The sequence below is a fragment of the Clostridium sp. YIM B02551 genome (assembly GCF_022324735.1).
Classification (GTDB): domain Bacteria; phylum Bacillota; class Clostridia; order Clostridiales; family Clostridiaceae; genus Clostridium_T; species Clostridium_T paridis.
Window position 1 is genome coordinate 230686 of record NZ_JAKGTF010000003.1, and the last position, 57671, is coordinate 288356.

Sequence of the window (57671 nt, forward strand, 5' to 3'; positions counted from 1 at the left end):
TTTGTACTGTGGAAATGCTGCTTGTTTTCTTGGATCATCTACCGCATTAAATCTTATAACTTCATCAATTAACAAAGCATTTGCCACTCCATGAGGCACATGGTGCATTGAGCCTAACTTATGGGCCATAGAATGACATATTCCTAAGAATGAATTTGCAAAAGCCATTCCAGCCATAGTAGCTGCATGTGCCATTTTTTCTCTTGCTTTAACACTAGTAGTTCCGTTATTATATGCTTCAGGTAAGTATTTAAATATCAATCTAATAGATTCTAATGCTAATCCATTAGTATATTCTGATGCTAAAACTGAGGCATAGGCTTCAATTGCATGAGTTAAAGCATCTATGCCTGATGCAGCTGTTAACCCCTTTGGCATCTTCATCATAAGCTCCGCATCTACTATTGCCATATCTGGGGTTAGTTCATAGTCCGCAAGAGGATATTTTACTCCTGTTTTTTCATCAGTAATTACTGCAAATGGAGTTACTTCAGAGCCAGTTCCTGCTGATGTTGGCACCGCAACAAAATATGCTTTTTCTCCCATTGTAGGGAACTTATAAACTCTCTTTCTAATATCCATAAATCTCATGGCAAGATCTTCAAATCTTACTTCTGGATGCTCATACATTACCCACATTATTTTAGCTGCATCCATAGGAGAACCTCCGCCCAATGCAATTATAACATCTGGCTTAAAACTTTCCATCTCATCAGCACCTTTAGTTGCTGTAGCCAATGTTGGATCAGGTTCAACATCAAAGAATATCTTAAAGTCTATATCACCTTCCTCAAGTACTTTGGTCAATTCATCTGTGTATCCCAAATTATATAAAACTTTATCTGTTACTATAAAAGCTCTCTTTTTACCCACGTCTGCCAATTCTCTAAGGGCCACTCCCAAAGAACCATACTTAAAGTAAATTTTTTCTGGTACTCTAAACCAAAGCATATTTTCTCTCCTTTCAGCTACACTCTTTATATTCAAAAGGTGTTTAGGTCCAACATTTTCTGAAACAGAATTTCCACCCCATGACCCGCAGCCTAGTGTTAGAGAAGGAGGTAATTTGAAATTATAAATATCACCTATAGCCCCTTGTGATGCAGGCATATTTATTATAGTTCTAGCAGTTTTCATTGTTGCTCCAAACTTTTCAATTCTATCTTTAGATCTAATTTGATCTGTATATAAAACTGAGGTATGACCAAAGCCACCTAGCTCAATTAATCTAACTGCTTTCACTAAGGCTTCCTCAAAATTTTCTACTTTATACATAGCTAAAATAGGTGATAATTTTTCATGGGAAAAAGGTTCTTCTAATTCCACAGATTCCACCTCACCTATCAAGACCTTAGCTTCTTCAGGTACAGTAATTCCTGCAAGTTTACCAATATTATAAGCACTTTGGCCAACGATACCTGAGTTAAGTCCACCTTTATCATTTAAAATTATTGCTCTTACTTTATCTTTTTCCTCTGGATTTAAAATATATGCTCCACGATCTTGTAGTTCTTTTCTAACTTCTGAATATATAGAATCCATAACCACTAACGCTTGTTCAGATGCACAAATCACTCCATTATCAAATGTTTTTGATAATAGAATAGAGCTTACTGTGGTTTTTATATGTGCAGTCTCATCAATTATTACTGGGGTATTACCAGAGCCAACTCCTAGTGCTGGTTTGCCTGATGAATATGCTGCTTTAACCATTGCAGGTCCCCCTGTAGCTAAAATTATATCTGCTTCCTTCATTACTAATTGTGAAAGCTCAACAGATGGTTCATCTATCCACCCAATGATATTTTCTGGTGCTCCCGCCTTTACCGCAGCTTCTAGAACTATTCTCGCTGCCTCAATAGTTGATTTTTTAGCTCTTGGATGTGGTGAAAAAATAATTCCATTTCTAGTTTTTAGTGATATTAATGATTTAAAAATAGCTGTAGAAGTTGGATTAGTAGTAGGTATAATAGCTGCTACTACACCAATTGGTTCAACAACCTTAGTAATACCAAAAGCATCATCCCTTTCAAGTATCCCACAAGTTTTCATATCCTTGTATTGATTGTATATATACTCTGAAGCAAAATGATTTTTGATTACTTTATCCTCTACTATGCCCATACCAGTTTCTTCGGTGGCCGCCTTTGCTAATAGAATTCTTGCATTGTTTGCTGCCATTGCAGCTTCTCTGAATATCTTATCTACCTGCTCTTGAGAGTATGTAGAGAACTTTTTTTGGGCTATTCTTATTTCCTTAATTTTTTCCATTAACTCTTCTGAATTTGTTACTTTCATAATGCCCTCCTTAAATTTAAATAGCTTTATGAATAGTATTCACTACTTATTTTCAAAATATCATAAATTCCTTAAGGGTATGAGAAAATTAAAACTTACTTTCTCACTTAATTTTTTTTATTAATGTAAAAGTATTTAATATTTTGTGTAACATTATATGAAAGATTAATAGTATATAAATTGAGAGTGTTTTAAAAAAATATATATTATGAAAGTAAAAATATGTATAAGGGGGATGTAAATGAAATTTTGTACTAAATGCGGAAGTCCTATTTCAGATGATGTGGAATTTTGTGAAAAATGTGAACAAAAAACAAATAATGAAACGCCTAATTTAGATGCAAAATCTAAGGTTATGAAAAATAACTTATCTAAAGAAATAAATGATTTATCCAAAAACAACACTTCTAAGAAAAAATCTTCAAACCTTACTATAAAAATAATAATAGGTTTATTATTATTTCTTGTAATATTAGTTGTGTTGTTCTTTAATAAAATAAAGGGAGAATATTATGTATTTAAATATAACAATACAGAAATAACACACGATAAGGTAGATTATGCAGTAAATGCAGTGAAATCACTAAGGACAAGCAATGCTAAGGATTTACTTGAAAATGTGCTAATTGAAATGTCTAAAACTGATATCAATACAGCAGAAACTAAACTTCAAGAAGTATCTAGTTTATTATCTGAAGATGAATATAAACGCATAGCTATAGAGATAAAAGAAATTAAGGTAAATAAACTTTATGCTGAAGGCAGATACGAAGATATAATTAAGGAATTTAAAGAGATAAATAAATTAGGCGGAGATTTTAAATCTAATGTGAATTATGATAATGTTATGCTAAATATTTCTTCAAAGCTAACAAATACACCATTACAAAATTCAAAAGGATTACTTATGAAGTATGAAGACGTTTACTATGACGACTTCGACGGAGATTCTTTCGATGAAATAATACATTTGCAAAATATGAATTACAATTACGGAGCAATATTAAAACTTGACTTGTTTAGAATTACTAATGGACAATACAAAGTAGTTGATACTAAAACTTTTAGTGAACATTGGAATTCTGAAATACAAGGAGTATATGAATTTGCTAAAGGAGTAAAAGGAGCATTTATTCATTACAGTAATAGCTCAGGAGACTCTTGTACAAGTGTTTTTGGATTTGATAACGAAGAAATACTATTTAAAGGTACAGTAATTGCTAATAACTATACAATGCCAGATGATATTGATAAAGATGGTATTTATGAAGTGGTTGGAAATAACTTAACAGCAGCATCTTCAACTATTTTAAAAAAGTGGTTCAGAATTTACGAAGATGGAAGAACTCCAACAGAAGTAAAATCAATAGTAGAACAAGTTGCTAATGAGCCAAATAATTCTGATGATTATATCATTGAAGACAGTTATAAGAGATACCTAACTGATGGTGATTTAATGTGGTTAAGCAAAGAAGAATTAGGAATTGCTAGAAATGAAATATTTGCACGTCACGGTTATGTATTTAAGATGGATGAATACAAGAATTATTTTAACTCTAAAAGTTGGTATGTTCCTAATCCAAATTATGATGGAAGTGATTCGGCTTTAAATGAATATGAAATAGCTAATTATAAGCTAATTCAAGAATGGGAGAAAAAATATTAATCAAAAATAAAACAGCCCATTTATGGGCTGCCTTATTTAAATTAATCTATTCTATCTTTTCTATAAGCCTTCTCGCTAGCATCGAATTCAAAGTTGACTTTATTCCTAAGATTTTTTGAATATTCTTTTCTAAAGTCCTTTGAAAATACATATTTAATTACGCTCATTAAAATCAACTCCTTATTATATGTTGGATAATTATTCTTATTTAATAATTATTATATGATTATTGTTTCATTTTATCAACACTTTTATACATTATTTTTTAAAAAAATAAATCCCTAGCTCTGCATCAACTCATAGCTAAGGATTTATTTTAAGAATTTTATTTAAATAATACCTGTTCATTTTCAATTTTATCTATAATTGCTAAAGATTCTACTTTCACACCTAAGTCTTCAATTACTTTTCTTCCTGGTTGAAATCCTTTTTCAATAATTATTCCAACTGCCACTGGCTCAGCTTCACCTTGTTTTACAATGTCTATTAATCCACAGGCTGCGCAACCATTTGCTAGGAAATCATCTATAATTAAGATTCTTTCTCCTTTATTAATAAACCTTTTACTAACAACCACATCATAATCTTTATTTTTAGTAAATGAGTGTACATTAGAATGATAAAGCTCATTATCTAAATTTGATGCTAATGACTTCTTTGCAAAAACTACAGGAACATAATCAAAATATTGAGCAATTATAGTTGCAATTCCTATTCCTGAAGCTTCAATTGTAAGTATCTTGTCTATTCTTTCTCCTTTAAATCTTTCTTTAAATTCTTTCCCCATTTCATTGAATAATCTTACATCCATTTGATGATTTATAAAACCATCAACCTTAAGAATGCTATCACCAATAATTTTTCCTTCTTCTCTAATCTTCTTTTTTAGTAACTCCATAACTTTCCTCCAAAAATAAAAACCTATGGTTCTTAGTATTATTTTTCTATAAATTTATAGAAAAAGCTATTACTTCAGCCCATAGGTTCTACATACAATATTAAAGTTCGTAGCTAGATAATTTAAGGTTATCTCTAGAGACACTTGGACCATATTTCCATGTATATACGAACTGAAGTTTATATTCTCTTTTGATTGTATGTTATATTATTTTTGATAAAATTGCAATATTTTTTATACTTCTACATCTTTACTATAATCAATATTTTTTAGTCCAAATCCAAATAGTTTAAGGAATTCTTCTCTAAATCCCTCTGCATCAGATATTTCTGTTATATTTTCACTATTTATTTTTTCCCAACGTTCAATTACTTCCTTTTGAACATCTTCTCTAAGCTCTAGATCATCAATTCTTATTCTTCCTTCAGAATCTAATTGCAAATCTCCGCCATATATTCTATCGCTGAAAAGCCTATAAATTTGTTCTATGCATCCTTCATGTATTCCTTTTTCTTTCATTACTTTATAAAGTACAGAAATATATAATGGTACTATTGGTATAGCCGATGAAGCTTGAGTAACTAATCCTTTATTTACTGAAACGTAAGCTTTTCCATCAACTTCACTTAATAATTCATTTATTTCTTTTGCTTTAATATCTAAATCCTTTTTAGCCATTCCAATTGTTCCATCATTGTACATTGGATATGTTAACTTAGGTCCTATGTATGAATAAGCTAAAGTTTTTACGCCTGCATCTAAAACATCTGCTTCTTTTAATGCTTCAATCCAAAGCTTCCAGTCTTCTCCACCCATAACTTTCACTGTGTCATGTATTTCTTTTTCTGTAGCTGCCGTAACTTCTACATTAGATATTTTAAAAGTAAGAAAATCAAAAGTATTACCAGAAAAATTCTCACCAATTGTCTTAATTACAGAACTATATACCTCTCCTGTTTTAGGATCTGTTCTTCTAGGTGATGCTAGTGAATATATTATTAAATCAACTTTTCCCATATTACTTTTTATTTCATTTATAACTTGCTCTTTAATCTCATCTGAAAAGGCATCTCCGTTAATGCTATTGTGATATCCACCTAAATCCTTAGCAAATTTCTCAAATGCTTGTGTATTATACCAACCAGGAGTTGCTGTTCTTTTACCATTAGATTCTTTCTCAAAACTTACTGCCAAAGTATTTGCCCCAGCACCAAATGCTGATACAATTCTTGATGATAAACCATATCCTGTTGAAGCTCCTATAACTAGAACATTTTTAGCTCCTTCTATGGTACCTTTTTCTTTAACATATTCAATCTGTTCTTTAACATTTTCCTCACAACCTAAAGGATGGGCTGCAGTACATATAAATCCTCTAAATTTTGGTTCAATTTTCATTATAAAAATCCTCCAATTATTTTCGTATAAAAAAGTTTGATAATCAAAATATTTTACATATAAATTATATTAACACAAAATCCTTTTTTAGTCATTATTTTTTTGGTATAATATTTTTAGTTAAACGTTTAGGGGGATTACAATGGAAAGTGACAGTAGTATTATTTATTATTATTCAAGAACAAAAAATACTAAGACCGTGGCTAAAGATTTAGGAGAACTATTAAATTGTCCTGTTGAGGAAATAATCGATTGGAAAAAAAGAAAAGGAATTACTAAGTTCATTATTAGTGGATATGAAGCAATAAAAGAAAAAGAAACCAAGATTGCTCCTATTACTAAAGAGCCAAAAGATTATAAACATATTATAATAGGATTTCCTGTCTGGGCTTCCAAAATACCACCTGCTATTAGAACTTTTATTAATCTTTATAAAAAAGACATTAAGTCTATTAGCTTATTTTGCACTCAAGGTGGAAATGGAGGAGAAGCTGCTTTTTCTATTATTGAACAACTTCTAAATATAAACTCAAGTTTTAAAGTTACAATTACTAAATCTGAAGTTAATAAATTAAGTTACATAAATAAACTTGAAAATTTCTTAGACCATTAAAGTAAAAAAAAACTCGGTTATCCGAGTTTTTTTACTTTATATTAACCTAGTTACTATTATGGAAATAATTCCACCAACTATTGCACAACATGGTATTGTTAATACCCAAGTTGATACTATATTTTTAGCAACTCCCCATCTTACTGCTGAAAATCTTTTTGATGCTGATACTCCCATTATAGCTGTAGAAACTATATGAGTAGTACTAACTGGTGCATCTAACATAGTAGCTGTAAATATAACCGCAGAACTTGATAAATCAGCTGCAAAACCTGAAGCTGGCGTTAGCTTTGCCATACCACTTCCCATAGTTTTTATAATCTTCCAACCACCTATTGATGTTCCTAATGCCATGGCAGCTGCACATGCAATTTTTACCCATAAAGGTACATGGAATGTTTCTATATATCCTCCGCTAACTAAAGCTAGAGAAATTATACCCATAGACTTTTGTGCATCATTACTTCCATGATTAAAAGCTAGAAAAGCTGCTGAGAATACTTGTGCCTTTAGGAATCCTTTTGTTGCTTTCATTGGCTTCGCTTTTCTAAATACCCAATTAATTAACGTCATTATTATAAATCCGACTATAAATCCGATTACTGGAGATAAGAATAGCCATAAAACAACTTTCTTAAGAAATGTAGGCCAATTTATTATATGTACTGTTCCTGAGAATGCTATTGCTGCTCCGATAAGGCCTCCAATTAATGCATGGGATGAACTACTTGGAATTCCAAAATACCAAGTTATCAAATTCCATAGTATAGCTGCAATTACGGCTGCTAATACTACTTTTTCTGGTGCTCCTCCTGAGAAAACTATTCCTCCACCAATTGTAGTTGCTACCTTTGTACTTATTAAGGCTCCAGTAAAATTTAAGCATGCTGACATTAGTATCGCCTTTTGAGGAGATAATGCTCTAGTAGTAACCGAACTTGCGATAGCATTAGCTGTATCATGAAACCCGTTTATAAAATCAAATGCTAATGCAAGGATAACTATAATACTGGTAATTACTAATGCTGAATTAAACATGTTTCATTACAACTCCTTCAACTAAGTTAGCTAAAGTTTCGCAAGAATCTAAAGTTTTCTCTAATTTTTCATAAAGGTCTTTCCATACTATTATTTCTATTTCTCTTACATCTGTAGTAAATAATTCTCTCATAGCTTCTCTATAAGCGAAATCTCCTTCTGTTTCTAGAAGATTAATTTCCACAATTGATTGTTTAGTATTATTATTCTTTTTAAAATCTTTAAGCGCTATAAATAAGTCTTGTAATTTGGCTGCACTTTTATCAATTAATTCAATCATTTTCAAACTTTTTTCTCTACTAGTTTTGATATTATACATTAGATATCTTCCGGCTAAATCTTCAATATTATCTATTACATCATCTAGCCTATTTGTAATCACTAAAATATCCTCTCTATCTAAAGGTGTAATGAAATTATTATTTAATTCCTCGAATATCTTATGAGCAAGATCATCACCTTTGTGTTCAATATCTTTTAGTTTCAAACTTCTTTCTTCTAAAGTATTTGTATCTTTTGCGAAACTTACTAGTTCCTTTGATGCCTCCTGAATTAATTCTGAAAAGTCGATAAATAAATCAAAGAACTTATCGTTTTTAGGTGAAAAGTTAAACATAATACCAATCCTTCCTTTTAATTATCACATACTCATAAATAATAACACTCCAATGTTAAGTTTATATTAAGAAAGTTAATATTTCTATATTAAAGTTATGAAAATGTAAAAAAGATAAAATTTTTTAAATTTAATTATAGTTTAACATATGTAAATATTTACTTTTTAACTTTTTGTTATTATATTGTAGTCTGACTAACAATAATTTAATTTGCATTAACGAATTTTTGGTCATTATAACCTAAATTTTACCTTAATGTGCTTATTTTTTATAATAAAGTTAACAAAAAAAAAGAGATGGAATAAATCCATCTCTTTTAATTTACTTATGATTATTGGTTAGCTAATTTCTTGTAACCTTCTAATCTTTCCATTGCATCTTTGTAAGTCTTTTCAAATAATGCATCTGCAGCTTCTGGGAATGCCTTAGCAAGTGAAGAGTATCTAACTTCTCCCATTAAGAATTCTTTAAAGTCTGCTGTTGGTTCTTTAGAATCTAATGTGAATGGGTTCTTTCCTTGTTCTTTTACTAATGGATTGTATCTGTACATTGACCAGTATCCACAAGCAGTTGCTCTCTTAGCTTCTTCTTGGCTGTTACCCATTCCTATTTTTAATCCATGGTTGATACATGGTGCATAACCTATGATTAATGATGGTCCCTTATAAGCTTCTGCTTCAGCAATAGCTTTAAGAACTTGGTTCTTATCAGCTCCCATGTTAACTTGAGCTACATATACATAACCATATGTCATAGCCATCATTCCAAGGTCTTTCTTCTTAGTCTTCTTACCACTTGCAGCAAATTTAGCTATTGCAGCAGTTGGTGTAGATTTTGAAGATTGTCCACCTGTGTTTGAGTAAACTTCTGTATCAAATACAAATATATTTACATCTTCTCCTGAAGCAAGTACGTGGTCAACTCCACCGTATCCGATATCGTATGCCCATCCGTCTCCTCCGAAGATCCATTGAGATCTCTTAACGAAGTAGTCTTTTTCAGCTAATATTTCTTTAGCAGCTTCAGTACCAGATTTTTCTAGAGCAGCAATTAATATTTCAGCTCTATCTCTTGTTCCAGCACCTTCGTTCATATTATCTAACCAATCTTGTAATTCAGCTTTTGCTGGATCTCCTGCAGCTATTGCAGCTTGAGCTCTTTCAGCTATTCTATCTCTTATAGCCTTAACTCCTAAGAACATACCTAATCCATATTCAGCATTATCTTCGAATAATGAATTTGCCCATGCTGGACCTTGTCCTTTATGGTTAACAGTATAAGGAGTTGAAGGAGCAGATCCTCCCCAAATTGAAGAACATCCTGTAGCATTAGATATCATCATTCTATCACCAAATAATTGAGTTATAAGCTTAGCATATGGAGTCTCTCCACAACCTGCACAAGCACCTGAGAACTCAAGTAATGGTTGTTCAAATTGGCTACCTTTTAATGTTAATTTATTCATTGGGTTAGCTTTTGGAGCTACCTTTTCAGTTACATAATCCCAGTTTGGAAGCTCAACATGTTGAGATTCTTGTGGTTTCATGATTAATGCTTTTCCTGGAGCTGGACATACTTGAGCACAGTTTCCACAACCTGAACAATCTAATGGACTTACTGCCATAGTGTAGCTTAGTGGTTCTTCTGTCTTTAATGCCTTAGCTGGAACTAATTTTAATCCTTCTGGTGCTGCTGCTTTTTCAGCATCTGTTAATAAGAATGGTCTTATTACAGCATGAGGACATACAAATGAACATTGATTACATTGGATACATTTATCAGCTTGCCATTCAGGAACATTTACTGCTATTCCTCTCTTTTCGAAAGCTGCAGTACCTTGTTCGAATGTACCATCTTCCATTCCTACAAATGTTGAAACTGGAAGTGAATCTCCTTCTAATCTGTTCATTGGTATAACTATATTCTTAACGAAGTCTGATTTCTTTTTAGAATCAACAACTTCTTCATCTACAGCTGTTTTCCAAGCTTCTGGTATCTTAATTTCTACCATTGATTCGATACCTCTATCGATAGCTGCGTTGTTCATGTTAACAACTTTTTCACCCTTCTTACCATAAGAAGTTACAACAGCATCTTTTAGGTATTTAACTGCATCTTCAACTGGGATAATGTTAGCTAGCTTGAAGAAAGCTGATTGCATTATCATGTTGATTCTTCCACCAAGACCTATTTCTTGAGCTATTCCTACAGCATTTAAAGTATAGAACTTAATGTTGTTGTTAGCAATAAATCTCTTATATGATGCAGGTAATTTTTCTTCTAACTCTTCTGGAGTCCAGATAGTGTTTAGTAAGAAAGTTGAACCTGGTTTTAATCCATCAAGTACATTGTACTTATGAACATAAGATTGGTTAGAACATGAAACAAAGTCAGCTTTGTTTATTAAATATGGTGATTTAATAGCTTTCTTACCAAATCTTAAGTGAGATACTGTAATTCCACCTGATTTCTTTGAATCATAGAAGAAGTATCCTTGAGCATACATGTCTGTATGGTCTCCAATAATTTTGATTGCACTCTTGTTTGCTCCAACAGTACCATCTGATCCTAATCCCCAGAACTTACAAGCTGTGGTTCCAGCTGGAGTAGCATCTATATCTTGAGTAACTTCTAATGAAGTGTTTGTAACATCATCAACGATTCCAATTGTAAATCCATTTTTAGGTGCATCTTGTGCTAAATTAGCATAAACTGCAGCAATATGTCCTGGATTTGGATCTTTTGAACCTAAACCGAATCTTCCTCCTACAACTAATGGAGCATCAGCTTGTCCAAAGAATGCATTTCTTACATCTAAGTATAATGGTTCACCAGCAGATCCTGGTTCTTTTGTTCTATCTAATACAGCTATCTTCTTAACAGTAGATGGGATAGCTTTTAATAATCTTTCAATAGAGAATGGTCTAAATAATCTTACTTTTACAACACCGACTTTTTGTCCGTTTGCATTTAAGTAATCTACAGTTTCTTCACATACGTCTGTAGCAGAACCCATAGCAACTATTATTCTATCTGCATCTGGTGCACCATAGTAATCGAAGCAGTGATATTCTCTACCAGTTAATTTAGTGATTTCAGCCATGTAGCTTTCAACTGTTTCTGGTAATTCAGTATAAAATTTATTAACAGATTCTCTTTCTTGGAAGTAGATATCTGCATTTTGAGCTGTTCCTCTAGTTACTGGGTGATTTGGATTTAATGCTCTTTCTCTAAATGCTTTTATAGCATCCCAGTCAACTAACTTAGCTAATTCATCATATTCTAAAACTTCAATTTTTTGAATTTCATGAGAAGTTCTGAAACCATCGAAGAAGTTTAAGAATGGAATTCTTGTTTTAATAGCAGTTAAATGAGCTACTGCTGCTAAATCCATAACTTCTTGTACTGAGCCTTCAGCTAACATTGCAAAACCAGTTTGTCTTGCAGCCATAACATCTTGGTGATCACCGAATATGTTTAATGAAGATGTAGCTAATGCTCTAGCTGATACATGTAAAACTCCTGGTAACATTTCTCCAGCAATCTTATACATATTAGGTATCATTAATAATAAACCTTGTGATGCAGTATAAGTAGTTGTTAATGCTCCAGCTTGTAATGAACCATGAACTGCTCCAGCTGCTCCAGCCTCTGATTGCATTTCCATAACTCTTACAGGTTGTCCAAATATGTTCTTTCTTCCTTGAGCTACCCATTCATCAACATGTTCTGCCATTGGTGATGATGGTGTAATTGGATATATTGCAGTAACTTCAGTAAATGCATAAGATATATGAGCTGCTGCAGTATTACCATCCATAGTTTTCATTTTTCTCATTTTGTTGACCCCTCTTTCTAAATGGTAAAATGATTTATTTTATTATGATTCTAAAATTATTTTTTAGATTCATAGAAAAAACTTTTTTCTATTCGGCAAGTTTTCTACCGAATTCCTTTGCTAAATCTAATTCATCTTGATCTGGTGATTCTTTCACAGCAAGTTCTCCGATAACATCAAAGTCATAGTCTTTCATTCTGTTAGACCATTCTTGCATAAATGCGCCGTTATCCCATCCATATGAACCAAATAAAACAAGTTTCTTATTACCGTTAGGTAATAACTTAAATTCATTTACAAAAGGTTCCATTTCCTTTTGCTCTATTCTGTTGTTATCCATAGAAGGACTACCTAAAGCTACGCTATCTGCTTCTGTTATATCAGAAATTTTTGCATCTGCAACATGTTTTATCAACACCTCTGCTCCTGCTTCTTTAGCACCTTCAGTAATAGCATTGGCTAAAACTTCAACATTTCCGCCATTACTCCAATAAATGATACTCACTTTTTTCATATAAAGCACCTCGTTTTGTTAAATAATTAACAATTCGTTTGTTTAAGCTTATTTCCCACATGGAAACTCACAATACTAATTATATATCATGGAAAATATTTTGCAAGTTTCATATTAAAAGAAATATTAAGCGTTTATACTAGTCTAGCTTCATTTTACCAACCTTCTGCCTAAATTTCTACAAATTGCTCAATAATTTAACTTTATTTCATATTTTTAAAGGAATACTCGTTTTTCTTTAAATTTTCTCAATTTTTAGACAAATTAGCTAATTTGCCTTTCAATTACTTTTTCATATTATCCATAATTACATTTATTATTGCCTCTACACCATTGCTCATGCTGCTCTTTCTCATAGCATTCTTTAGAACAGTTCCCTCTTTTTTCAACCTCTGTATGGATTCAAAAAGAGTATCTTTATTTAAGTTTTCCTCTTCAAGCACTAAGCAAAATCCCTCTTTTTTAAAAGAATTAGCATTTAAGATTTGATCTCCCCTACTAGCTTTCTTTGATAGAGGTATTAATAACATAGGTTTTTGAAGTGATAAAAATTCAAATATGGAGTTAGAGCCAGCTCTTGAAACTACATAATCTGAGCTTTTCATTAGGTGTGATAGTTCATTAGATACATACTCAAATTGAGCATAACCTTCAATTTTATCTAATGACTTATCAAAGTTTCCTTTACCACATATATGAATAATATTGAACTCTTTTAATAATTCATCTAATTTTTCTCTTAGTGCATCATTAATAACTTTAGATCCTAAACTTCCACCCATTACCAAAATTATAGGTTTATTGGTCTTAAATCCAGCAATATTCTTTCCTTTAACAATATCTCCATTTATAATATCGTCTCTTATGGGAGAACCTGTAAGTACCCCCTTATTATTTTTCACATAATTTAAGCTTTCTGGAAATGTAACACATAGTTTATTACAAAATGGAGCACTTAATTTATTAGCAAGTCCTGGTGTAATATCGGACTCATGTGCAACAACAGGAATCTTTTTTATAGTTGCTGCCATTACAACTGGAACAGCAACAAATCCACCCTTAGAAAATACTACATTAGGTTTTTCTTTAGATAATATTTTTAATGCTTCAAACAATCCTTTAGCTACTTTGAAAGGATCTGAAAAGTTTTTAAAATCAAAATATCTTCTCAATTTACCAGAACTAATTGAATAATATTGTATTTTTTCCTTCTCAATTATCTCCTTTTCAATTCCATCTTTACTACCAATATACTTTATCTCAAAACCTTTTTGTTTAAGTTTTGGTACCAATGCAAGATTCGGAGTTACATGGCCAGCTGTTCCTCCACCCGTCATAATTATCTTATACAAAAAATCATCTCCCTTTGACTAACTAAACCTACATTATATTATATTTTTGCTTATGACTTTATAACAAAAGATATTCATATATATTTTTCTTGTATAGGTTAAACTCTACATTAATTTTATAGACTCAATTTTAATTTGAATTGATCTATTATCCTTGTATTCATTAATACTTGGATAATATACCACTGCACATTTAATATTACAAAAACTACTCTCTTCAATTTCTATAGCTTTTTCTTTTCCATATTTTCCAAATAGCATTTCTCTAAACTCTTCTCCAATATTAAATGCTATTCCGGAAATATTTTTGTTATTACCAAAACTAAAACTTACTCTAATTGAATTTTTATCTGCACCAATAAACCAAATTCGCTTAATAAAAATACCCTTTTCTCCAAAAAGAGGTTTAGGATTTCCTTTTCCAAATGGAGCTAGTTCCTCTAGCTCTTCTATAATTTCAAAACTTATTTTTTCAAATGATAATTTTGTATCTATTTTAATTTCAGGAACTAAGTCCTCCTCTGTTAATTTGCAATTCTCTAATAATTTTTCTCTAAGAAGTGGTAGATTTTCTTCTTTAATAGAAAGCCCAGCTGCCATTGGGTGACCCCCAAATTTTGAAATTATCTCTTTACACTTAGATAGTTCCTTATACATATCGTATTTTTCTATGCTTCTTCCTGACCCCTTAGGCATATCTTTTCCAGAAGTCATTATTATAGCTGGAACATTATATTTCTCTCTAACTCTTCCTGCTACTATTCCTGCAAGGCTTTCATGAATAGACGGTTCATATATGAGCATAACTTTATCATTCTCATACCCTCCATTTTTAATTTTATCGATTACCTTCTCTAAGCTTTCACTTGTCATCTCTTGTCTTTCTCTATTTAACTCTAGCAATCTTTTAGCTAATTCACTTGCCTCCACTTCATCTTTACACATTAATAACTCTAATGCCACATCTGCAGTTTCTAATCTTCCAGTAGCATTTATGCAGGGGCCTAGTATAAATCCCAAATGATATTCATTTATATTTTTATCCTTTAAATTATTAGCTTCAATTAACGCTTTTAATCCTAAATTATCTGTTTTATTTAATTTTTTAAGACCTTCCTTAACTATAATTCTATTTTCTCCTAGCAAATCCACTACGTCACAAACTGTGGCTATAGTTACAACTTCTATTAAATAATCCATTTTCTTTGACTCAATTCCTAATTCCATAGCTAGAGAACAAATAAATTTATATGCGATACCTGCTCCACATAGAACTTTGAAAGGATATCTACACTCCTTCTGTTTAGGATTTATAATTGCATCAGCTGGCGGAAGCTTTTCCTCATTTATCCCTTGTGAATTTTCTATGAAAGGTACATCGTGATGATCTGTCACTACTACTGTCATTCCTAGACTTTTCGCACAATCAATTTCTTCATATGCAGATATACCATTATCGCATGTAATAATAAATTCATATCCTTCCTCATGAAGTTTCTTTATTCTATCTAAATTCATTCCATATCCTTCATTTTCTCTGTGAGGAATATGATATGAAACTATTGCACCACATGCTTTTAACCCACTTAGCAATACATAAGTGGAACTTACCCCATCACAATCATAATCACCATATACGAGTATAGGAACTTTTTTTATAATTGCTTCTTTAATTAATTGCACGCCCTTATCCATATCTTTCATAAGAATTCCATCATGAAGATCCTTTAATTCCCCATATAAAAATTCATTTGCTTGATCCTTAGTACTTATTCCTCTATTTTCAAGAATGGTACCTATATATTCTGGTATTTCTAATTGCTCATAAAGAAAATTCTTCTTTTCTGAAGAGCTTCTCATTGTCCACTTATCGTTCATTATTTCTCCTTATTTCAATATTTGAATAGACGGTTCACTAATTACCTTCTTTGCAGTTTGATAAATTAATTGAACATCAATACTATTCAAAATATCTTTATAATTTAAGCATTCAATTCCTTTATTATACATTATTTCATTTGTAGTAACATACTTAGCAAGCTCTACTCCTCTTTCAAGCCAAAAATCTCTTTTTAATACAAGCCTTTTAATTAAAACGTCCAATTCCTCATTAGTTAAATTTCCCACCTTTTCAATGGATTCTTTTAATATAAAATCTATACTCTCTATAGTGTTACTAATCTTCTCTTTTGAAGTTGATGTATTTATCGCAAGAAGCCTTATTCCTTTTTCATTTTTAAATTCAGTCGAAATATCATACGCATAACCTTTTGCATTTCTTATCTCTTCGAATAACAACGAGCTTACCCCTTCTCCCAGCAGCATAGAATATAATCTTAAGGCCTCTGTTTCTAGTTCATTAAGCTCTTCTATATCAAAAATATATTGAATTTTAGCACCACTAAATCCACTTACTTCTTTTTCATAACGTCCGATTCTATTTTTCTCAGTTGGAATCTTAACTCTATTATATCTTTTCTCGTTTATATTAAAGTTTTTAAGCTCCTCTAATATTTCATGTTTTTCTAAAGATGAAACAATGGTAATTACACAATTCTCAGCTACATAATGTGTGTTATAAAAATCTTTTAGCTCTTTTATTGATATTGATTTAATTGATTTTTCATTGCCTATTATTGTTTCATTTATTCTTCTTTCCTTATATGAATTAGTAAACAATTCATCTTCACAATATTGAGAGAAATCTTCTTTCCATTCATTAGCTTCTTGTAGTATAACACTTATCTCTTCACTAAAACCAACTTCACTAAATGAAGGATTATTTATTATATCTGAAAACAATCTGAATCCTTTCACAAAATCATAGCTAGAGCATGTGCCATAATAAATTACATATGGATAATTAGTCATTGCATTATTAAATGCAAAAACCTCATCTAACTCAGCATTAATCTCTTTTTCACTTCTAGTCTTAGTCCCTTTAAAAACCATATGCTCTAGTGCATGAGCTACTCCCTTATTGAAACCTTCTTCACTATTAGCCCCCGCTTCAAACCCTATACAAAATGATGTCATTTCTCCATCTACTTTTCTATATAAAACTCTAACTCCATTATTTAGAATAATTTTTTCCATGATCTATTCTCCTAAGAAAGTAATTTACCTTATATTTTACCATCTTTAAATAATCTTTTAAATAAAAAGAGATTTAAAACAAGGTTATTTCCTCATTTTAAATCCCATAAAATATAAATTTCAATTCTAAAATAATTTATTATATAGCATTCCTTCTCTAAGGGAAGCTGCCTTTTCATTTTCTTCAAAATATTTTAGTATTTCATAAGAAAATTCTAAAGCTGTAGCTGGTCCTCTACTAGTTATTATATTTTCATCAATTACTACTAAATCGTCTTTAGGTATTGCATTATTATGATCTAATTGCCCTTCATAACCTGGATAACAAGTGCTTGATCTACCACTTAAAATTCCAGCCTTTGCAAGAACTATTGGCGCTGCACATATTGCTGCAACCAATTTACCAGTTGCAAAATAGTCTTTAACCAACTCTATAACTCTTACATCTGCTCTTAAGTTATCAGAACCTGGTTGACCTCCTGGCAAAATAATTCCATCATATTGATTTAACTCCCCATCCACAATACTTCTGTCACATTTGACTACAATACCATGAGAACCTGTTACTTCAGTATCTCCAAGTGCAACCATATCACAAACTACATCAGCTCTTCTTAATACATCAACCACCGTTAATGCTTCAATTTCTTCAAATCCTTCAGCTAACAGTATCATTGCTTTTTTCATTAAGATCACCCCTCTACTTGAAATTGACCTCCTTAACAAAGTCCTCAAATACAACAATCATAAGATTACTTCCCCTACCTGCTCTATTTTGAAGCTTAATGTCTTCTAAGACAATTTCTCGTTTCTCTTTTTTCTTAGATATAATTATTACCTTTTTAAGATAATTATAGCCACATTTCTCTCCATTTACAATTAAAGTTTGTAAACATTTGCCCATAATAACTTCATCTTCTTCTTTTAATGAGATTCCTGTAACTCCAGAAGCTACTTTGCCCATTACGCTTACACTAGAACCTTCAAATAATATTCCCATTGCTTTTTTAGTTACAATCAAAATATTGGGGTTATCTCCCATCTTTGAAACTGATACAACCCTATCACTTGAAGTTTTCAATTTATATCCTATAGTATTGTTATAATCTCCCTCAAAATCCTTAAGTGACGTTTTCTTTATTAAACCATTCTTAGTAAAGAAGTATATATATTCTTCTCCATAGTAATCATCAACTGAAATTATTTCAACAACCTCTTCACCTTGCTCAAATCCACTTACTATCTTATTAAGTTCGATTGAATCAATTTCCTCAACTATAGCACTCTTAAATTTAATTACTTTTCCTAAACTAGTAAAGATTAATACATCATCTAAGGAATTGGTTACACAGGACATCAATGAAGCTGGAATTTTTCCTTCTTTTATAACTTTTACTTGACCTTTTTTATCTAGACCAATTGTAAAATCTATAGGTTGATATTCTTCTACATATGTTGCATTTTTCACAAAATCTTCACTAGACAAAATACATAATGCTTGAGGATAAATATTTCTATCTGCATCTTCAAGTTTTGGCTCGCTCACAGTAAAAATTAATCCATTTTCACTTTCTATTTTTATATATCTCTCTATTCTTTCACTTTCAAAAAGATCTACTCTAAGTAGTCCATCTCCTTCTTTTAGCTTAAGAGCTTGAAGTTTCGTATATCCAGTAATGAATTTATCTACAGTACTCTTTTTAATACTGCCCTTAGTAGTTATAAATTGAAGCGAATAATTAGGTGTGAAATTATTAATTACTAATGCACCAACTATCTTTTCATTATCTAAGTTAAGACTTCTTAGGATCTCATCTGCTTTTATTCCTTTATCTTTCCACTTCATTTCTGGAATATCGTTAATTTTTATTTGATACATATATCCACTCTTAGTGAAAAGTTCAATTGATTCTCTAGTATTACCTGATAAAAGATAAGCTAAGGAATCTCCTTCTCTGTACTCTATATCTTCAGGATTAGAATTGCTTCTATTATAACTCTTTAGAGGAATTCTTTTAATAAAGCCTTCTTTTGATAAAGTAACAATGACATCCTCTACTACGATTAATTCTTCAATATTTATTTTTGCTTCACTTTCATCATGAATTATTTCAGTTCTTCTATCATTTCCATATTTATTAGATATTTCTGAAAGTTCTTCTTTAATTACTCTTAGAAGTTCTTTTTCCTCATTAAGTATCTTCTTTAATCTATTTATTTCCTTCTCTAATTCTTTATATTCTTTTTTAAATACATTAATTTCAAGACCTGTAAGCCTATATAACATAAGTTCTAATATAGCTTCAGCTTGAAGTTCAGTAAATCCAAATTTATTTATTATATTTATGGCAGCATCTTTCTTAGATTTAGAAGATCTTATAGTCGCAATAACTTCATCTAGAACATCAATTGCCTTAATAAATCCCTCTACTATATGGAATCTTCTTTCTGCAATTTCAAGTTCTCTTTTAGTTCTTTTTGTTACTATATCTTTTTGATGTTCAACATAATGTTTTATTATAGACTTTAGTCCTAATGTTTCTGGTTTTCCATTAGCTAGTGCTACCATATTAAAGCTAACATTACATTGTAGTTCTGTCTTTTTGAATAAATATTTCAATACCTTATCAGCCATATCTTCATCAGCAGATTTTTTAAGTTCTATAACAGCTCTTATTCCTGTTCTATCTGATTCATCTCTAATATCTGTAATGGCCTCTAATGCCTTAGCATGTCTTTTATCTCCTGTCATTTCTGATATTGCTTGAAGTAGTTTAGCTTTGTTTCTTCTATATGGGAATTCGGTTATTACAATACCCATTCTTCCATTTTCTAATTTTTCAATAGAGGTTTTTGCTCTTAACGCTACCTTACCTTCTCCAGTTTCATATGCAGATATTAATGTATCTTTTCCAATAATAACTCCACCGGTTGGTAAATCTGGCCCTTTTATAAATTTCATTAATTCTTTTGTAGTTATCTCATTATTATCTATATAAGCTAATGTTCCACCGATAACTTCTCTTAAATTATGTGGAGGAATATTAGTAGCAAGTCCAACCGCTATTCCAAATGTTCCATTAACTAAAAGATTAGGATATCTTGCTGGAAGAACCTTAGGCTCCATTTCACTATCAGAATAGTTAGGAACCATCTCTACAACTTCTTTTTCTATATCTCGAAGCATTTCCATTGCTATTGGAGAGAGTTTGGCTTCTGTATAACGCATAGCAGCTGCTCCATCTCCATCTATTGATCCCCAGTTTCCATGTCCATCAATAAGAGGTTCTCTTGTTGAAAAATCCTGCGCTAGTATTACCATAGCATCATAAACTGAAGAATCTCCATGGGGATGAAATTTACCTAAGATATCTCCGACAATTCTTGCTGATTTATAATAAGGTTTATCTGGGAATGCTTTTAATAAATAAGCACCATATAAAATTCTTCTATGAACTGGTTTTAATCCATCTCTTACATCAGGTAAAGCTCTTTCTTTAGCTACTTCTATGGCATAAGGAAGATAATTATCTGGCATGGCTTCTTCGATAGGTATCCTTATAATATTGTTATCTCTTGGTATATCATTTTTCTTTTTTGTTGCCATTATGTTCTAGTCCTCCTTAAAACTCACCATATTTATACATATAATGTTTTCTTGGTTCAACTATATCTCCCATTAGTAGTGAAACCATCTTTTCTGCTTTCGCGGCATCTTCTATAGTAACTTGGAATAAGGTTCTACTTTCAGGGTTTAATGTAGTATCCCATAATTGCTCTGGATTCATTTCACCTAATCCTTTATATCTTTGAATTAATGAGCCTTTACCTATTTCCTTCTTAACTTTCTCTAATTCATAATCAGAATAAGCATACTTATGAACTTCTCCATTTTTAGTATTCTTATAGACCTTATACAGAGGAGGCTGTGCTAGATATAAATGGCCATTTGCTATTAGTGGTCTCATATACCTATAAATGTAGGTCATCCATAGTGTTCTTATATGATAACCATCTACATCAGCATCACTTAGAATAATTATTTTGTCATATTTCATATCAGATTCCTTATAATTATCTAAAGTCCCTGTACCTATAGCTATATTAAACATTTTTAATTCTTCAGATGCTAATACATTTTCTAGCTTCTGCTTTTCAGTATTCATTATTTTACCTTTAGATGGCATTATTGTCTGGAATCTTCTATCTCTTGCTTGTTTTGCTGATCCTCCTGCAGAATCTCCCTCAACTACGATAAATTCATTAACCATTTTATCTTTTTGAGTACATACTGCAATTTTACCAGCTAATGGAGCTGTGCCTTTTCCTATTTTTTTCTTTTCTGCTTCATTAATTTTTTTGATCTTTTCTCTTCTTGCTGCCGCATCTAAAGCATTACTTATTATACTAGTTGCTAAAGTCTTATTGTCTTCTATCCATTCTGAAAGCTTAGTGTATGCTAAATCATTCATCATTGTATAAGCTTCATTATTGCCAAGTTTTGTTTTAGTTTGTCCCTCAAAAACAGGATTTGTTATTTTAATCCTAACAATAGCTGTCATTCCTTCTCTTAAGTCATCGCCTTCAAATTCCTTGTCTTTTTCTTTTATTAAATTCAATTTCTTTGCCCATTCCTTAAAAGCTCTTGTCATTCCAGTTTTAAATCCAGTTTCGTGAGTTCCAGCTTCTGTTGTAGGAATATTATTTACATAACTTGCAATATATTCAGTTGTTGAATCTGTGAATTGTATACATACCTCACCATACATATTTATGCCTTGAACACTTCTCTCACCTTCAAAAAGTATTGCTTCTGGATGAAGAGGGGTTTTACTTTCATTTAAGTACTCTATAAAATCAAGAAGTCCTCTCTCTGAATAATACTCTTTTACTATAACCTCTTCTTTTCTTTCATCCCTTAGTTCAAGTTTAATACCCTTGTTTTGGAATGCTAACTCCTGTAATCTTTCATCTATAATATCAACCTTAAAATCTGTTGTTGAAAAAACATCTGAATCTGGCATAAATGTAACTTTGGTACCAGTAACTTCTGTTTTGCCTTTAACTTGAAGAGCTGAAACAGCCGTACCTGGCATATCTTTTTTAAGTTCTTTATCAAAAGCATATTCAAATCTTTGAACATATACTTTTCCATTTTGAGAAACCTCAACTTCAAGCCATTTTGAAAGTGCATTTACTACTGCAGCACCTACTCCATGTAGTCCACCAGAGGTCTTATAATTAGCATTATCAAACTTACCTCCTGTATGTAATTCAGTAAATACCATTTCCACACCAGATTTTTTCTTTATTGGGTGTATTCCTGTTGGAACCCCTCTTCCATTATCAATTATTGTAACACTTTTATCTTTATTTAATATAACTGTAGCTTTATCTCCAAATCCATTTGAAATTTCATCTATTGCATTATCTAATATTTCCCACACACAATGGTGAAGTCCCTTACTTCCAGTAGAACCTATATACATCCCTGGTCTTACTCTTACTGGTTCTAACTTTTCAAGTGAAGTTAATGAATTTACATCATAACTTTGGTTATTTTTTTCTTCTATCATATTTTCCTCCATTACTCAAAGCCTTATAGAAGAATTACTATAAGTTTTTTAATACATTATATATATCGTATATACTTTCCTATATCATTAAAAAAATATACATAAACTTTCTACATTTGTCAAACATGTGTTCCGTTAGTTATTAATTGAAAAACAATAAAGTGACTCAAAAGCTCTTAATTACTACGGATAGCAATATTTCATCTTTCGAGTCACTTAAATATTATTTTATAGTGTTTTCTCTCATCAATTATATATTAAGCAAACTATTTACACATCATATATGCCTATTTGTCTAACGTGCTTTGTATGATTCCATTCCTTATTATTTTTTCTTAAGATTCCTTGAATAGTTATTGGTATCCAAGTTAATGTGTATATAGCATATAAAAGATATCTAAAGAAAATAAAGAATCCTTTTTTACCGAAAAATACATAAGCTAAAAGTAAAAATGTTAATGTATAAAGTGCATGAGTTCCAGTTATAATATATATGTTTTGAATATCTCCTAATAAAAGTGGATAAACAAATGAGTTCAATGAATATAATGCAAACAATACGAATAAACTATTAGTTATCTTCTTATCCTTAAGTATTACATATGGAGTAATTAAGAATTGTACAATTACAAACCCCTTCCATCCCCAATCACTAAAAAGATAACTTATTGAATATAAATGCACTCCTGTAGTATTTACTTGTATAAAGGTTATTAAAGCTGATATACCAAGTAATAATACTGTAAAGGGTTGAACTACATACAACGCGCAATCGAAAGCTCTAATATCCCTATCCTTAACAGCTTTTTTAAGAAGCTTAAAGAAAAATCTTGAAGCTACATCCGCAAAGCCCTGCATCCATCTTCTACGTTGTACCCATGACTGCTTTAAAGTTAAAGGCTTTTCATCATAAATTATTGCATCATGTGCCCAGCCTACTCTCTCTCCATTTAAAATAAGTTTGCAGCTGAATTCTAAATCTTCTGTTAAGCAGGTTGCTCCCCAACCAAGCTTCTTTAACATTTCTACATCTATTGCAAAACCAGTTCCACCTATTTGATTTGACAATCCAAGGTTTGTTCTTGCTAATTGATAAAGTCTATTTTGTGACCAGAAAGCAATTGAATATGCTGATGCAATCCATGAATCTTCAGGGTTCTTAGAGTCTAGATAACCTTGAACAACTTTATACCCATCATTCATTTTTGCATTAATTTCTTTCAAGAAATCTTTTGCAATTACGTTATCTGCATCAAATACTGAGATTGCATCATATTGTTCTTCCATCTTATATAATTTTGCAAACATCCATTCAAGAGCGTAACCTTTACCTCTTTTTTCCTTGTCATTTCTCTCAAAAACCTTAACTCCGTGTTTTCTTGATATTTGTGCTGTCTTGTCAGTACAGTTATCTGCAATAACAAAAATATCATATAACTCTTTAGGATAATCAAGTTTCTTTAAACTCTCTAATAAATTTCCTATTACCACTTCTTCATTATGAGCGGCAACGATTAAGGCATACTTTCTGTTTGCTTCATAATTTTTATTTTCTCTTTTTCTAAAAAATCCAAATAACGATATTATCAGATAATACGCAGTTATACTAAATACAAAAATTTGGAATACAGCTGTTGCAGCAAAAATGTAATTCCCCATTTTATCCACTCCTAAATAATATTTAAATCCTTAGTCTATTTTTCTATTCACACTAAGCAATTATAACTAAATTTATACGCTTTAATTAACGCACCTTTATTACTATATTTCAACTTAGTAAAAAAATCAAGTACAGTATTAGTTGAAATAGAATAATTATTGGCACTCCAATAACAAATTTTAAGTGTTTTGTTTTGTGTCTAAACACTTGCATTCCAAGAAAAACTCCAATACTTCCACCTAATAAGGCAAATAGAAATAAAGTTTTTTCTTTTGTTCTCCATTTATGTTTTCTTGCCGCATTTTTATCCTTATATACTATAAAAAATCCTAAAATATTTATAGCAATTAAGTAACCAATTACCAGTTCTCTCAAATTATTGATTCCTTTCATATATAACCTTGATTATATAAAATTAGTTTGTCCTAAAAACAACTTACTATTCACATAGCATATCAAAATCTATAATATATTTCTATATTCTTTAATGGATTTTAAGAATTTATTAATTATTGCATCCTCAGTACTTATTACTATATCCTTAGTTTTGTCTAGGGATATAAGTCCACCTGCCATTTCTTTATGTCCTCCGCCATTTCCTATTCCACTCAATGCATTATTTACGATTTTTCCTGCATCAAGCTCGTCCATTTCATTTCTTATAGAAAACTTATAATCTTTTTCTCTTTTACTATAAACAACTGCAAAATCTATTTCTTTAATAGATAACATGAAATCAGATATGCAAGCTAATAAGGAATCTGTACAATTTGCTCCTGCATCTGCAAAACCTATTCCTTCAAAAACTCTAATGCTCTCAATTGCATTTGAGTAAGCTGCTATTTCCTTAATCTCTAAGTTATTTCTTAATATTTTATTTAATATATTAATATTTGCTTTTTTGTATAAAAAACAATAATATTCTATATCTTTTTCTGAAGCTCCTCTACTAAGATCCAAAGTATCCATCTTAATACCGTATAATAATGCTGTAGCTACATTTATATCCATTTCTACATTATTTTCAAAATAATATTCTGCTATAATTGAAGAACATGCTCCATATTCATCTCTTATATCTTCAAAAATATACTTTTCTTCCACAAAAATTGGGTGATGATCAATACATGCTACTTTTTCACAGGAGATATCTGAAACATTTTTGTTGTTTTTCTGAGCATCAACTACGATAATTACCATATCTTTATTTAGGTTATCTATAGTATTAATATATTCAATATTTATATTTAATAGTTCTATCATCTTTTTTGTTGAATATCTCTCTATTTCTCCAGTACAATAAAAAGTTGCCTCAATTCCTTTAGATTTCAATAACTTCTTTAATGCAAACGATGAAGCTATTGCATCTGGATCCGGATTATTATGAGTTTGTATAAAAACCTCTTTATTTTTTAATTTCTCAATTAGTTTATTTAATTTACTCATTTTCCCCTCATATATCAATAAAGTATATTTTAAATATATTATATCATGCTTTTCCCATAAATTTTTCACTGACTTGCAAGACTTTTAAGTAATTTTATTGGTAAAAACCGAAAAAAGCTCCAAAACTTAATTTTACAATTAAATTTGAAGCTCAAACTTTCATAGTTTTTTATAAAAAGCCCTATAGTTACGCATTTAAATTTATATGACAATAACCACCTGGATTCTTTTTTAAATATTTTTGATGATATTCCTCTGCATCATAAAAGCATTTTAAGTCTTTTATTTCAGTTACTATTGGCTTATCATATTTTTCTTGTTCTTTATCTCTATAACTTTGGATCTCATCAAGATCACTTTTATCAATATAATATATCCCAGTTCTATATTGATGCCCTATATCAGGCCCCTGTCTGTTCTCTACTGTAGGTTCAATTATTCCAAAAAATTTCTCCAAAAGATTATTTAGGGAAAGTACCTTTTCATCATATCTTACATAGCAGGCTTCAGCATGACCTGTAGTCCCTGTACAAACCTCTTCATATGTTGGATTTTCTTTTATTCCATTCGCATATCCAACCTTCGTTTCTTTAACTCCTTCAATCCTCGAAATATATTCTTCAACTCCCCAAAAACATCCACCAGCTAAAACAATTTCTTTCAAACTTATCACCTCGTTAACATATTCTTTTTTTTATATTATGATATATATAAGTTACTTTGTAAACAATAAACTATATTGATTCTGGTAGGTGATTTTATGAATATTGGATATGCATGTATTTCATTAACTACAAATGCAAGAACAAACAGAAAATTGCTATTAAAAAATTATTCTAATGATGCCCTAAGATTAATAATAAAAGAGAATCTCTCTGATTTAATGAAAATTTTAATTAATAATAAAAAAAATAATATTTTTCTTTATAGAATTTCCTCTGATATTATTCCCCTTGCTAGTCATGATATTAATACTTTTCCATGGCAAGAAGTATTTAAGGATGAACTTTTAGAAATTGGTACATATATCAAAGAAAACAATATGAGGGTATCAATGCATCCTGGTCAGTATACTGTTATTAATTCTCCTAAAGAAGAAGTTGTAAAAAATTCTATTGCAGAACTTGAATATCACACAGATTTCCTTAATTCCTTGGGAGTAGATTATACAAATAAAATAGTGCTACATATTGGGGGAGTTTATGGTGACAAAACTTCTGCAAAAGAGAGATTTATATCAAATTTTAGAAGTTTATCAGATTCAACAAAGCAAAGACTTGTAATTGAAAATGATGAAAAAAATTTTTCGCTTGAGGATGTTTTGGATATTTCTTATAAGATTGTAATACCAGTTATTTATGATAACTTGCATAATTATTGCTATGGTAGTAACAATCTCACTCATAAAGAAATATACAAACTAGTATCAAAAACTTGGAAATGTAAAGATGGAAATATGAAAGTTCATTATTCAGAGCAGGACAAAAACAAGAAAAAAGGATCTCATTCGCAAACAATTAATCTTAAACTATTTTTAGATTATTTTAATGAGGTTAAAGAATTTAATCCTGATATAATGCTTGAAGTTAAGGATAAAGATATTTCTAGTATTAAAATAATTAACGCTCTAAATGAGCTCAATGGTATCCCTGCTTCAAAATCATTGATTTACGATGAATGGGCAAAATATAAATATTTAATTATGGCATACAACTATGATTTTTATAAAGAATGTAAGAATATTATTAAAAATAATTCTGGAATAGTTGAACTATATAATAAAATAGATTCTTGTACACAGAATCCTTTACTGGATGGAAATTTAGTTAACACCCTTGAGCATATATGGGGATACTTTAAAACTTCAGCTACTTCCCAAGAAAAAAAACATTTTTTCAAACTATTGTCCGAAAAAAATTTAATTAAATGTAAAGATTATTTATATAAGCTTTCTTATAAATATCATGAGGATTATCTATTAAATTCGTATTTTTTTAAAGAATTATAATGTTAACCAAACATCATTATTAGCATAAATTAATTAATAAAATTTTATTTTTATTTTCAAATTGACAATTTTTAATATACATTATAAAATAATCAATATAATAGAATATTAAGCGATGAAAAAGAAAAGTAACAATATTCATTCTTTTAGAGAGGTTGTGTTCGGTGTAAACAACTAGATCGATATTGTAAAAGGAGCTTTGGAGCATTAAATTTTTAAAGATGGGCTATTGCCAAAAAGGGTGGAACCGCGGATTTTTTCGTCCCTTTGTTGGTAAGGCTTTTTTTTATATATAAATTTAGAAGGAGTGGATAAAATGAAAGCAATATTAACAGTAATAGGTAAAGATAAGGTGGGCATTATAGCTGGTATAAGTAGTGAACTTCAAGCGTTAGAAATCAATATCCTTGACGTTACTCAAACTATTATGCAAGGATATTTTACAATGATCATGATGCTAGATTTAGAAAAAACCACTAAGAATTTTGAAGAAGTTAAGAACAGTTTGCTTAAAAAAGGTGAATCTTTAGGAGTAGAAGTTAAAATTCAAAGAGAAGAAATATTCAATTCTATGCACACACTATAGGGTTTTAAGTTCAACTATTAACTTATTCGTGCCTGATATCAAACAAGTATAAGTTAAGTTTCCTATAAAAAACCCTAAATAATATGGAGGTATCATATGAACGCAAATAATATATTAGAAACCATAAAAATGATAGAAGAAGAAAAATTAGATATTAGAACTATTACCATGGGTATTTCTCTTTTGGATTGTATCGACTCTGATGGAGATAAAGCTAGAGCGAAAATATATGATAAAATCACAAAATCTGCTGAAAACTTAGTTAAGGTAGGAGAACAAATTGAAAGTGAGTTTGGTATTCCAATAGTAAATAAGAGAGTTTCAGTTACTCCAATCTCTTTAATTGGTGGTGCTACAAATGAAACTAGTTATGTAAAATTTGCCGAAACCTTAGATAAAGCTGCCGCATCTTTAGGCATTGATTTTCTAGGCGGATTTTCTGCTCTTGTACATAAAGGATATACAAAAGGAGATAAGATTTTAATTAACTCTATTCCTGAAGCTTTAGCAACTACAAACAAAGTATGCTCTTCTGTTAATGTTGGTTCTACAAGATGCGGCATTAATATGGACGCTGTTAAAGAAATGGGAGAAATAATTAAAAGAACTGCTGAACTTACAAAAGATACTCAAGGGCTAGGTTGTGCTAAACTTGTAGTGTTTGCAAATGCAGTTGAAGATAATCCATTTATGGCTGGTGCTTTCCATGGTGTTGGTGAAGCTGAACGCATCATAAATGTTGGAGTAAGCGGACCTGGCGTTGTTAAAAGAGCTCTTGAGAAGGTTAAAGGAGGTAGCTTTGATCTAGTTGCTGAAACAGTAAAGAAAACTGCTTTCAAAATAACTAGAATGGGCCAATTAGTTGCTTTAGAAGCATCTGACAGATTAGGAGTACCATTCGGAATTGTGGACCTTTCTCTTGCACCAACTCCTGCAGTTGGTGACTCTGTTGCTCATATCCTTGAAGAGATGGGATTAGAAGTAGTAGGAACCCATGGTACTACTGCTGCTCTTGCTCTATTAAATGATGCAGTAAAAAAAGGCGGAGTAATGGCTTGTGGCCATGTAGGAGGCCTAAGCGGAGCTTTCATACCAGTATCTGAAGATGCAGGAATGATAGATGCAGTACTAAACGGCTCATTAAACTTAGAAAAACTTGAGGCAATGACTGCAATCTGCTCTGTTGGACTAGATATGATTGCAATTCCTGGTGATGCTTCTGCATCTACAATTTCAGCTATGATTGCTGATGAAGCAGCAATTGGAGTAATAAATAATAAAACTACTGCAGTAAGAATAATTCCTGCACCTGGTACTAAAGTTGGTGACATGGTGGAATTTGGAGGATTACTAGGTCGAGCTCCAGTAATGACTATTAACAAATACTCTTCTTTTGATTTTATTCAAAGAGGCGGAAGAATTCCTGCACCAATTCATTCATTTAAAAATTAGAGATATTTTAGATAAAAATAGCGATAGCATATTACTATCGCTATTTTTTTATTTAATAATCCCACTAAACTTGTTCTTTCCTAACATACTTCTTTTATGTATAATATATATAATGCATTAAAGAATTTACATGTCACTGTCCACCTCTTAGACGTTTCAACTAAGAGGTGGACCATAAGATGTAATATGATTTTTGCATTATATATATTAATTAAAATCCTTGCATTTTTATGCATATAACTTTAATTGGGGGTGAAAGCATGCCGTTAAAAATTCCTAGTGATTTGCCTGCTTTCAATATCTTAAGAGATGAAAATATTTTTGTAATGAGTAATTTAAGAGCTGAAACACAACAAATACGACCTCTTAAAATTGCTATTTTCAATCTAATGCCTACAAAGATTTCAACTGAAAATCAGTTACTTAGGCATTTAGCAAATACTCCACTACAGGTCGAAATTAAGTTGATCCAAACTAAAACGTACACCTCGTCTCACACATCTTCACAGCACTTAGATAAGTTTTATAATTATTTCGAAGATATAAAAGACGAAAAATTCGATGGATTAATTATTACAGGCGCTCCTATTGAGCATCTTTCTTTCGAAGAAGTGGATTATTGGGATGAACTTACAGAAATAATGGAATGGAGCAAACACAATGTTTACTCTACTCTTCATATTTGTTGGGGGGCACAAGCAGGACTATATTATCATTATGGTATTCCAAAGTACAAGCTTAAAGAAAAAATGTTTGGAGTTTTTGCACATAAAACCTGCGTTAAAAACCACGAATTATTGCGTGGTGTAGATGACATCTTTTATGCTCCTCATTCAAGACATACCGAGGTATTAAGAGAAGATATTGAAAAGGTTTATGATTTGCAAATATTAGCTGAATCTGATGAGGCTGGAGTCTTTATAGTAACTTCAAAATCCGGAAGAGATGTTTTTATTACTGGTCATTTAGAGTATGATAGAACTACCTTGCAAGATGAATACGAAAGAGATTTATCTAAAGGTCTTAATATCAAAATACCAGAAAACTATTTTCCTCATAATAATCCATCCAAAACACCTTATGTAACTTGGAGATCAGGTGCTAATATTATATTCTCAAATTGGCTAAATTATTTTGTTTATCAAAATACGCCTTATAATTTAAATGAATTAGACTAATAAAATATACAAAAAAATAACTCAGCATCTGCTGAGTTATTTCTATTTAACTAAATTTAAAATTACTGTATTTATCGCAAATAGAGCCATTGCTATTGCTGTTAATTTTGCCAACATAGCTTCTTTTGTTCTACCTTTATTTTTAGCAAAAAAGGTTTCACTTCTTCCTTGAATTAATCCACTTAATCCATCCGTTTTACCTGGTTGAAGCATTACAGAAATTATTACTGCCAATCCTAATATTGTCTCTAATATTATTAATGCTGTTTTCATCCCTAACCTCCTGATTACAACTTAATACTAAGCTATACTATTCCCAATACTTCAAAACTTAGTATAAAACACCTTTTAATATGATATCATATTTAGTAAGTTATTACAATAAGTTTATTATTTATACTTAAATTAAGTATAATATAATTAAGCCTATATCTTATTAATATTATAAGATATAGGCTTTAATATTTCTAGTTAATATCTATTGCTTTTTAATATTGAAGAAAGCATCTATTCCTCTATATTCTGCAACATCTCCTAATTCTTCTTCTATTCTAAGTAATTGATTATACTTAGCAACTCTTTCAGATCTGCAAGGAGCACCTGTCTTAATTTGGCCTGCATTTACAGCTACAACTAAATCAGCAATAGTAGTGTCTTCTGTTTCTCCACTTCTATGAGATACAACAGCTGTATAACCAGCTCTATTAGCCATTTCAATAGCATTAAGTGTTTCTGTTAATGTACCAATTTGGTTAAGTTTAATAAGAATTGAGTTTGCAACTCCCTTTTGAATTCCAGTATTTAATCTACTTGTGTTTGTAACAAATAAATCATCACCAACCAATTGAATTTTTCCACCTAATCTATCAGTAAGTATTTTCCAGCCTTCCCAATCTTCTTCTGCAACACCATCTTCTATTGAGATTATTGGATATTTTTCAACCCAATTTGCATAGAAATCAACTAACTCTGCTGCAGTTAATGATTTTCCTTCATTTTTTAATTCATACTTACCATCTTTATAGAATTCTGAAGATGCAGCATCAATTGCAATAAATACATCTTTACCTGCCTCATATCCTGCCTTTTGTATCGCTTCTAATATTACTGTAATTGCTTCTTCATTACTCTTAAGGTTTGGAGCAAATCCACCTTCATCTCCAACTCCAGTTGAGTAATTTTTTTCATTTAAAGTTGCTTTTAATGCATGATATACTTCTGAAGAAATTCTTACAGCATCACTAAATGTTGCTGCTCCAACAGGCATAATCATAAATTCTTGTAAATCAACTGAGTTATCAGCATGAGAACCTCCATTGATTATGTTCATCATAGGAACTGGAAGAACTTTTGCATTTACTCCTCCTATATATTGATAAAGTGAAAGTCCTAAATAATTAGCTGCTGCTTGAGCTACAGCAAGTGAAACTCCTAGTATTGCATTAGCGCCAAGCTTACCTTTATTTTCTGTACCATCTAATTGAATTAATACCTTATCAATATAAGTTTGATCAAAAACATTCATTCCAATTAATTCTGTAGCTATCTCTTCATTTACATTTTCAACTGCTTTAAGTACTCCTTTTCCATTATATAGAGCTTTTTCACCATCTCTTAATTCAACAGCTTCATAAATTCCTGTTGAAGCTCCTGATGGAACAGCAGCTCTACCAACAGTTCCATCCTCTAGTACTACCTCTACCTCTACTGTTGGAAAACTTCTTGAATCTAATATTTGTCTTCCTATTACGTCAACAATTTCTACATATTGTTTCATTAATTATACCCTCCTTATAAAATAACTAGCCTTATTATTATTTCTAGATAATCAATTAATAATACTAGTTTTTAGTTTTACTTAATTTATGTAACCTAAAATTTACTTGTGCTATTATTATTTTCCTTTTCTACTTACATTATACTCCATTTGTTTGATAATTTCAACCATTTGATAATAATTATCACTTGTTCTTTGATTATTTCTTATCTATTTCATTTAATAGCTTCTGTATAAACCTTAATTCATTACCCTTTTGAAAAAAATATATTCTTGAGGTAACTAAAATTCCACCTATAGTTCCTGCGATGATATCACCCATTGTATCTATTAAACTATATCTTTGAGAGTCCAATCCGAATAGCTGATCAGTTGTAAACTCATAAATTTCCCATACTCCAGCCATAGATATTGAGAAAAACAATGAAAATAATACACCTATCAATGGATTCAATCTTTTTCTATCTACTTCTTTGGTAAGTTTATAGAAAATTAAGTAACCAATATAGGCTAAAATCATTCCTGAAATCAAATGTAAAAACTTATCCCAATAATAAAATGTTTTATAGAACCCACATACTTTACCTAAAAACATAGCTAAGAAAATAAAAATAACTATTAAATTATATATAGTTTTGGGCAATTTAAATCTGCTCCTCTGTAGAAGAAACCAACTACTTAATAACACTGCTAATGCAAATAGAGTATTACCAATCTTATTTTGGTAACTAAAAAAAATTTCAACAATAATAGCTATCCCTAATAATGCTATAAAAATACTTGTTAGATTAAATAAATTATTGCTAACACTTTTCCTCAATATAACCACATCCAAAAATTAAACTCATAGTCTATAATATACGCCTTGCATAATATTAATATCCATATGAGTAAAATTTTTAGTAGAGTATAATTTTCTTAAGCCTATTATTGAAAACTTCTTTTATATATATTTAACAATTCTTCGTAAGTAATCTCTTCTGGGTGATTTGCTAACTTCCCTTTATTTTCAATCATTCCTCTAGCATATTCTTCAATTTCTAAATCAGTTAGATTTATTTGAACTTTTGTAAGTTTTCTTAATATTTCTTCAAACTTTTCATAGCTATCAATTCCTAATATCTTATGGATTTTATCAACCTTTTCCCTGTGCTTAAATACTCTTAAGTATTCCACATACAACACTCCATTTGCTAGTCCATGAGGTAGATCTTTATTGTAGGTAAGTGCATATCCCATGCCATGAGGCAATGATGTTCCAGTCTGTGCAATAAGAATTCCGCCTATTGTCGATGCAAACATTAGCTTTTCTCTAATCTTGATATCTAAATTTCCTGAAAGCAAAGAATCAATGCATTCTCCCCATATTTTCATACCAGTTTCTGCAATTGCATCTGTTAAAATATTTGCATTTTTATTTAGATATCCTTCAACCAAATGTGAAAATGCATCTACAGCAGTGTTTACTGTAATTTTCAATGGTGTTTCTAAAGTATATCTTGGGTCTAAGAATGATATTATCGGAAATATGCTCTGTCCATAATTCTTTTTTGTTTTTTCTTTATGAAGAGTAACTATAGCATACTGTGTAACTTCACTGCCAGTGCCAGAAGTTGTTGGCACTGCAATTATATCCACAGATTTAAGGTTCGGTTTTAAAAATACGTCTTCCCCACATATTGAGGTGTTTTTAACTAATATTCCTATTACCTTAGACGAATCCAGCGGAGATCCTCCTCCAATACCTATTATAAAATCAATTTTTTCTTTTCTTCCTAGTTCCCCTGCTTTTTCAATGGTCTCTAATGAAGGATTTTCCTCAATATCATCAAAAATAATATATTCAATTGAAGCTCTGTTTAATGCTTCTTCAACATCTTTTAAAGAACCATTTTTCTTAGATGATCCCCTACCTGTAACTATCAAAGCCTTTTTACCTAGGTTTATAAACTCCTTATAATTTTCTTGGATCACATTTTCCCCTGAAAATATCTTAGTTGGCATATAAAAACTGTTCATTCAGAATTCTCCTTTGCTATTTATTAATTATAGTATATAAAAAATCGTCAAGGCGATTATGCGCCGTCGATTTTTTACTCGCATCTGCCTTTCCAAACGCATGTGAGGAAAAACTGGCAGGCGACTAATTCTTTTTGTTACTCTTTAGTGGTATCCATTGAATCCTTAGATTATAATTCAAACTTATAAATTTATCAGCAACCTTAAAATATTATAAATTTCTAAAGAGTAACAAAAGCGGATTCCTTAGAATCCGCCTTTAAAGCTTTTATGGTAGTTCATTACCTGCTGCTCTATAAATTTCATACCATTCTTCTCTTAATAATGAAACATTTGAAGCGTTGCAAATATCTCTTAATCTATCTTTATTAGTTGTTCCAACAATTGTTTGAATTTTGGCTGGATGTCTTAAAATCCACGCAACTGCAAGTGCAGAAGTTGATATATTCTTTTCTGCTGCAATTCTATCTAATACTTTATTTAGTTCAGGGAACTTATCATTGTTTAAGAAAACCCCTTCAAAGAATCCATATTGGAATGGTGACCAAGCTTGAATTGTAATATCCTTTAATCTAGAATACTCAAGAACACTTCCATCACGATCTATTGCGCCTGGAAATTTTGTATTTACATTAATTCCAGAATCAATCATTCCAGTGTTAGTAATACTAAGTTGTAATTGATTTATTATAAGTTTGTGCTCTGTATATTTTTGAAGTAATTCTATTTGCATTGGATTATGGTTACTTACACCAAAGTTTTTTACTTTTCCGCTCTTATATAATTCATTAAAAGCTTCTGCTACTTCTTCTGGCTCCATTAATGTATCCGGTCTATGAAGTAGTAATGTATCAACATAATCAGTTTTTAGACGTTTTAAACTTGCATCTACAGATGATAAAATATGTTCCTTTGAAAAATCATAAAATCCTTTTCTAATACTGCACTTTGTTTGAATTTTTATTTTATCTCTTAGGGCTGGAGTAAGTGCCTCACCAAAAAGTTCTTCACTCTTTCCTCCTCCATAAATATCAGCATGATCAAAGAAATCAATTCCACATTCAACAGCTGTATCAATAAGATCCTTAACTTCATCTACTGAAAATTTATTTATTCTCATACAACCTAGTACTATTTCTGATGCCATAAGTCCGCTATTACCTAAATTAATTTGTTTCATTTTATTACCCTCCAACTTTTATTTATATTATTTATTATTTTCTTAATGCATTATATATATATCGATTACAATTATATCTTTATATCACCTCCTCAAAGTTCTCATAAATTCTAAAACAGTGATATAAATTTACAATTTATTGATGATGCTAGCATTATAAGCTGCTCCAAATCCATTGTCGATATTAACTACACTAACACCGCTGGCACAGCTATTTAGCATTGATAAAAGCGCTGATAGTCCACCAAAGTTTGCTCCATAACCAACACTTGTAGGAACTGCAATAACTGGTTTGTTTACAAGACCGCCTATTACACTAGCTAGAGCCCCTTCCATTCCAGCAACTACTATTACTACTTTTGCACCTCTAATTATATCTAACCTAGAAAAAAGTCTATGAATCCCTGCAACACCTACATCAGTAATTTTCTCCACTCTATTTCCAAGTATTTTAGCAGTTTCCATAGCCTCTTCAACTACAGGTAAATCTGATGTTCCTGCTGAAACTATAGCAATATAACTACCTGTAACATCCTGATCCTTTTTTCTAATAGTTATTGTTCTTCCTAGAGAGTTATACTCAGCATCATTACATAGTTCTTTTACTGCTAAGTACATCTCATATGAAGCTCTAGTTCCTAATATATTGTTATCTTTTGTTAGCATAAACTTTACTATGTCTCTTACTTGTTCTACCGTTTTTCCCTCACAATAGATGACTTCTGGATAGCCTACCCTAAGCTCTCTATGATTATCTATCTTTGCAAAACCTAACTCCTTAAATGGTAAGTCCTCTAGCTTTCCTAGGGCATCTTCTACATCTATTTTATTGTTTTTTACTGATTCCAATAATTCCTTTATATCTTCTTTATTCATTACCATTCTCCTGAAGCATTTTATTAACTTCTTTATAAACTTTTTCTATTGGTATATTATTTTCTATTGCTATATTTCTGCAGTCTTCATATTCCGCCTTATACTTAACTAATTCTCCTTTATAGAAAGATTTTTTAATAGTTACCTCTCCATATTTAGTTTTAACTTTAGAAAATTCTCTGTTTAACATTATTTTTTCAACTTTATATTTTCTTACTCCTATGGATGTACTTTCTTTAAAAATTACATCTAGCACTTCTTTTTCACAGTTATTGTTAACTAATATACTTAACTTTATAGCTGGTCTTCCCTTTTTCATAAATATAGGTGTTTTATAAACATCTAAAGCTCCTTTTTCAAAAAGCTTTTCCTCAATATATCCATATAATTCTGGATTCATATCATCAATATTTGTTTCTATAATGTACTGTTCCTGTATTTCTTCACTCTCTTCCTTTACACCTAAATAAACTCTTAATATATTTGGTATATCTAAGTCTCTATGTCCAATTCCATACCCAATTTTCTCTACTGAAAAATCTATTTTATCAGTAAATTCTTTAACGTTAGCTGCTAAAATTGCTGCTCCAGTTGGAGTCGTTGTTTCAAATTGCACTATTCCCGTATTCATTGGAATATTCTTCAGTATTTCTGCTGTTGCTGGTGCAGGTACTGGCATTAAACCATGTGCACATTTAACAAATCCACCACCTACTTGAACAGTAGATGCCATTATTTTATCTACTTTTAAATAGTCTATAGCTATGGCTGCCCCTACAATATCTACTATTGAATCAGTAGCCCCTACCTCGTGAAAATGCACTTCATCAAGAGATTTTCCATGAACTTTAGCTTCAGCTACCGCTACTTTCATAAACATTTCTATACTCATTTTTTTAATATTATTATCTAAGGTACTAGAGTTTATTATTTCTTCAATATCTTTTAAATTTCTATGTTGGTGTTCATGGGCTATTTTATTAATATGTTCATGATTGTGATCATGTGTATGCCCATGTTCGTGAATATGGCTGTGATTATGCTGTTCTTCTAAGTGCTCATGATGTGTATGTTCATTTTTAAGTATTACATCAACTCTTGTTCCTGTTATTCCTTTTTTTGCCGAAGTTTCAAATTTTATTTCATACTCTGAATCCAATCCTAATTTTGAAATCTCTTTAATTAAATATTCTCTTGGGACTCCTAAATCTATCAAAGCGGCTAAATTCATATCCCCACTTATTCCGCAAAAACAATCATAGTATAATACTCTCATATTTATCTCTCCATTACTTTCTTTTTTAAAAACCCTATATAGGGTTTTAAGTTCAACTAATAATTTATTCATGCCCGAAAATATCCAGAAACCGACATTTTCAAACAAGAATAAATTATGTTTCCTATAAAAACCCTATATTATGTTATATTCCTTTAAAAATTCTTCATCCTCTATAATGTTATAATATTTATCATCTCTTATAATTTTATGATTCTCTGAAAATACAATTGCTCTTTCAAACACTCCATCAACATATTGAAAATCGTGAGTTGCACAAATTATTGTTTTTCCACTCTTATTTAGTGCAATTAATAAATCTCTTAGGAATCTTTTACCTTTTGGATCTATTCCACTCATAGGCTCATCTAATGTTAATATTTCTGGGTTTAAGGCTAAAACACTTGCAATAGCAACTCTCTTTTTCTCTCCACCGCTTAAATTATATGGGTGCTCATCTTTTATTTTTTCTATATTAAGCATTTTAAGACAATCATTTACTCTCTTATTAATTTCATCTTCTCTTAATCCCATTTGAATGGGACCAAAGGCTATCTCCTCAAATACTGTTGAGCAAAAAAGCTGGGTATCTGAATTTTGAAAAACAAAACCAACTCTTTTATGAAATAACTTCAAAAATTTATTATCTTTCAGTTTATTTTCATTAATTTCAGTTCCATCAAAAATATACTTACCTTCACTTGGAGATATAATTCCATTCATTAACTTCAAAAAAGTTGATTTTCCACTTCCATTAGGACCTATTATGGCTATTGATTCTCCTTCTTTTATATGAATGTTAATATCCTCAAGAGCTTGTTTACTTTTGTAAGTAAATGAAGCATGCTCTAGTTTTATCATTTATTAATCTCCTTAACTTGTTATAAATTCAAATATAAAAACAGTAAATAATAATATATTTATTATTATATAGATATAATCAAATTTTCCCAAGTTAAATTTTATAGGGGTGTTATATTCACCTATGAAGCCTCTGCATTCCATTGCATAGGACATTTCTTCACTCATCTTGTAGGATTTAAGAAATAGATTCCCAATAATTTTTGAAATGGAATTATATTTATCATTATTAATTCCAACTGATCTAAGTTTAAATGCATATAGTAAATTAATTGAATACTCACCTAGAAGTACAATATATTTAATTGTTATCTCCAAAATCCATATAAATATATCCGGTATAAATAATAATTTTAATGACTTACTAATTTCACTCCATCTAGTATTATGAGACAGTAAATTCATTATGACTATTGTAGTTACAATCTTTTGACAAAGTAATAAACTATTATATATATTTCCATATAGCATAGATGGTATTAATGCAACTAATGTCATGAGTGGAAAAATCATACTTGAAAGTAATATTCTTTTTCTTTCTTTACTATCCATAAGAAATAGAGTTATTAATATATATACATCAAATATAGATAAAAATATAAAACTTCTTGTTATTGATATCAAAATCACACTTAATATTGAGGCAATAACCTTAACTGTAGGATTTATTGAGTATATTATTTCATCCTTATTCTTATTTTGTCTTATTATAGCTATAATCCTAATTAGTGAGAAAATACTTTTTTCTATATATGAATTTTTTTCATCTTTTGGCACGTAACTATCTTTTACTAAAAGCCATTCTTCTATCATTCTTCACCTTTCGTGTGTCTTCTTAAATTTATTTTCGAAATAATCTTAAACAGAATTACGATTAGTATTACCCCAGCTAAGGCTGATAATATATATCCTATATTTTCTTTTATTCCACTTACACCATAGCCTTGCATTGGTGCATTAAAATTAACTCCTTGTTCCATCCCTTTTGGTGTAAAACCAAGTGTCTTACTTATCTCACTTGTATCCCATTCTCCCCAAGCCGTTCCAGATGCCAATAATCCTAAAGGGGTTGCTAAAATAATCACTAAAGCTATTACAAATATCCCTTTTATCTTACTAACACTCCCTTTGTATATTACTTCTGGAGAAACCTTCCTCACATAACTATACACTCCGGCTGTAATTATTCCTTCCAAAACCCCAACCACTAATAAATGAGGAATAGTCATAGCTGGTATAGAAACATTTAATCCATAAGGGCTATATAATGGCAATCCGCTTCCATCCTTAAACAAAAGTGGTTGTACTCCAAATTCTATTGCGGCAAATAAGGCTGCAACATTAACTGATATATATCCACTAGCAAGAGCTCCAATATACTCCGCTTTCTTTCCTGGAATTACTTTTTTTATAAAATTAAAAATATAATATGCTGTAAAAGGCATTATAAATGCCATATTAAAACAGTTTACCCCTAGTGCCAGTACTCCTCCATCACCAAAGAACAACGCTTGTATTACAAGTGAAATAGTTACGGCAATTACCGCACTATATGGTCCAAGTAATATAGCTGCCAATGCTCCACCAACTGCATGTCCAGTCGTTCCACCTGGTAGAGGTATATTAAACATCATAGTCAAAAATGAGAATGCTGCTGAAATCCCAAGTAAAGGCATTTTTTGTCTTGTTACTTCCTTTTTAATCTTAATGCTAGCCCTTCTCCATATTGGAATCATTGCTGCACCAAATGTAGCACAAGTTGATGGACTTAAATAATTATCTGGTATATGCACTAGTGAACACTCCTTTAAATTCAAATACAAATATTGCCATAAAAGCAAAAGCTTTTATGACAATATAAACTTATGCAAATAATGCAGTTACATTCTTTAATTCTTGACGAATTTTAATTGATTGTGGACAATGGCTTTCACATTTACCGCATTCAACACAATTTATTGCTCTTTCCTCTGGTTTAACTGAACTATATCTAGCTTTTAGTTCTTTTTCAGTACCTGGAGTAACAAATAAACTATATTCGTTATAATAAGTGAAGTTCTTAGGTATATTTACGCCTTTTGGACATGGCATACAATATTCACATGCAGTACAATTAACCTTCACTCTTTCTTTATATACATTTTTAACTTTATCCATTATTTCTAACTCTTTTTCTGATAAAGAGTTTGGAGCTGCATCACTAGCAGTTCTTATATTTTCATTGATATTATCCATATCGTTCATTCCACTTAATACCACTGAAACTTCTGGGTGATTCCATACCCATCTTAAAGCCCATTCAGCTGGTGACCTTTTAACTTCATATTCATCGAATGCTTTCATTGCTTCTTCTGGTAGATTTTTAACTATCTTTCCACCTCTAAGTGGCTCCATTATAGCTACTCCTAATCCTTTACTAGCTGCATATTGTAGGCCTTCTTTACCTGCTTGATAATTTTCATCTAGATAGTTATATTGTATTTGGCAGAATGACCAATCATAATAATCAACTATACCTTTAAATACTTCTAGTTTATCATGGAAAGAAAATCCTGCATATCGTATTCTACCATCTTTTATAGCAGAATCTAAAAATTCATCTATACCTAATTTTTTTAGATTTTCCCATACACCTTCATTAAGGGCATGAACTAAGTAGAAATCTATTCTATCAGTTTGTAGACGCTCTAATTGAGCATTTAAATATTTATCCATATCTTCTCTAGTTTTTATTAACCAACTAGGAAGCTTTGTTGCTAGGTTTACCTTTTCTCTATATCCATCTTTAAGCGCTCTTCCTACAAAAGGCTCACTCTCTCCACCATTTCCCATTCCAGTACCGTGGTATGGGAATGCTGTATCAATATAATTAACTCCATTATCTATTGCATGACGTATCATTTCAGTAGCTTTTTCTTCGTCTATTTTAGTACTGTCTCCATTAATAATAGGAAGTCTCATACACCCAAATCCAAGTTCTGATACTTTTTCATTTGTTTTTCCATATGTTCTGTATAACAAAGTAATTCCCCCTCAAAAGTTATATTTCTTACTTATATGCTTTTAGCATAATTTCTATGGTCTCTTCAATTGATAATTTATATGGATCTAATTCAAATAGTCCTCCCATTGTTTCTCGGGCATTTAGGGCTAGACTAGGAATTTCTTCTTTAGTAATATTATAACTTGACATTTTCAATTCTCTTACACCGCAATCTTCTTGTAACTTAACTAAAGCTTTTACAAAGGCCATAGGTCTTTCTTTTTCATTTATTGAATTAACATCAACACCCATAGCTCTCGCCATGTTTACAAATCTTTCAGGAGATCTTTCCGCAAAAAATGTGTAATATGCCTCTGAAAGCATAATAAGTCCAGCTCCATGAGGAAGTTCCGGATGATTAGCACTTAGTGCATGTTCCATTGAATGTTCTGATGTACAGCTTGATGTAGATTCTACTAAACCAGAAAGAGTATTTGCCAGAGCAACTTGTGTTCTAGCTTCTAAATCACTTCCATCCTTAACAGCCTTAGAAAGATATTTTGCTATTAATTCAATGCTTTTAAGTGCATATGCATCACTAATAGGTGTAGCAATATTAGCTATATATCCTTCAGTTGAATGAAAAAGCGCATCAAATCCTTGATAAGCTGTAAGATTTGGTGGAACTGTAAGCATAAGCTCCGGATCTACTACTGATAGTGTAGGAAATGTATGTTCATTTCCAAAACCTATTTTTTCTTTAGTATCCTCCTTCGTTATAACTGTCCAAGGGTCTGCTTCAGTACCTGTTCCTGCAGTTGTTGTAATTGCAACAATAGGAAGTACATCTTCTTTAACAGGTAATCCTTTTCCTGAACCTCCCACAATATAATCCCAGTAGTCTCCAGGATTATTCACCATAACTGCTATGCTTTTTGCAGAGTCTATACTACTTCCTCCACCAAGTCCTATTATGAAATCACAGTTTTCCTTTTTAGCTAGATCTGCCCCTTCCATAACATGACTCTTTATAGGATTAGGTAAAATCTTATCAAATAAAACATATTCAATTTTCTTCTCAGTAAGGATATTTTCCAGCCTGTTTAAATAGCCATACTTTTTTACTGAGTTCCCTCCTGTGGTAACAATTAATGCCTTTTTTCCAGGCAAGTTCTCATTTAAAAGTTCATTTAATTTGCCTGCACCAAATAAAACTTTTGTTGGTATATGATAATTAAAATTCATCACAAAACCTCCTATTAATTAGCAAAAGTATATATATATAGTATATCATTTGGAATTTTTCCTACAAGACTGTACTTTATTGAAACATAGTATCCAATATGATACCGTGCTTCAGATGTTATAGGTTTTTTATTGGAAACCTAATTTATTCTTACATAAATAAGTTATTAATTGAAATTAAAGCCCTTAAACTTGCTAATTCATCTTAACTCCTATAAAATAGTTTTGATATTATATTTGTAGTATAATAATTTTAGTATAAAATGACTTTAGATATTATAAGGCTTTAAGATACAATAAAATTCATACTATTCTAGGAGGATACTTCATGGAAGAAAAAATAACTAAGTTGAAGGAAGCTACTTGTGAGATTGAAGTAACATTTGAAGTAATTGGTGGAAAATGGAAACCACTCATATTATGGTATTTAGGTGAAATTAACACTTTGCGTTTTGGACAACTAAAACATTTAATACCTGATATTACACATAAAATACTTACAAAACAATTAAGGGATCTTGAAGAAAATGGATTAATAGAACGAAAAGTTTATCCAGAAATTCCGCCTAAAGTAGAATATTCAATTACTGAAAATGGCAAAGAAGTTTTACCTATTCTTGAAATGATGTGCGATTGGGCTTATAAAAACAATTATTTTAATTATGATTTAAAATATGATTTATGCGGTGAAAATATAAAAAATACTTTATCATTATATGCCAATGATATTTAAAGCTCTATAAAATAGAAAGATGTTAATAACAGCTTATATCAGCTATTATTAACATCTTTTTTGCTATTTCTTTAAAACTAATTTTTTTTCATTTTCAGAAAGAACTTCATTCATACTTCCTGTTCTATATCCTAACATATCTAGTGTTACATATGTGAAACCAATATTCTTAAATTCATTACCTATGTTATCCATAACTTCTATACTAAAGAACTTTTCTCTCTCAGAAGGATCTACTTCTATTCTTGCTATTTCTCCATGATGTCTAACTCTAACTTGTGTTATGCCCATATCAAGCAGGAATTGCTCAGCCTTCTCAACCATCTTCAATTTATCTATAGTAATCTTGTTTCCATAGGGAAATCTTGAAGATAAACATGCAAAAGATGGTTTATTCCATGTAGGTAACAGAAGCTCTTTTGATAAATCTCGTATATCCTTTTTTGTAAGGTTAGCAAGCTTAAGCGGACTTACTACTTCAAGCTCTTTCGCTGCTTGCATTCCTGGTCTAAAATCTCCAGTATCATCAAGATTAGAACCATCAAAAACAAATTCTACTCCATTTTCTGAAGCTACCTCACCAATCTTAGTAAATAATTCTTTTTTACAATAATAACATCTATTTTTAGGATTACTTGCAAAGCCTTCTATATCCAATTCTTCTGAAGAAATTATAATATGCTTTACACCCATGTCCTTTGCATACTTTATAGCTTCATTTAATTCTCTTTCAGGGTAAGTTGATGAAGTCGCAGTAACTGCTACTAATTTATCTCCTAAAACTTCATGCGCTACCTTCATAAGAAAGGTACTATCAACACCTCCTGAAAAAGCTATTGCAGCGCTGCCATGTTCTTTTATTATATTTTTGAGCAATTCATATTTTTCTTTAAGTAGCATATTTTCTCCTCCTAATTTATATATGTATGGCTTGTCTATATTATAGGGTTTTAAGTTCAACTATTAACTTATTTATGTAAGTATAAGTTAAGTTTCCTATCAAAAACTCTATACATATCTATAGTATAATTAGAGTCAATTATCTATACAAGAATGCACTTTATTGAAATATAGTATCCTAAATGATACTGTATTAAATCTTTACTTACCCTTTAGGTTAACACCACTTTTTTCCCCATATATTCATCTCATTAATTATATTTCTTAAGTCTTGTCCCTTCTCAGTCAATGAATATTCTACTGCTGGAGGGATAGTAGGATAAACCTTCCTTTGTACTACTCCACATTGTTCTAATTCTCTAAGTCTTAATGTTAATGTTTTAGGACTTATGTTATGCAGAGATTTCCTTAGTTCACCAAATCTTTTTGTCCCATCAAAAAGGTTTTTAATTACTAAAAATGACCACTTTCCATCTAAAACATTCAAAGCTTTTTCCACGCAACATATTGTATTATCATTGTTTTTAATTTCATCTCTCACACTAATTCACTCCTATAGTTCCTTTTAGGTAATCATATGTCATAAATGTAACCACTTCCAATTTTATAGTTATGGTGTTATACTTGTCAACATGAGAAATAATTTAATTGGAGGAATTTCAAATGAGTTTTTTTGAATTAGCTAAAATAAGATATTCCGTAAGAAAATACGAGTCCAAAAGCGTAGAGGAAGAGAAGCTAACAAAAATATTAGAGGCTGGTAGAATTGCTCCTACAGCTGCTAACTTTCAACCTCAACGTTTAATCGTAGTTCAAAAAGAAGAAGGACTAACCAAACTAAAGAAAAGTGCAGATATTAAAGGTGCACCTTTAGCCATAATTATATGCTCAGACCACAATACTTCTTGGAAGAGAAGATATGATAATAAAGATACTGCTGACATAGATGCAAGTATAGTTACAACACACATGATGTTACAAGCTACTGAGCTAGGTTTAGGTTCAGTATGGATCTGTCATTTTGAACCTAATATTCTAAGAGAAGAGTTTAAGTTACCAGATAATTTTGAGCCAATTAACATTTTAGCTATTGGATATGCATCACCTGAAGAAGATGCTTCTCAAAATGCTTCTCCAGATAGACATGATACTAGGAGAAAACCCTTATCTGAAACTGTATTCTTTGAAACTCTTTAGTGGTATCCATTGAATCCTTAGGTTACAATTCAAACTTAAAATTCTATCCACAACCTTTAAATATTATTAATTCCTAAAGAGTTAATAAAAAGGACTGTAAAAATACCTCATGTGTATTTTTACAGTCCTTTATTTAGTTCAACTTAAAATATTTCTTGAATTTATCCATCCATTCCTTAGCAACTCTGGTGTCTGTCTTTTTTAGGTTCTCCACAAAGACTTCTAAAACATCTAACTTTTCTAATCCCTTCATTAGATGTCTTGGATATGATTTTTTTCTACTATAGCTATTTTTAGGATCAATAATTTTTATATTACCTTTTCCATCCACATAAACATCTCTGCATCTAATATCTAATTTTGTAAACTGCAATTTTTTAAATTCTTTTATAACCTTATATAATTCTTTAGTTAATTCTTTAGTTAATCCATTCTCTTTTATATATTTATCTAATCTAACACCTTCAACCAATTCACGAATTATATACTTATCTCCATGTTTTATTATCTTGGGAAAATATTTGGAGCCCTTTGCTCTCTTGAAAACTTGTGCCTCTTTTAAGCATATTTTTTTATCATAAAATATTTTAATTATTTTTTTCCCTGGTAATAAATAAACAATTCCATTATGTCCTCTTCCTAAATATTCTCCCTCTTTAAGTAAATTTTCTACCTCATCATCAAGTTCCAAACTAACATCATACTTTTTATCCATAATATTATCCATAAAAATTACTTTATACCATAATATGCATTCAAGTAAATTTTGCTATAACCGAGTAAATATTTTCTGGGAAATAATTTATATATTTTATTTTTATAATTATAGAGTATAGATTTAAGTTTTCTATACTCTATAATTCACGTTTAATATTCATGATATTTTATCATTGCTTAAATTCTGATGCATTAAATCTAATATCTGTTTTCTTATTATTACCTATTATTTTTATTACTTCCCACCATATTGATGATATTACACCTATGACTATAGCTAATAATAACATCTCAATTTCTAAACCCGAAGTTCTAAAAATTTCATTTAAAAATGGTATATACACTATTAAAAATATCATTATTAGTGCAAGACTATTAATAAGCAATCTTGCTTTACTTTGTTTTTCTTTAAATATATTAAATATACATTGAGTATTAGATCTATTTACTAGAACTAATATAACATTAGATACAATTAGAACTACCAACGCAAAACTTCTAGCATAATCTACATCAACCCCTAAATCCACCATGTAATGAAATGGAATAAAAGCTGCAGCAAACATTGATATGCCTTGCAATATAACTTTAAAAGTTAACATTTTAGTTAGTAATGGCTCTTTGGGATCCCTTGGTGGCTTATCCATTATATTAGGTTCAGCCTCTTCCCCTTCAAAAATTATTGAACAAGTTGGATCAATTATAAGTTCCAGTAAAACAATGTGTACAGGTAATAAAATCTGTGGAAGATTAAATAAAGGTGAAAATAATGACAAACATATTATTGGTATATGGATAACCATAATATATACCATAGCTTTTCTGATATTATCAAATATCCTTCTTCCATCTTTTACAGAACTCACTATTGTTGTAAAATTGTCATCCATTAGTACCATATGAGCTGCCTCTTTTGCTACCTCCGTCCCTCTTTTTCCCATTGCTATACCTATGTCTGCAACCTTTAATGCAGGCGCATCATTAACCCCATCTCCAGTCATAGCCACTATTTCTCCTGATGCTTTCAATGCCTTAACAATTCTCATTTTATGACCTGGAATAACTCGAGAAAATATATCGCAATTAGTTACTTCTTTGCATAACTCCACATCACTCATATTATCTATCTCATTTCCAGTAATTGCTCTATCCTTAAATTGAAGTCCTATTTCATTTCCTATGGCCATAGCTGTTTTATTATAATCACCTGTTATCATTACAACTCTTATTCCAGCTTGCTTACATAGTTTAATTGCTTCTTTTACTCCTTCCTTCGGAGGATCTTGAAGTCCAATTAATCCTCTAAAGTTCAGCTCATACTTTTCAATATCTTCGTATAACTCCTCAGTGTCACAGTCACATATTGTAATAACCCTCAATCCCTTACTTGCCATGAAATCAACTTCTTTTAGGATTCTTTGTTTTTCTACTTCATCCATTTTGCATAGATGAAGCAATGCTTCATGGGAACCTTTTACTGCTACATAAAATCTATCATCTCTTCTATATATATTTGCCATTCTCTTGGCTTCTGAATTAAATGGAATATTTAATGCCAAATCAAAATTTTTAATGAAAGTATCTTTAATTCTTTCATTTGCAATTTTAATTATAGCCTTTTCCATTGGATCGTATGGATCCTTCTCACAAGCAAAAAGCATCAACCTGCTCAAATATTCATCCTTAAAATCATTAATATCAACATACTTTCCATCGAAAACACTTTTAACTTCCATATCATTTTTCGTGATTGTTCCAGTTTTATCAACTGCTAAAATGGTAGCTGAACCTAGAGTTTCAACTGCAGATATTTTTCTCATTAAAGCATTTTTTCGTGCTAAACGAAACGCTCCTAAGGAAAGAAATACTGTTAATACAACTGGAAATTCTTCTGGAATTATAGCCATTGCAAGAGTTATTCCTGCAAGTATACTTTTGATTATGTCATGGTTATAAAAATATGTCGCTATAATAAGTGCTATGCATAATATCAGCCCAACAATCGCCAAGTTCTTAACTAAGGTCTGTATCTTATTTTGCAATGGAGTAAGTTCTTCTTTTGTCTCACTTATAATTTTTGCTATCTTTCCATATTCAGTATTATAACCAGTTAACTCTACCTTTGCAGTGCATGTTCCAACCACTGAAAGAGTTCCAGCATATAATTTATTTTTCTTCCAATACTCTTCATTATCTTGCTCATATTTACTTATATTTTTAAATACTGGTTCAGCTTCTCCAGTAAGAATTGATTCATCTACAGAAAAGTTAGATACTTCTAAAATAGAACAGTCAGCCGGTATTCTATCCCCTTCGCTTAATATGACAATATCTCCTGGTACTAGTTCAAAACTTTTTATTATTACTTTTTTCCCATCTCTAATTACTTTAACATCTGGCGCTGTTAATTCCTTTAAAGCATTTAAAGTTTTCTCTGTCTTCCATTCTTGAATAAATGTTATAGATGCTACGAATCCTACGAAAATAAGCATTATCAATGCTTCTTTAATATCTCCTAGGATAAGATATATTGTCGCAGTCCCAAGTAAAAGTAAAAACATAGGTTCCTTAAAAACTCCAATAAACTTTTTTATTGGGCTTGCTTTTTCATTATTAGTAACTTCATTTAGCCCATATTTATTTCTTAACTCTAAGACCTCTTTTGAAGATAATCCTCTCATACAATCATCCTTCATCATATCACCCCATAAATTTTTCATTCTTACTTTAATATATGCTAGTCACCATGATTTGTTTCAATTGATAATGAATTAATTATAAATATACGCTTTCAAGCTGATTATGTCAATATATTACAAAGTATACTTATTTTCAATTGATAATAATAGTCTATAGTAAGAGTTAATATATTCCAATTAATAAACATTCCTTCTCCCTTAAAACTTATCTCAAAAATAAAAAAAAGCGAAGGCACGCCTTCACTTTTTTTATAAATGCAATTTACTACTTAATTAAACTATTTCCTGTCATTTCTGATGGCTTCTCTAAATCCATAACTTCAAGCATAGTTGGAGCTATATCTGAAAGTCTTCCGCCTTCTTTAAGTTCTCTTCCTTTAGCTTCATTACTAATCCAAAGGAATGGTACTGGATTTGTAGTATGAGCAGTAAATGGAGTTCCTGTTGAGAAATCAATCATAGTTTCAGCATTTCCATGGTCTGCAGTAATGAATACAGTACCATCCTTTTCTAAAACCTTAGACACTACTCTATCCAAACATGTATCTACAGTTTGAATTGCTTTTTCTGCTGCTTCAATAACTCCAGTATGACCTACCATATCAGGATTTGCATAGTTTAATATTATCATGTCATACTTATCTGAATCTAATCTATTTATAAGTTCATCAGTAACTTCGTAAGCACTCATTTCTGGTTTAAGATCATAAGTTGCAACCTTTGGTGAGTTTATAAGTGCTCTATCTTCATTTTCATATGGTTTTTCTACTCCACCATTGAAGAAGAATGTTACATGAGCATACTTTTCTGTTTCAGCGATTCTTAATTGATTTAATCCTTTGTTGCTTACATATTCACCTAAAGTATTATTAATTCCTTCTGCTCTATATGCAACTTCTACACCTTCTAATGTTTTATCATATTGAGTCATAGTTACATATGTAAGATTAAGAGTTTCTCTCTTAAATCCTTCAAATACTTTATCATTTATAGCTCTAGTAATTTCTCTAGCTCTATCAGGTCTAAAGTTAAAGAATATAACTGAATCACCATCTTTAATTGTTCCAGTTGCATGACCTTCTTCTAAAACAACAGTTGGTAATACGAATTCATCAGTTTTGTTATCATGGTATGAATTTTCCATAGCTTCTACTGCTGAATTTGCAGTTTCACCTTTACCATTAACCATAGCATCATAAGCTAATTGAACTCTTTCCCATCTATTATCTCTATCCATAGCATAGTATCTTCCACTTATTGTAGCTACTTTACCTATAGAATTTTCTTTCATATAATCTTCAATTTCTACAACGAAATCTTTTCCTGATGATGGTGCAACATCTCTACCATCCATAAACGCATGTAGATATACTTTTGTTAAACCGTTATCCTTAGCTAATTTTAATAGTCCTTTTAAATGGTCTATGTGAGAGTGAACTCCACCATCTGATAATAAACCTAATAAATGTAATGATGAATTATTATCTTTTGCATTTTTAACTGCTTTTAATAACGCTTCATTTTTAAAGAAATTACCTTCTTCAATTTCTTTAGTTATTCTTGTTAATTCTTGATATATTATTCTTCCTGCACCGATATTTAAATGTCCTACCTCTGAATTTCCCATTTGACCAGTTGGTAACCCTACATCTAATCCTGATGCTTGGATTTGAGTATGAGGATATTCACTGAATAATCTATCATAATTTGGTTTGTTTGCAGCTTCAACAGCATTTCCATCTGACTTTGGAGCTATTCCAAAACCATCTAATATCATTAATAAAACGGGTTTCTTTGCCATAATTACCTCCAAAATAATACTTATTATTATAAAAAGAAACAGTCTTCTCTTTATTTTACTAGTTAATTATATTCTACCGCTAATAAAAAAACAATAGCAACAAACACTCTTTTAGCGTTGCTTATTGCTATTGCATAAATTTAAAATGGATTAGTAATTTACTATTGCAGCAAAGTCAGTAGCAACTAAACTAGCTCCACCTACTAAAGCACCATCTATATCAGATTGAGCCATTTGTGCTTTTATTGTATTAGGTTTAACTGATCCACCATATTGTATTCTAACTTTATCAGCAACTTCTTTTCCGAACATTTCTGCAACAACATTTCTTATAGCCATTATTGTTTCATTTGCTTGTTCGTCTGTAGCAGTTTTTCCAGTTCCTATAGCCCAGATTGGTTCGTAAGCTATAACAACTTTTTCTGCTAAATCAGTTGATAAACCTTCTAAATCAGCTTTAATTTGAGCTCCAACAACTGCATTAGTAGTTCCATTTTCTCTTTGCTCTAAAGATTCTCCACAGCAAAGTATTGGAATTAAATTGTGAGCAAATGCAGCTTTTACTTTTTTATTTAAAGCTTCATCAGTTTCATTGAAATATTCTCTTCTTTCACTATGTCCTAAAACAACATAGCTAACTCCCATAGCTTCTAACATTCTTGGAGCAATTTCTCCTGTGAAAGCACCTTTTTCTTCAAAGTGCATGTTTTGTGCTGCAACTTTTATGTTTGAACCTTCTACTGCTTTTAATACAGCATCTAAACAAACAAAAGTAGGGCATACTACTACATCACAAGTAGCATCCTTTACTAATGGTTTTAATTCTTCTACAACTTTTACAGCTTCAGCTGGAGTGTAGTGCATTTTCCAGTTTCCTGCAATTATAGCTTTTCTCATTATTTTCACCTCATAAAAATTTGAATTAAGGTTTTTAGCTATATAATTTATATAAAGCTAAAAACCTTTAATGTATAATATTTAAAATTATTTATCGTTTAAAGCAACTATTCCTGGTAATTCTTTTCCTTCAAGGAATTCTAATGAAGCTCCACCGCCTGTAGAGATGTGAGTCATTTTATCACCAAATCCTAAGATATTAACAGCAGCAGCTGAGTCTCCTCCTCCGATTACTGTTGTTGCATCTGCATCTGCCATAGCTTTTGCAACTGCAATTGTTCCTTTGTTGAAGTTTTCGAATTCAAATACTCCCATTGGTCCATTCCAGATTACTGTCTTTGCATCTTTTACAGCTTCAGCATAAAGAGCATCTGTCTTTGGTCCTATATCTAATCCCATGTGTCCTTCTGGAATATTTTGATCTTCAGTAACAACAGCTTCAACATCTTTGAATTCTGTAGCAACTCTGTGGTCTACTGGTAATAAGAATTTAACTCCTTTTGCAGCAGCCTTTTCTATCATTTCTTTAGCATATTCAACTCTATCAGCTTCAACTAAAGAAGTTCCGATTTCATATCCTTGAGCTTTTAAGAATGTATACGCCATTCCTCCACCTATAATTAAAGTATCTACTTTTTCTAATAGGTTATTTATAACAGCTATTTTATCTGAAACCTTAGCTCCACCTAATATTGCAACGAATGGTCTTACTGGATTATTAACAGCTTCTCCTAAGAACTTTAATTCTTTTTGAATTAAATATCCACATACAGCTGTATCAACAAACTCAGTTACTCCAACTGTTGAACAGTGAGCTCTGTGAGCTGTTCCAAATGCATCATTTACAAAAACATCAGCTAATGAAGCTAATTCTTTTGAGAATGCTTCTTCATTTTTAGTTTCTTCTTTTCTGCATCTTGTATTTTCAAGTAATACAACATCACCGTCATTCATTTCTGCAACAGCTTTTTTAGCATTTTCTCCAACAACTTCTTCATCTCTTGCGAAAACAACTTCTTTTCCTAACATTTCAGTTAATTTTACAGCAACTGGTGCTAATGATTTTGAAGCATCTTTTCCTAAATGTGAGCAAAGTATAACCTTAGCTCCATTTTCAACTAAGTATTTTATTGTTGGAAGTGCTCCTGTTAATCTATTTATGTCAGTAATAACTCCATCTTTTAATGGAACATTAAAGTCACATCTAACTAATACTCTTTTACCTTTTACTTGGATATCTTCAACAGTCTTTTTATTGTAACTCATATTTTCACCTCATAATATAATATTTGTTAAAAAAGGCCTGGCCTTATAGACTTTTAACTACAAAACCAGACCTCTTATAATTGTCTACGTTCTAAATATTTAATCTATTACTTAAATTATTTTGCAAGTTTAGCAAAGTAAGATAAAGTTCTGATTAATTGAGATGTGTATGACATTTCGTTATCATACCATGAAGCAACTTTAACCATTTGGTTATCTCCAACTTGGATGATCTTAGTTTGAGTTGCATCAAATAATGAACCGTAGCTGATTCCGATTACGTCAGAAGAAACTATTTCATCTTCAGTGTATCCGAAAGATTCAGTAGCAGCAGCTTTCATAGCAGCATTTATTTCTTCAACAGTTGTAGTTTTTCCAAGAATAACTACTAATTCAGTTAATGAACCAGTTATAGTTGGAACTCTTTGAGCGCCTCCATCTAATTTTCCTTTTAATTCTGGAATAACTAATCCTATAGCTTTAGCAGCTCCAGTTGAGTTAGGAATGATGCTTGCAGCAGCAGCTCTAGCTCTTCTTAAGTCACCTTTAGCGTGAGGACCGTCTAATGTATTTTGGTCATTAGTGTAAGCATGAATTGTAGTCATTGAACCATATTTGATTTCAAATTTGTCATTTAAAACTTTAGCCATTGGAGCTAAGCAGTTAGTAGTACATGAAGCACCAGAAATAACTGTTTCAGTTCCATCTAATATATCATGGTTAACATTGAATACAACTGTCTTCATATCTCCAGTTGCAGGAGCTGATATAACAACTTTCTTTGCACCAGCTTGGATATGAGCTTCAGCTTTTTCTTTAGAAGTAAAGAATCCAGTACATTCTAATACTATGTCTACTCCTAATTCTTTCCATGGTAAGTCAGCAGGATTTCTTTGAGCAGTTATTTTAATTTCTTTTCCGTTTACAACGAAAGCGTCTTCCTTAACTGTTATTTCTCCATTGAATCTACCTTGAGCTGAATCATATTTGAATAAGTGTGCTAATGTTTTAGCATCAGTTAAATCGTTGATTGCAACAACCTCTAATTCTGAATGTTCCATCATCTTTCTTAATGCTAATCTACCTATTCTTCCAAATCCATTAATAGCTACTTTTGTCATTGAAAAAACCTCCTAAAAAGATATTTAATTATATAAAATATTCAAAAATATTTATATACACATTTAAGTTTGCTTAGTGAAAGTAATATTTATTCATTACTTTCAAAATATTTTATTATGTTTGTGGCAGCACCTTCATCAGTTACAAGTACTCCATATTCGTTTGTATTTTCTGTAGCTAAGATTGCTTCAACTTTATTTTTCCCACCAGCTACAGCAATATGAGTTCCTATTTTTTTAGCAACATCATAAGTAATTCCAATTGAGTTAGAAATAAAAACTACTTCTCCCTCTTTATTAAAATAACATCCAAAAGCTTCTCCTACTGCTTTTAAATCTCGTATTTCCTGCTTTTCAGCTTCAGTGAGACCTCTTTTTTCAGCCATTTCTTCTGCTATTCCTATTCCATATATAAGTACATTTGACTTATGAATACTATCAATAATTTCTTTTATTTCTCTTTCCTTTAAAAGTGTATCTAAAGCATTTCCACTTAAGTTATCTGGTACATGAAGCATCTTATAACTTCCATTTAGTTTATAAGCTAATTCTGCTGCTAAAGTACTAGCCTGAGTTTCTACTTTTTTACCCATACCGCCTCTAGCTGGAACTACCAATACATCATGGACATTCGACACCCTAGGGAAATTCTCTACCACCTCTTTAATGGTGCTTCCTCCTGTAATAGCAACTACATCTCTGCTTTTTATAATCTCTCTAGCGTAGTTTGCTGCTGCTTTACCTAACTCTTTAATAATAGAAGGGTCAGCTTCTATATCTCCAGGAACTACAATTACTTTTCTTAGTCCAAGAATTTCACGTAACTTTTGTTCTACGTCAGCCAAGCCTTTAATCTCATGAATAAAGTCCTTTAATTCTTCAACTACTTTTTCTCCCTGGGTGGTAACGCTCATTCCAGGAGTGCTTATTTGAATTAAATTTTGTGCTTTTAGAAAATTCACTTCTGTTCTTACTATTCTTTCGCTTAAGTTTAGCTTGTTTGCTAAAATCCTTCTTCCTATCGGTTGATAATAATATATGGTTCTCAAGATATTATATCTTTTTTCTAAGACATCAACTAACTCAGGAACAATATTTTTAAGCAATCTTAGAATATTCTGCAATGTCAACACTCCTTTGGTACACTAATGTCCCACTTGCAACTTTTACGTCCCACATCTATTATTATAAAACACTATAGTAATTTTTAAAAGACATTTTGTGAAATTTTTTCTAAAAAGTTATTATATTTACTTTACTTTTTCCTAATTTTAACTTAATATTAAAATCTTTTTCTCTTGCTTGAAGACTTTATTCCCATTTCTTCTCTATATTTTGCAACTGTTCTTCTTGATATGTTAAACCCATTATTATTAAGCTCATTGCAAATATTCTGATCAGATAAAGGCTTTTCTTTACTTTCAGAATCAACGAGCTTTTTGATTTCATTTTTAATCTTTATTGTGTTAATATCCTCTTCCCCATTATCTCCAGCAATTCCTGTTGTAAATAAGTCTTTTATTTTTATAGTTCCTCTATCTATTAATATAAATTTATCTCTAATAGCTCTACTTACAGTTGATTCATGAACATCAAGAGCTTCTGATATCTCTTTTAATGTCATAGGCTTAAGGTAATTTTCCCCTTTATCAAAATACTCTTTTTGCTTTTCTAATATCTTTTCTAAAACTCTATATAAAGTGCTTTTTCTTTGCTCAATACTTTTAATTAAAAACATTGCTCCACTTATCTTTTGTTTAACATAATCTTTTGCTAAGTTATCCTTTGATTCATTCAGTATTTCTTTATACATAGGATTTATAGAAAGCTTAGGTAAGACACCTTCATTCATTATGATAAAATATTCTCCATCAATTTTCCTTATTGTTGCATCAGGAATAATAAATTTCACTTCTTCACCAGTATAAAAACCTCTAGAAGGTTTAGGCTCTAATGTCTTTATTATATCCCCATATTCTTGTGCCTCTTTTGGGGTTACATTTAAAGCTTTAGCAATTTGTGCATATCTATTCTCTGCAATATCTTCTAAATGATCTTCAACAATTGTATAAAGTTTTTCATTTCCATATCCTCTCTTAGTAAGCTGGATTTCAAGACATTCTATGAGATTTCTAGCACCAATACCAGTAGGCTCTAAACTTTGCACAAGCTCCAATGCTTCCTCTCCAACTTCTTGAGAAATATTCAGTTCTTCCATAATATCTTCAAGTGATATATCTAAGTATCCCCTAGCATCTAAACTCTCAATTATATACTTGCATATTGTTCTTTGAAATTCATCAATTGATAACTCCATAATTTGTTCTAACAAAAAATCCTTTAGTGTTTTTTCTGTAGAAATAAAAGTAAATGGAGACACTTCATCTTGGTCATAACTTCCGAAACTTTGGTTTCCATAGTTATCAAACTCAAAATACTTTATCATCTCTTTATAGTCATACTTATCCTGCATCTTCACTTCTTCTAAATCCTTTTCATAATTTGCATCGATTACAGGATTTTCTGCATATTCTTTATTTATATATTCTAATAATTCATTTGATGACATTTGTAAGAGCTTAACGGATAATTGCATTTGCTGAGTCATTACAAGCTTCTGCTCTTGAGTTAATGTCATATTAAAATTCATATTCATGCCATCACCCTTATACTACATTTTATCTTTTATAGTTTAGTATCCTATTTACGTCTATTTTTAGTTTTTATTGTTAACTTAAAACCCTGTACTTATTGTAACTTTAAACCCTTCAAAAAACAATAAAGTATTAATATTTTATTTTATAGATTCTTTATAGGAAACTTAATTTATTCTTGTTTGAAAATGTCGTCTTCTGGACATTTTCAGGCTTGAATAAATTTTTAGTTCAA

Annotated in this window: 48 protein-coding genes, 1 riboswitch and 1 other annotated feature (1 of these 50 running past the window's edge); of the genes, 8 read left to right on the forward strand and 40 right to left on the reverse strand. The window is 30.8% G+C overall.

All coding sequences use genetic code 11. The annotated features are described in order from the left end of the window. Window positions 1-2298, reverse strand: the 5' portion of a protein-coding gene (gene adhE, locus L1S47_RS05315) for a bifunctional acetaldehyde-CoA/alcohol dehydrogenase (protein ID WP_238882431.1). It extends 297 nt beyond the left edge of the window; the window shows 2298 of its 2595 coding nt (coding positions 1-2298); its start codon is at window positions 2296-2298; its stop codon lies beyond the left edge, outside the window. A gap of 241 nt (window positions 2299-2539) precedes the next feature. Between adhE and L1S47_RS05320 the strand changes: the two genes are divergently transcribed. Next, window positions 2540-3964, forward strand: a complete 1425-nt coding sequence (locus L1S47_RS05320) for a YARHG domain-containing protein (RefSeq protein WP_238882432.1) — start codon at window positions 2540-2542, stop codon at window positions 3962-3964. Window positions 3965-4005: 41 nt separating this feature from the next. Here the strand turns inward: L1S47_RS05320 and L1S47_RS20545 are convergent, their stop codons facing one another. The 3 genes from L1S47_RS20545 to fabV all read right to left on the reverse strand — a co-directional run bounded on the left by L1S47_RS20545 (window position 4006) and on the right by fabV (window position 6260). Next, window positions 4006-4131: a hypothetical protein gene (locus L1S47_RS20545; protein WP_275297783.1), complete on the reverse strand. Its 126-nt coding sequence runs from the start codon at window positions 4129-4131 to the stop codon at window positions 4006-4008. Window positions 4132-4289: 158 nt separating this feature from the next. Beyond that, window positions 4290-4862 carry a xanthine phosphoribosyltransferase gene (locus L1S47_RS05325; protein ID WP_238882433.1) on the reverse strand — a complete coding sequence of 191 codons (573 nt, stop codon included), beginning with the start codon at window positions 4860-4862 and terminating at the stop codon, window positions 4290-4292. A 90-nt stretch (window positions 4863-4952) separates the two neighbouring features. Next, window positions 4953-5053: riboswitch (purine riboswitch) on the reverse strand. 43 nt (window positions 5054-5096) lie between these two features. Next, window positions 5097-6260 (reverse strand): enoyl-ACP reductase FabV, encoded by a 1164-nt coding sequence (gene fabV / locus L1S47_RS05330; protein WP_238882434.1) that lies wholly within the window; start codon window positions 6258-6260, stop codon window positions 5097-5099. A 142-nt stretch (window positions 6261-6402) separates the two neighbouring features. On the opposite strand from fabV, the gene L1S47_RS05335 reads away from it, so the two are divergent. Continuing rightward, entirely contained in the window at window positions 6403-6873 is a 471-nt protein-coding gene (locus L1S47_RS05335) for a flavodoxin (RefSeq protein WP_238882435.1), read from the forward strand. A 36-nt stretch (window positions 6874-6909) separates the two neighbouring features. On the opposite strand, the gene L1S47_RS05340 is transcribed toward L1S47_RS05335, so the two are convergent. The 14 genes from L1S47_RS05340 to msrA all read right to left on the reverse strand — a co-directional run bounded on the left by L1S47_RS05340 (window position 6910) and on the right by msrA (window position 26674). After that, the gene (locus L1S47_RS05340; RefSeq protein WP_238882436.1) at window positions 6910-7911 is read right to left on the reverse strand and encodes an inorganic phosphate transporter; all 1002 of its coding nucleotides are present in this window, start codon (window positions 7909-7911) and stop codon (window positions 6910-6912) included. Next, complete coding sequence (locus tag L1S47_RS05345; protein WP_238882437.1) at window positions 7904-8527, reverse strand: DUF47 domain-containing protein; 624 nt, start codon at window positions 8525-8527, stop codon at window positions 7904-7906. Before L1S47_RS05345 ends, L1S47_RS05340 begins: the two co-directional genes overlap by 8 nt. 332 nt (window positions 8528-8859) lie before the next feature. Continuing rightward, on the reverse strand, window positions 8860-12366 hold the full coding sequence (nifJ, locus tag L1S47_RS05350) for a pyruvate:ferredoxin (flavodoxin) oxidoreductase (protein ID WP_238882438.1): 3507 nt from the start codon (window positions 12364-12366) through the stop codon (window positions 8860-8862). 88 nt (window positions 12367-12454) lie between these two features. After that, window positions 12455-12880 (reverse strand): flavodoxin, encoded by a 426-nt coding sequence (locus L1S47_RS05355; protein WP_202767861.1) that lies wholly within the window; start codon window positions 12878-12880, stop codon window positions 12455-12457. Between the two features lie 284 nt (window positions 12881-13164). Next, entirely contained in the window at window positions 13165-14217 is a 1053-nt protein-coding gene (locus tag L1S47_RS05360; RefSeq protein ID WP_238882506.1) for an undecaprenyldiphospho-muramoylpentapeptide beta-N-acetylglucosaminyltransferase, read from the reverse strand. Between the two features lie 120 nt (window positions 14218-14337). Continuing rightward, window positions 14338-16110 carry a single-stranded-DNA-specific exonuclease RecJ gene (recJ, locus tag L1S47_RS05365; RefSeq protein WP_238882439.1) on the reverse strand — a complete coding sequence of 591 codons (1773 nt, stop codon included), beginning with the start codon at window positions 16108-16110 and terminating at the stop codon, window positions 14338-14340. A 9-nt stretch (window positions 16111-16119) separates the two neighbouring features. Further along, window positions 16120-17328: a pitrilysin family protein gene (locus tag L1S47_RS05370; protein WP_238882440.1), complete on the reverse strand. Its 1209-nt coding sequence runs from the start codon at window positions 17326-17328 to the stop codon at window positions 16120-16122. A 126-nt stretch (window positions 17329-17454) separates the two neighbouring features. Beyond that, complete coding sequence (locus tag L1S47_RS05375) at window positions 17455-18015, reverse strand: DJ-1 family glyoxalase III (RefSeq protein ID WP_238882441.1); 561 nt, start codon at window positions 18013-18015, stop codon at window positions 17455-17457. Between the two features lie 13 nt (window positions 18016-18028). Next, window positions 18029-20935, reverse strand: coding sequence for a DNA topoisomerase IV subunit A (locus L1S47_RS05380; RefSeq protein ID WP_238882442.1), 2907 nt, complete (start codon window positions 20933-20935; stop codon window positions 18029-18031). 16 nt (window positions 20936-20951) lie between these two features. Then, a complete protein-coding gene (locus tag L1S47_RS05385) occupies window positions 20952-22901 on the reverse strand; it encodes a DNA topoisomerase IV subunit B (protein ID WP_238882507.1) in 1950 nt (649 codons plus the stop codon). Window positions 22902-23174: 273 nt separating this feature from the next. After that, window positions 23175-24563 carry a glycosyltransferase family 2 protein gene (locus L1S47_RS05390; protein WP_238882443.1) on the reverse strand — a complete coding sequence of 463 codons (1389 nt, stop codon included), beginning with the start codon at window positions 24561-24563 and terminating at the stop codon, window positions 23175-23177. 109 nt (window positions 24564-24672) lie between these two features. Continuing rightward, the gene (locus L1S47_RS05395; protein ID WP_238882444.1) at window positions 24673-24957 is read right to left on the reverse strand and encodes a DUF1294 domain-containing protein; all 285 of its coding nucleotides are present in this window, start codon (window positions 24955-24957) and stop codon (window positions 24673-24675) included. Between the two features lie 69 nt (window positions 24958-25026). Further along, on the reverse strand, window positions 25027-26010 hold the full coding sequence (locus L1S47_RS05400; protein ID WP_238882445.1) for a bifunctional oligoribonuclease/PAP phosphatase NrnA: 984 nt from the start codon (window positions 26008-26010) through the stop codon (window positions 25027-25029). 187 nt (window positions 26011-26197) lie between these two features. Continuing rightward, window positions 26198-26674 carry a peptide-methionine (S)-S-oxide reductase MsrA gene (gene msrA / locus L1S47_RS05405; protein ID WP_202767869.1) on the reverse strand — a complete coding sequence of 159 codons (477 nt, stop codon included), beginning with the start codon at window positions 26672-26674 and terminating at the stop codon, window positions 26198-26200. Between the two features lie 96 nt (window positions 26675-26770). Between msrA and uvsE the strand changes: the two genes are divergently transcribed. From uvsE to metA, 4 genes are all read left to right on the forward strand, one after another. Then, window positions 26771-28018 carry a UV DNA damage repair endonuclease UvsE gene (gene uvsE / locus L1S47_RS05410; RefSeq protein ID WP_238882446.1) on the forward strand — a complete coding sequence of 416 codons (1248 nt, stop codon included), beginning with the start codon at window positions 26771-26773 and terminating at the stop codon, window positions 28016-28018. Between the two features lie 106 nt (window positions 28019-28124). Further along, window positions 28125-28288: a binding site (T-box leader), on the forward strand. Window positions 28289-28334: 46 nt separating this feature from the next. Then, the gene (locus L1S47_RS05415; RefSeq protein ID WP_202767871.1) at window positions 28335-28604 is read left to right on the forward strand and encodes an ACT domain-containing protein; all 270 of its coding nucleotides are present in this window, start codon (window positions 28335-28337) and stop codon (window positions 28602-28604) included. Window positions 28605-28700: 96 nt separating this feature from the next. Then, window positions 28701-30056 (forward strand): PFL family protein, encoded by a 1356-nt coding sequence (locus L1S47_RS05420; protein WP_202767872.1) that lies wholly within the window; start codon window positions 28701-28703, stop codon window positions 30054-30056. Between the two features lie 260 nt (window positions 30057-30316). Beyond that, window positions 30317-31234: a homoserine O-succinyltransferase gene (metA, locus tag L1S47_RS05425; RefSeq protein WP_238882447.1), complete on the forward strand. Its 918-nt coding sequence runs from the start codon at window positions 30317-30319 to the stop codon at window positions 31232-31234. 42 nt (window positions 31235-31276) lie between these two features. On the opposite strand, the gene secG is transcribed toward metA, so the two are convergent. The 12 genes from secG to L1S47_RS05485 form a co-directional block, all read right to left on the reverse strand. Then, the gene (gene secG, locus L1S47_RS05430) at window positions 31277-31507 is read right to left on the reverse strand and encodes a preprotein translocase subunit SecG (protein ID WP_202767874.1); all 231 of its coding nucleotides are present in this window, start codon (window positions 31505-31507) and stop codon (window positions 31277-31279) included. 205 nt (window positions 31508-31712) lie between these two features. Then, on the reverse strand, window positions 31713-33011 hold the full coding sequence (eno, locus tag L1S47_RS05435) for a phosphopyruvate hydratase (RefSeq protein ID WP_238882448.1): 1299 nt from the start codon (window positions 33009-33011) through the stop codon (window positions 31713-31715). A gap of 199 nt (window positions 33012-33210) precedes the next feature. Then, on the reverse strand, window positions 33211-33831 hold the full coding sequence (locus L1S47_RS05440) for a hypothetical protein (RefSeq protein ID WP_238882449.1): 621 nt from the start codon (window positions 33829-33831) through the stop codon (window positions 33211-33213). A 107-nt stretch (window positions 33832-33938) separates the two neighbouring features. Then, window positions 33939-35030 (reverse strand): iron-containing alcohol dehydrogenase family protein, encoded by a 1092-nt coding sequence (locus L1S47_RS05445; protein WP_238882450.1) that lies wholly within the window; start codon window positions 35028-35030, stop codon window positions 33939-33941. Window positions 35031-35298: 268 nt separating this feature from the next. Then, window positions 35299-36210, reverse strand: a complete 912-nt coding sequence (locus tag L1S47_RS05450; RefSeq protein ID WP_238882451.1) for an aldo/keto reductase family oxidoreductase — start codon at window positions 36208-36210, stop codon at window positions 35299-35301. A gap of 129 nt (window positions 36211-36339) precedes the next feature. Beyond that, a complete protein-coding gene (gene larB / locus L1S47_RS05455) occupies window positions 36340-37086 on the reverse strand; it encodes a nickel pincer cofactor biosynthesis protein LarB (protein WP_238882452.1) in 747 nt (248 codons plus the stop codon). Then, window positions 37079-38362 (reverse strand): nickel pincer cofactor biosynthesis protein LarC, encoded by a 1284-nt coding sequence (gene larC, locus L1S47_RS05460; protein WP_238882508.1) that lies wholly within the window; start codon window positions 38360-38362, stop codon window positions 37079-37081. Before larC ends, larB begins: the two co-directional genes overlap by 8 nt. Before the next feature lie 135 nt (window positions 38363-38497). Continuing rightward, window positions 38498-39223 (reverse strand): energy-coupling factor ABC transporter ATP-binding protein, encoded by a 726-nt coding sequence (locus L1S47_RS05465; RefSeq protein WP_238882453.1) that lies wholly within the window; start codon window positions 39221-39223, stop codon window positions 38498-38500. Window positions 39224-39235: 12 nt separating this feature from the next. Continuing rightward, the gene (locus L1S47_RS05470; RefSeq protein ID WP_238882454.1) at window positions 39236-40036 is read right to left on the reverse strand and encodes an energy-coupling factor transporter transmembrane component T; all 801 of its coding nucleotides are present in this window, start codon (window positions 40034-40036) and stop codon (window positions 39236-39238) included. Beyond that, a complete protein-coding gene (gene cbiM, locus L1S47_RS05475) occupies window positions 40033-41016 on the reverse strand; it encodes a cobalt transporter CbiM (protein WP_238882455.1) in 984 nt (327 codons plus the stop codon). Before cbiM ends, L1S47_RS05470 begins: the two co-directional genes overlap by 4 nt. 70 nt (window positions 41017-41086) lie before the next feature. Then, a complete protein-coding gene (locus L1S47_RS05480; RefSeq protein ID WP_238882456.1) occupies window positions 41087-42244 on the reverse strand; it encodes an aldo/keto reductase in 1158 nt (385 codons plus the stop codon). Between the two features lie 28 nt (window positions 42245-42272). Continuing rightward, a complete protein-coding gene (locus L1S47_RS05485) occupies window positions 42273-43451 on the reverse strand; it encodes an iron-containing alcohol dehydrogenase (protein ID WP_238882457.1) in 1179 nt (392 codons plus the stop codon). A gap of 328 nt (window positions 43452-43779) precedes the next feature. Here L1S47_RS05485 and L1S47_RS05490 point away from each other — a divergent pair, with 328 nt between their 5' ends. Further along, the gene (locus tag L1S47_RS05490) at window positions 43780-44184 is read left to right on the forward strand and encodes a helix-turn-helix domain-containing protein (protein ID WP_207753627.1); all 405 of its coding nucleotides are present in this window, start codon (window positions 43780-43782) and stop codon (window positions 44182-44184) included. 63 nt (window positions 44185-44247) lie between these two features. On the opposite strand, the gene larE is transcribed toward L1S47_RS05490, so the two are convergent. Both larE and L1S47_RS05500 read right to left on the reverse strand, forming a co-directional pair. Next, a complete protein-coding gene (gene larE / locus L1S47_RS05495; protein ID WP_238882458.1) occupies window positions 44248-45084 on the reverse strand; it encodes an ATP-dependent sacrificial sulfur transferase LarE in 837 nt (278 codons plus the stop codon). A 217-nt stretch (window positions 45085-45301) separates the two neighbouring features. Next, window positions 45302-45625: a helix-turn-helix domain-containing protein gene (locus L1S47_RS05500; protein WP_238882459.1), complete on the reverse strand. Its 324-nt coding sequence runs from the start codon at window positions 45623-45625 to the stop codon at window positions 45302-45304. Between the two features lie 122 nt (window positions 45626-45747). Between L1S47_RS05500 and L1S47_RS05505 the strand changes: the two genes are divergently transcribed. Further along, on the forward strand, window positions 45748-46281 hold the full coding sequence (locus L1S47_RS05505) for a nitroreductase family protein (protein ID WP_238882460.1): 534 nt from the start codon (window positions 45748-45750) through the stop codon (window positions 46279-46281). A 133-nt stretch (window positions 46282-46414) separates the two neighbouring features. Here the strand turns inward: L1S47_RS05505 and L1S47_RS05510 are convergent, their stop codons facing one another. From L1S47_RS05510 to rpoN, 8 genes are all read right to left on the reverse strand, one after another. Next, a complete protein-coding gene (locus L1S47_RS05510) occupies window positions 46415-46996 on the reverse strand; it encodes a protein kinase (RefSeq protein ID WP_238882461.1) in 582 nt (193 codons plus the stop codon). 172 nt (window positions 46997-47168) lie between these two features. Then, the gene (locus L1S47_RS05515) at window positions 47169-49718 is read right to left on the reverse strand and encodes a cation-translocating P-type ATPase (protein ID WP_238882462.1); all 2550 of its coding nucleotides are present in this window, start codon (window positions 49716-49718) and stop codon (window positions 47169-47171) included. A 244-nt stretch (window positions 49719-49962) separates the two neighbouring features. Beyond that, window positions 49963-51498: a 2,3-bisphosphoglycerate-independent phosphoglycerate mutase gene (gpmI, locus tag L1S47_RS05520; RefSeq protein WP_238882463.1), complete on the reverse strand. Its 1536-nt coding sequence runs from the start codon at window positions 51496-51498 to the stop codon at window positions 49963-49965. A 150-nt stretch (window positions 51499-51648) separates the two neighbouring features. After that, the gene (tpiA, locus tag L1S47_RS05525) at window positions 51649-52395 is read right to left on the reverse strand and encodes a triose-phosphate isomerase (RefSeq protein WP_238882464.1); all 747 of its coding nucleotides are present in this window, start codon (window positions 52393-52395) and stop codon (window positions 51649-51651) included. 87 nt (window positions 52396-52482) lie between these two features. Further along, window positions 52483-53661, reverse strand: coding sequence for a phosphoglycerate kinase (locus L1S47_RS05530; RefSeq protein WP_238882465.1), 1179 nt, complete (start codon window positions 53659-53661; stop codon window positions 52483-52485). 116 nt (window positions 53662-53777) lie between these two features. After that, window positions 53778-54782 carry a type I glyceraldehyde-3-phosphate dehydrogenase gene (gene gap / locus L1S47_RS05535; RefSeq protein ID WP_202767891.1) on the reverse strand — a complete coding sequence of 335 codons (1005 nt, stop codon included), beginning with the start codon at window positions 54780-54782 and terminating at the stop codon, window positions 53778-53780. Window positions 54783-54871: 89 nt separating this feature from the next. Further along, window positions 54872-55906 carry a sugar-binding transcriptional regulator gene (locus L1S47_RS05540; RefSeq protein WP_202767892.1) on the reverse strand — a complete coding sequence of 345 codons (1035 nt, stop codon included), beginning with the start codon at window positions 55904-55906 and terminating at the stop codon, window positions 54872-54874. A gap of 158 nt (window positions 55907-56064) precedes the next feature. Beyond that, a complete protein-coding gene (rpoN, locus tag L1S47_RS05545) occupies window positions 56065-57432 on the reverse strand; it encodes an RNA polymerase factor sigma-54 (protein ID WP_238882509.1) in 1368 nt (455 codons plus the stop codon). Window positions 57433-57671: the final 239 nt, after the last annotated feature.

Excerpts from the sequence above, each read along its gene's own strand:
- L1S47_RS05470 (WP_238882454.1), bottom strand. The coding sequence starts at position 40,036 with ATGATAGAAGAATGGCTTTTAGTAAAAGATAGTTACGTGCCAAAAGAT.
- L1S47_RS05465 (WP_238882453.1), bottom strand. The coding sequence starts at position 39,223 with ATGATAAAACTAGAGCATGCTTCATTTACTTACAAAAGTAAACAAGCT.
- eno (WP_238882448.1), bottom strand. The coding sequence starts at position 33,011 with ATGAAACAATATGTAGAAATTGTTGACGTAATAGGAAGACAAATATTA.
- larE (WP_238882458.1), bottom strand. The coding sequence starts at position 45,084 with ATGCTACTTAAAGAAAAATATGAATTGCTCAAAAATATAATAAAAGAA.
- L1S47_RS05400 (WP_238882445.1), bottom strand. The coding sequence starts at position 26,010 with ATGAGTAAATTAAATAAACTAATTGAGAAATTAAAAAATAAAGAGGTT.
- metA (WP_238882447.1), top strand. The coding sequence starts at position 30,317 with ATGCCGTTAAAAATTCCTAGTGATTTGCCTGCTTTCAATATCTTAAGA.
- L1S47_RS05380 (WP_238882442.1), bottom strand. The coding sequence starts at position 20,935 with ATGGCAACAAAAAAGAAAAATGATATACCAAGAGATAACAATATTATA.
- L1S47_RS05395 (WP_238882444.1), bottom strand. The coding sequence starts at position 24,957 with ATGAAAGGAATCAATAATTTGAGAGAACTGGTAATTGGTTACTTAATT.
- L1S47_RS05530 (WP_238882465.1), bottom strand. The coding sequence starts at position 53,661 with ATGAGTTACAATAAAAAGACTGTTGAAGATATCCAAGTAAAAGGTAAA.
- L1S47_RS05345 (WP_238882437.1), bottom strand. The coding sequence starts at position 8,527 with ATGTTTAACTTTTCACCTAAAAACGATAAGTTCTTTGATTTATTTATC.
- L1S47_RS05450 (WP_238882451.1), bottom strand. The coding sequence starts at position 36,210 with ATGAAACAAATTAATTTAGGTAATAGCGGACTTATGGCATCAGAAATA.
- L1S47_RS05485 (WP_238882457.1), bottom strand. The coding sequence starts at position 43,451 with ATGAATTTTAATTATCATATACCAACAAAAGTTTTATTTGGTGCAGGC.
- larC (WP_238882508.1), bottom strand. The coding sequence starts at position 38,362 with ATGAGAGTATTATACTATGATTGTTTTTGCGGAATAAGTGGGGATATG.
- larB (WP_238882452.1), bottom strand. The coding sequence starts at position 37,086 with ATGAATAAAGAAGATATAAAGGAATTATTGGAATCAGTAAAAAACAAT.
- secG (WP_202767874.1), bottom strand. The coding sequence starts at position 31,507 with ATGAAAACAGCATTAATAATATTAGAGACAATATTAGGATTGGCAGTA.
- L1S47_RS05370 (WP_238882440.1), bottom strand. The coding sequence starts at position 17,328 with ATGGAAAAAATTATTCTAAATAATGGAGTTAGAGTTTTATATAGAAAA.
- rpoN (WP_238882509.1), bottom strand. The coding sequence starts at position 57,432 with ATGAATTTTAATATGACATTAACTCAAGAGCAGAAGCTTGTAATGACT.
- L1S47_RS05340 (WP_238882436.1), bottom strand. The coding sequence starts at position 7,911 with ATGTTTAATTCAGCATTAGTAATTACCAGTATTATAGTTATCCTTGCA.
- tpiA (WP_238882464.1), bottom strand. The coding sequence starts at position 52,395 with ATGAGAAAAGCTATAATTGCAGGAAACTGGAAAATGCACTACACTCCA.
- L1S47_RS05510 (WP_238882461.1), bottom strand. The coding sequence starts at position 46,996 with ATGGATAAAAAGTATGATGTTAGTTTGGAACTTGATGATGAGGTAGAA.
- L1S47_RS05375 (WP_238882441.1), bottom strand. The coding sequence starts at position 18,015 with ATGAAAAAAGCAATGATACTGTTAGCTGAAGGATTTGAAGAAATTGAA.
- L1S47_RS05490 (WP_207753627.1), top strand. The coding sequence starts at position 43,780 with ATGGAAGAAAAAATAACTAAGTTGAAGGAAGCTACTTGTGAGATTGAA.
- L1S47_RS05505 (WP_238882460.1), top strand. The coding sequence starts at position 45,748 with ATGAGTTTTTTTGAATTAGCTAAAATAAGATATTCCGTAAGAAAATAC.
- L1S47_RS05445 (WP_238882450.1), bottom strand. The coding sequence starts at position 35,030 with ATGAACAGTTTTTATATGCCAACTAAGATATTTTCAGGGGAAAATGTG.
- L1S47_RS20545 (WP_275297783.1), bottom strand. The coding sequence starts at position 4,131 with ATGAGCGTAATTAAATATGTATTTTCAAAGGACTTTAGAAAAGAATAT.
- L1S47_RS05325 (WP_238882433.1), bottom strand. The coding sequence starts at position 4,862 with ATGGAGTTACTAAAAAAGAAGATTAGAGAAGAAGGAAAAATTATTGGT.
- gpmI (WP_238882463.1), bottom strand. The coding sequence starts at position 51,498 with ATGGCAAAGAAACCCGTTTTATTAATGATATTAGATGGTTTTGGAATA.
- L1S47_RS05355 (WP_202767861.1), bottom strand. The coding sequence starts at position 12,880 with ATGAAAAAAGTGAGTATCATTTATTGGAGTAATGGCGGAAATGTTGAA.
- L1S47_RS05320 (WP_238882432.1), top strand. The coding sequence starts at position 2,540 with ATGAAATTTTGTACTAAATGCGGAAGTCCTATTTCAGATGATGTGGAA.
- L1S47_RS05415 (WP_202767871.1), top strand. The coding sequence starts at position 28,335 with ATGAAAGCAATATTAACAGTAATAGGTAAAGATAAGGTGGGCATTATA.
- fabV (WP_238882434.1), bottom strand. The coding sequence starts at position 6,260 with ATGAAAATTGAACCAAAATTTAGAGGATTTATATGTACTGCAGCCCAT.
- L1S47_RS05420 (WP_202767872.1), top strand. The coding sequence starts at position 28,701 with ATGAACGCAAATAATATATTAGAAACCATAAAAATGATAGAAGAAGAA.
- L1S47_RS05515 (WP_238882462.1), bottom strand. The coding sequence starts at position 49,718 with ATGAAAAATTTATGGGGTGATATGATGAAGGATGATTGTATGAGAGGA.
- L1S47_RS05335 (WP_238882435.1), top strand. The coding sequence starts at position 6,403 with ATGGAAAGTGACAGTAGTATTATTTATTATTATTCAAGAACAAAAAAT.
- recJ (WP_238882439.1), bottom strand. The coding sequence starts at position 16,110 with ATGAACGATAAGTGGACAATGAGAAGCTCTTCAGAAAAGAAGAATTTT.
- nifJ (WP_238882438.1), bottom strand. The coding sequence starts at position 12,366 with ATGAGAAAAATGAAAACTATGGATGGTAATACTGCAGCAGCTCATATA.
- uvsE (WP_238882446.1), top strand. The coding sequence starts at position 26,771 with ATGAATATTGGATATGCATGTATTTCATTAACTACAAATGCAAGAACA.
- L1S47_RS05360 (WP_238882506.1), bottom strand. The coding sequence starts at position 14,217 with ATGACGGGTGGAGGAACAGCTGGCCATGTAACTCCGAATCTTGCATTG.
- gap (WP_202767891.1), bottom strand. The coding sequence starts at position 54,782 with ATGACAAAAGTAGCTATTAATGGATTTGGAAGAATAGGTAGATTAGCA.
- L1S47_RS05390 (WP_238882443.1), bottom strand. The coding sequence starts at position 24,563 with ATGGGGAATTACATTTTTGCTGCAACAGCTGTATTCCAAATTTTTGTA.